The 57,671-nt window shown below is 41.6% G+C and carries 53 protein-coding genes and 5 tRNA genes (1 of these 58 only partly in view); 20 read left to right on the top strand and 38 right to left on the bottom strand.

Going from position 1 to position 57,671, the window contains the following annotated elements; all coding sequences use genetic code 11:
- Both kdpA and QTA56_RS01180 read right to left on the bottom strand, forming a co-directional pair.
- Window positions 1–1,402: the 5' portion of a potassium-transporting ATPase subunit KdpA gene (kdpA, locus tag QTA56_RS01185; protein WP_267979128.1), read on the bottom strand. The gene continues 293 nt to the left of window position 1, outside the view; the window shows 1,402 of its 1,695 coding nt (coding positions 1–1,402); the start codon lies at window positions 1,400–1,402; its stop codon lies beyond the left edge, outside the window.
- A gap of 98 nt (window positions 1,403–1,500) precedes the next feature.
- The gene (locus QTA56_RS01180) at window positions 1,501–1,704 is read right to left on the bottom strand and encodes a hypothetical protein (protein WP_267979127.1); all 204 of its coding nucleotides are present in this window, start codon (window positions 1,702–1,704) and stop codon (window positions 1,501–1,503) included.
- A gap of 736 nt (window positions 1,705–2,440) precedes the next feature.
- Between QTA56_RS01180 and QTA56_RS01175 the strand changes: the two genes are divergently transcribed.
- The 6 genes from QTA56_RS01175 to chrA all read left to right on the top strand — a co-directional run bounded on the left by QTA56_RS01175 (window position 2,441) and on the right by chrA (window position 5,690).
- Window positions 2,441–2,698, top strand: coding sequence for a hypothetical protein (locus QTA56_RS01175; protein WP_267979126.1), 258 nt, complete (start codon window positions 2,441–2,443; stop codon window positions 2,696–2,698).
- A 3-nt stretch (window positions 2,699–2,701) separates the two neighbouring features.
- On the top strand, window positions 2,702–2,836 hold the full coding sequence (locus QTA56_RS01170; protein ID WP_267979125.1) for a hypothetical protein: 135 nt from the start codon (window positions 2,702–2,704) through the stop codon (window positions 2,834–2,836).
- Entirely contained in the window at window positions 2,833–3,057 is a 225-nt protein-coding gene (locus QTA56_RS01165) for a hypothetical protein (RefSeq protein ID WP_267979124.1), read from the top strand. The genes QTA56_RS01170 and QTA56_RS01165 overlap by 4 nt, the downstream gene beginning before the upstream one ends.
- A 29-nt stretch (window positions 3,058–3,086) precedes the next feature.
- On the top strand, window positions 3,087–3,593 hold the full coding sequence (locus QTA56_RS01160) for a hypothetical protein (RefSeq protein WP_267979123.1): 507 nt from the start codon (window positions 3,087–3,089) through the stop codon (window positions 3,591–3,593).
- A 279-nt stretch (window positions 3,594–3,872) separates the two neighbouring features.
- A complete protein-coding gene (locus QTA56_RS01155) occupies window positions 3,873–4,121 on the top strand; it encodes a hypothetical protein (protein WP_267979122.1) in 249 nt (82 codons plus the stop codon).
- A 351-nt stretch (window positions 4,122–4,472) separates the two neighbouring features.
- Window positions 4,473–5,690: a chromate efflux transporter gene (gene chrA / locus QTA56_RS01150; RefSeq protein WP_267979121.1), complete on the top strand. Its 1,218-nt coding sequence runs from the start codon at window positions 4,473–4,475 to the stop codon at window positions 5,688–5,690.
- A 338-nt stretch (window positions 5,691–6,028) separates the two neighbouring features.
- Here chrA and trxB read toward each other — a convergent pair whose 3' ends face one another.
- From trxB to QTA56_RS01070, 16 genes are all read right to left on the bottom strand, one after another.
- Window positions 6,029–6,982, bottom strand: coding sequence for a thioredoxin-disulfide reductase (gene trxB / locus QTA56_RS01145; RefSeq protein WP_267979120.1), 954 nt, complete (start codon window positions 6,980–6,982; stop codon window positions 6,029–6,031).
- Window positions 6,983–7,000: 18 nt separating this feature from the next.
- Window positions 7,001–7,705, bottom strand: coding sequence for an arsenical resistance protein ArsH (gene arsH / locus QTA56_RS01140; protein WP_267979119.1), 705 nt, complete (start codon window positions 7,703–7,705; stop codon window positions 7,001–7,003).
- A 5-nt stretch (window positions 7,706–7,710) separates the two neighbouring features.
- Window positions 7,711–8,751 carry an ACR3 family arsenite efflux transporter gene (gene arsB, locus QTA56_RS01135; protein ID WP_267979118.1) on the bottom strand — a complete coding sequence of 347 codons (1,041 nt, stop codon included), beginning with the start codon at window positions 8,749–8,751 and terminating at the stop codon, window positions 7,711–7,713.
- A gap of 7 nt (window positions 8,752–8,758) precedes the next feature.
- Window positions 8,759–9,232 (bottom strand): arsenate reductase ArsC, encoded by a 474-nt coding sequence (locus tag QTA56_RS01130; protein WP_267979117.1) that lies wholly within the window; start codon window positions 9,230–9,232, stop codon window positions 8,759–8,761.
- A 6-nt stretch (window positions 9,233–9,238) separates the two neighbouring features.
- Complete coding sequence (locus QTA56_RS01125; RefSeq protein WP_267979116.1) at window positions 9,239–9,562, bottom strand: metalloregulator ArsR/SmtB family transcription factor; 324 nt, start codon at window positions 9,560–9,562, stop codon at window positions 9,239–9,241.
- Window positions 9,563–9,621: 59 nt separating this feature from the next.
- Window positions 9,622–10,056, bottom strand: a complete 435-nt coding sequence (gene arsC, locus QTA56_RS01120) for an arsenate reductase (glutaredoxin) (protein WP_267979115.1) — start codon at window positions 10,054–10,056, stop codon at window positions 9,622–9,624.
- Window positions 10,057–10,215: 159 nt separating this feature from the next.
- Window positions 10,216–11,670 carry a SulP family inorganic anion transporter gene (locus QTA56_RS01115; RefSeq protein ID WP_267979114.1) on the bottom strand — a complete coding sequence of 485 codons (1,455 nt, stop codon included), beginning with the start codon at window positions 11,668–11,670 and terminating at the stop codon, window positions 10,216–10,218.
- 244 nt (window positions 11,671–11,914) lie between these two features.
- Window positions 11,915–12,820: a recombination directionality factor gene (locus QTA56_RS01110; RefSeq protein WP_267979113.1), complete on the bottom strand. Its 906-nt coding sequence runs from the start codon at window positions 12,818–12,820 to the stop codon at window positions 11,915–11,917.
- A gap of 276 nt (window positions 12,821–13,096) precedes the next feature.
- Window positions 13,097–14,164, bottom strand: a complete 1,068-nt coding sequence (locus QTA56_RS01105) for a YqaJ viral recombinase family nuclease (RefSeq protein WP_267979112.1) — start codon at window positions 14,162–14,164, stop codon at window positions 13,097–13,099.
- Between the two features lie 161 nt (window positions 14,165–14,325).
- Window positions 14,326–15,360, bottom strand: a complete 1,035-nt coding sequence (locus QTA56_RS01100) for a DUF932 domain-containing protein (RefSeq protein ID WP_267979111.1) — start codon at window positions 15,358–15,360, stop codon at window positions 14,326–14,328.
- A gap of 17 nt (window positions 15,361–15,377) precedes the next feature.
- The gene (locus QTA56_RS01095) at window positions 15,378–15,644 is read right to left on the bottom strand and encodes a hypothetical protein (protein WP_267979110.1); all 267 of its coding nucleotides are present in this window, start codon (window positions 15,642–15,644) and stop codon (window positions 15,378–15,380) included.
- Between the two features lie 167 nt (window positions 15,645–15,811).
- Window positions 15,812–16,042 (bottom strand): AlpA family transcriptional regulator, encoded by a 231-nt coding sequence (locus tag QTA56_RS01090; RefSeq protein ID WP_267979109.1) that lies wholly within the window; start codon window positions 16,040–16,042, stop codon window positions 15,812–15,814.
- 192 nt (window positions 16,043–16,234) lie between these two features.
- Window positions 16,235–17,083, bottom strand: coding sequence for a YagK/YfjJ domain-containing protein (locus QTA56_RS01085; RefSeq protein WP_267979108.1), 849 nt, complete (start codon window positions 17,081–17,083; stop codon window positions 16,235–16,237).
- Between the two features lie 394 nt (window positions 17,084–17,477).
- Window positions 17,478–19,892: a hypothetical protein gene (locus QTA56_RS01080; protein WP_267979107.1), complete on the bottom strand. Its 2,415-nt coding sequence runs from the start codon at window positions 19,890–19,892 to the stop codon at window positions 17,478–17,480.
- Window positions 19,893–20,619: 727 nt separating this feature from the next.
- A tRNA-Ser gene (locus tag QTA56_RS01075) sits at window positions 20,620–20,709 on the bottom strand.
- Window positions 20,710–20,795: 86 nt separating this feature from the next.
- Window positions 20,796–22,826, bottom strand: a complete 2,031-nt coding sequence (locus tag QTA56_RS01070; RefSeq protein WP_267979106.1) for an FAD-dependent oxidoreductase — start codon at window positions 22,824–22,826, stop codon at window positions 20,796–20,798.
- A 293-nt stretch (window positions 22,827–23,119) separates the two neighbouring features.
- Here QTA56_RS01070 and argG point away from each other — a divergent pair, with 293 nt between their 5' ends.
- Window positions 23,120–24,463, top strand: a complete 1,344-nt coding sequence (gene argG, locus QTA56_RS01065) for an argininosuccinate synthase (protein WP_004798967.1) — start codon at window positions 23,120–23,122, stop codon at window positions 24,461–24,463.
- Between the two features lie 191 nt (window positions 24,464–24,654).
- Window positions 24,655–25,338, top strand: coding sequence for a pirin family protein (locus tag QTA56_RS01060; RefSeq protein WP_267979105.1), 684 nt, complete (start codon window positions 24,655–24,657; stop codon window positions 25,336–25,338).
- Window positions 25,339–26,003: 665 nt separating this feature from the next.
- Here the strand turns inward: QTA56_RS01060 and QTA56_RS01050 are convergent.
- The 7 genes from QTA56_RS01050 to efp form a co-directional block, all read right to left on the bottom strand.
- A tRNA-Val gene (locus QTA56_RS01050) sits at window positions 26,004–26,080 on the bottom strand.
- A 35-nt stretch (window positions 26,081–26,115) separates the two neighbouring features.
- Window positions 26,116–28,104 (bottom strand): transglutaminase TgpA family protein, encoded by a 1,989-nt coding sequence (locus tag QTA56_RS01045; protein ID WP_267979103.1) that lies wholly within the window; start codon window positions 28,102–28,104, stop codon window positions 26,116–26,118.
- A gap of 2 nt (window positions 28,105–28,106) precedes the next feature.
- Window positions 28,107–29,024 carry a DUF58 domain-containing protein gene (locus QTA56_RS01040; RefSeq protein WP_267979102.1) on the bottom strand — a complete coding sequence of 306 codons (918 nt, stop codon included), beginning with the start codon at window positions 29,022–29,024 and terminating at the stop codon, window positions 28,107–28,109.
- Between the two features lie 13 nt (window positions 29,025–29,037).
- On the bottom strand, window positions 29,038–29,997 hold the full coding sequence (locus QTA56_RS01035; RefSeq protein WP_267979101.1) for an AAA family ATPase: 960 nt from the start codon (window positions 29,995–29,997) through the stop codon (window positions 29,038–29,040).
- A gap of 78 nt (window positions 29,998–30,075) precedes the next feature.
- Window positions 30,076–30,378, bottom strand: a complete 303-nt coding sequence (locus QTA56_RS01030) for a YbdD/YjiX family protein (RefSeq protein WP_267979100.1) — start codon at window positions 30,376–30,378, stop codon at window positions 30,076–30,078.
- Between the two features lie 2 nt (window positions 30,379–30,380).
- Window positions 30,381–32,483, bottom strand: coding sequence for a carbon starvation CstA family protein (locus QTA56_RS01025; RefSeq protein ID WP_267979099.1), 2,103 nt, complete (start codon window positions 32,481–32,483; stop codon window positions 30,381–30,383).
- Window positions 32,484–32,676: 193 nt separating this feature from the next.
- Window positions 32,677–33,246, bottom strand: coding sequence for an elongation factor P (efp, locus tag QTA56_RS01020; protein WP_004652839.1), 570 nt, complete (start codon window positions 33,244–33,246; stop codon window positions 32,677–32,679).
- A gap of 89 nt (window positions 33,247–33,335) precedes the next feature.
- On the opposite strand from efp, the gene epmB reads away from it, so the two are divergent.
- Genes epmB through QTA56_RS01005 form a run of 3 tightly spaced genes read left to right on the top strand, consistent with a single transcriptional unit; the run spans window position 33,336 to window position 38,195 of the window.
- Window positions 33,336–34,352, top strand: coding sequence for an EF-P beta-lysylation protein EpmB (gene epmB / locus QTA56_RS01015; RefSeq protein WP_267979098.1), 1,017 nt, complete (start codon window positions 33,336–33,338; stop codon window positions 34,350–34,352).
- A 13-nt stretch (window positions 34,353–34,365) separates the two neighbouring features.
- A complete protein-coding gene (locus tag QTA56_RS01010; protein WP_267979097.1) occupies window positions 34,366–36,123 on the top strand; it encodes a cyclic-di-GMP receptor FimW-related protein in 1,758 nt (585 codons plus the stop codon).
- Window positions 36,105–38,195 (top strand): EAL domain-containing protein, encoded by a 2,091-nt coding sequence (locus QTA56_RS01005; RefSeq protein WP_267979096.1) that lies wholly within the window; start codon window positions 36,105–36,107, stop codon window positions 38,193–38,195. The genes QTA56_RS01010 and QTA56_RS01005 overlap by 19 nt, the downstream gene beginning before the upstream one ends.
- 90 nt (window positions 38,196–38,285) lie before the next feature.
- Here the strand turns inward: QTA56_RS01005 and rpmE are convergent, their stop codons facing one another.
- The 4 genes from rpmE to QTA56_RS00985 form a co-directional block, all read right to left on the bottom strand.
- A complete protein-coding gene (gene rpmE, locus QTA56_RS01000; RefSeq protein ID WP_004679402.1) occupies window positions 38,286–38,510 on the bottom strand; it encodes a 50S ribosomal protein L31 in 225 nt (74 codons plus the stop codon).
- Between the two features lie 197 nt (window positions 38,511–38,707).
- Window positions 38,708–39,676, bottom strand: coding sequence for a bile acid:sodium symporter family protein (locus QTA56_RS00995; RefSeq protein WP_267979095.1), 969 nt, complete (start codon window positions 39,674–39,676; stop codon window positions 38,708–38,710).
- 133 nt (window positions 39,677–39,809) lie between these two features.
- A complete protein-coding gene (gene gloA / locus QTA56_RS00990; RefSeq protein ID WP_267979094.1) occupies window positions 39,810–40,211 on the bottom strand; it encodes a lactoylglutathione lyase in 402 nt (133 codons plus the stop codon).
- Window positions 40,212–40,213: 2 nt separating this feature from the next.
- A complete protein-coding gene (locus QTA56_RS00985; RefSeq protein WP_267979093.1) occupies window positions 40,214–42,379 on the bottom strand; it encodes an AmpG family muropeptide MFS transporter in 2,166 nt (721 codons plus the stop codon).
- A gap of 197 nt (window positions 42,380–42,576) precedes the next feature.
- Here QTA56_RS00985 and QTA56_RS00980 point away from each other — a divergent pair, with 197 nt between their 5' ends.
- Window positions 42,577–45,204, top strand: a complete 2,628-nt coding sequence (locus QTA56_RS00980; RefSeq protein WP_267979092.1) for a Lon protease family protein — start codon at window positions 42,577–42,579, stop codon at window positions 45,202–45,204.
- A gap of 55 nt (window positions 45,205–45,259) precedes the next feature.
- On the opposite strand, the gene QTA56_RS00975 is transcribed toward QTA56_RS00980, so the two are convergent.
- The 3 genes from QTA56_RS00975 to surE form a co-directional block, all read right to left on the bottom strand.
- The gene (locus tag QTA56_RS00975; protein WP_267979091.1) at window positions 45,260–46,189 is read right to left on the bottom strand and encodes a LysR family transcriptional regulator; all 930 of its coding nucleotides are present in this window, start codon (window positions 46,187–46,189) and stop codon (window positions 45,260–45,262) included.
- A 129-nt stretch (window positions 46,190–46,318) separates the two neighbouring features.
- Complete coding sequence (locus QTA56_RS00970) at window positions 46,319–47,152, bottom strand: peptidoglycan DD-metalloendopeptidase family protein (RefSeq protein WP_267979090.1); 834 nt, start codon at window positions 47,150–47,152, stop codon at window positions 46,319–46,321.
- A 110-nt stretch (window positions 47,153–47,262) separates the two neighbouring features.
- A complete protein-coding gene (gene surE / locus QTA56_RS00965) occupies window positions 47,263–48,039 on the bottom strand; it encodes a 5'/3'-nucleotidase SurE (protein WP_267979089.1) in 777 nt (258 codons plus the stop codon).
- A gap of 103 nt (window positions 48,040–48,142) precedes the next feature.
- On the opposite strand from surE, the gene QTA56_RS00960 reads away from it, so the two are divergent.
- The 4 genes from QTA56_RS00960 (at window position 48,143) to QTA56_RS00945 (ending at window position 50,957) form a co-directional block, all read left to right on the top strand.
- The gene (locus tag QTA56_RS00960) at window positions 48,143–48,514 is read left to right on the top strand and encodes an MCR_0457 family protein (protein ID WP_267979088.1); all 372 of its coding nucleotides are present in this window, start codon (window positions 48,143–48,145) and stop codon (window positions 48,512–48,514) included.
- A gap of 151 nt (window positions 48,515–48,665) precedes the next feature.
- Window positions 48,666–49,067, top strand: a complete 402-nt coding sequence (locus QTA56_RS00955; RefSeq protein ID WP_267979087.1) for an MCR_0457 family protein — start codon at window positions 48,666–48,668, stop codon at window positions 49,065–49,067.
- A gap of 114 nt (window positions 49,068–49,181) precedes the next feature.
- Window positions 49,182–50,330 carry a D-alanyl-D-alanine carboxypeptidase PBP5/6 gene (gene dacC, locus QTA56_RS00950; protein WP_267979086.1) on the top strand — a complete coding sequence of 383 codons (1,149 nt, stop codon included), beginning with the start codon at window positions 49,182–49,184 and terminating at the stop codon, window positions 50,328–50,330.
- A 90-nt stretch (window positions 50,331–50,420) separates the two neighbouring features.
- Window positions 50,421–50,957: a gamma carbonic anhydrase family protein gene (locus QTA56_RS00945; protein WP_267979085.1), complete on the top strand. Its 537-nt coding sequence runs from the start codon at window positions 50,421–50,423 to the stop codon at window positions 50,955–50,957.
- 9 nt (window positions 50,958–50,966) lie between these two features.
- Here QTA56_RS00945 and QTA56_RS00940 read toward each other — a convergent pair whose 3' ends face one another.
- Both QTA56_RS00940 and QTA56_RS00935 read right to left on the bottom strand, forming a co-directional pair.
- Complete coding sequence (locus QTA56_RS00940; protein WP_267979084.1) at window positions 50,967–51,392, bottom strand: type II toxin-antitoxin system VapC family toxin; 426 nt, start codon at window positions 51,390–51,392, stop codon at window positions 50,967–50,969.
- Window positions 51,389–51,613 carry a hypothetical protein gene (locus QTA56_RS00935; RefSeq protein WP_267979083.1) on the bottom strand — a complete coding sequence of 75 codons (225 nt, stop codon included), beginning with the start codon at window positions 51,611–51,613 and terminating at the stop codon, window positions 51,389–51,391. Before QTA56_RS00935 ends, QTA56_RS00940 begins: the two co-directional genes overlap by 4 nt.
- A gap of 143 nt (window positions 51,614–51,756) precedes the next feature.
- On the opposite strand from QTA56_RS00935, the gene QTA56_RS00930 reads away from it, so the two are divergent.
- The 4 genes from QTA56_RS00930 to purB all read left to right on the top strand — a co-directional run bounded on the left by QTA56_RS00930 (window position 51,757) and on the right by purB (window position 55,626).
- Complete coding sequence (locus QTA56_RS00930; protein ID WP_267979082.1) at window positions 51,757–52,245, top strand: NUDIX hydrolase; 489 nt, start codon at window positions 51,757–51,759, stop codon at window positions 52,243–52,245.
- Between the two features lie 4 nt (window positions 52,246–52,249).
- Window positions 52,250–53,383, top strand: a complete 1,134-nt coding sequence (gene mnmA, locus QTA56_RS00925; protein WP_267979081.1) for a tRNA 2-thiouridine(34) synthase MnmA — start codon at window positions 52,250–52,252, stop codon at window positions 53,381–53,383.
- A gap of 33 nt (window positions 53,384–53,416) precedes the next feature.
- Window positions 53,417–54,148 (top strand): high frequency lysogenization protein HflD, encoded by a 732-nt coding sequence (gene hflD / locus QTA56_RS00920; protein WP_267979080.1) that lies wholly within the window; start codon window positions 53,417–53,419, stop codon window positions 54,146–54,148.
- Between the two features lie 89 nt (window positions 54,149–54,237).
- Window positions 54,238–55,626: an adenylosuccinate lyase gene (gene purB / locus QTA56_RS00915; RefSeq protein ID WP_267979079.1), complete on the top strand. Its 1,389-nt coding sequence runs from the start codon at window positions 54,238–54,240 to the stop codon at window positions 55,624–55,626.
- A 111-nt stretch (window positions 55,627–55,737) separates the two neighbouring features.
- Here the strand turns inward: purB and QTA56_RS00910 are convergent, their stop codons facing one another.
- The 4 genes from QTA56_RS00910 to QTA56_RS00895 all read right to left on the bottom strand — a co-directional run bounded on the left by QTA56_RS00910 (window position 55,738) and on the right by QTA56_RS00895 (window position 57,620).
- The gene (locus QTA56_RS00910) at window positions 55,738–56,907 is read right to left on the bottom strand and encodes a winged helix-turn-helix domain-containing protein (RefSeq protein ID WP_267979078.1); all 1,170 of its coding nucleotides are present in this window, start codon (window positions 56,905–56,907) and stop codon (window positions 55,738–55,740) included.
- Window positions 56,908–57,174: 267 nt separating this feature from the next.
- Window positions 57,175–57,248 (bottom strand) — tRNA-Trp (locus tag QTA56_RS00905).
- A 66-nt stretch (window positions 57,249–57,314) separates the two neighbouring features.
- A tRNA-Leu gene (locus tag QTA56_RS00900) sits at window positions 57,315–57,399 on the bottom strand.
- Between the two features lie 147 nt (window positions 57,400–57,546).
- Window positions 57,547–57,620 (bottom strand) — tRNA-Trp (locus QTA56_RS00895).
- Between the last annotated feature and the right edge of the window lie 51 nt (window positions 57,621–57,671).

Here is a 57,671-nt window from a genome sequence, read left to right as displayed (position 1 = left end):
AGGCAGACACATATTCATAAAAGACCTGACTAATCGCATGAAATGATGGATTGGAATTGCCTGTTAAATTTGGCATTGCTAATGTAATTGCGGTTAGAGTCAGTAACATCACAGGCTGTAATACAATCACAACCGCCAACAGTTTGATTTCGGTGACTTCAATTTTGCGTCCGAAGACTTCAGGTGTTCGCCCTGTCATCAGACCAGCGATAAAGACTGCAATAAATAAGTAGATAAAGAATTGAGATAAACCACAGCCAATCCCCCCCCAGATGGCATTCATCAGCATATTACATAGCTCAACCAAACCTGTGAGTGGCGAGGCTGAGTCGTGCATCATATTGACTGAACCATTATTAACCTGCGTGGTTAAAGTTCCCCATAATGCGGATGCCTCTGTACCAAAACGCAATTCCTTCCCCTCCATCAAGGCAGGATTAACACTTAATGAAGCTTTTTCTGTCCAAAATGCCAGTGATGTGGAAATTAATGACATCAGCATCATCGTGCCAAAGACCATCAACATTAATTTCTTACGATTGACCAATTTTCCAATCATAAAAATCACAGCCATTGGAATCAATAAAATGGCAATCATTTCAAGAAGATTGGAAAGTGGTGTTGGATTTTCTAAAGGCACAGTACTATTTGGACCATACCAACCACCACCATTACTGCCCAGTTGCTTGATGGCAACCATTGGCGCAACTGGACCAAGTGGAATCTGTTGCGAGCTAAATTCTGCATGTTGTTCTACGGTTTGTACGCTTGGTCCACTGGATAAAGTGGATGGCACACCCTGACTGGTCAGCAATAGTGACCAAACCATTGCCAATGGAATCATAAAACGGAATAACGGACGAATGATGTCCTGCCAATAGTTGCCTAAATTAACCTCATTCCAGTTGCGTTTAATACTATTGGTTAACTTTTCCTGTAAGAACAATGCTCTTAACATTGCCACCACAAGGGCGAGACCAATCAGGGGCGAAATAAACTGCATACCTGTAATCACAGTCATCTGGGCAAAATAAGATAACTGGGCTTGACCAGAATAATGCTGCTGGTTGGTATTGGTTAAAAATGAAATGGCGGTATGTAAAGCCAAATCCCATTTCATATTGGGGATATGGTCAGGATTGAGGGGTAGCCAAGCCTGTGTCATTAAAATGACGACACTGATTGCAAGCAAAGCAATATTACTGATTAAAAAAGCGAACATATACTGTCGCCAATTCATACCAGCATTTTTAACACCCATCACTGCATAAAGCGGTTTCTCTATCCAGTTAAACAGGATGTCAGATTTCATTGGTGTTGCCTGCATTACTTTTGCAAGATATCCACCAAGTGGATATGCCAACACTAAGGAAAATAAAAATACAAAAATAAATTCCCACATTGCAAATGCCATTTAAAAATAGATCAGCATGAGTATGGAAATTGACAGCGTAAATTATCTATATTGAAAAAAACGGCAGACGTAAATTTTGCATAAAATCACTGCTTCAATAATTGTTCTATTTCACTTTTTGAATAGCCTCGTTCCTTGAGAATCTGGATAATCAATTTTTGTATTTCTGGCGATACAACCGCATACTGCTCAACCAATCTCTCTGTTTGAAAACCGTCCAAGAGACCTTTTTGGTTAAGCAATATGTTGTGCAAACGATTACTTTCAGCAGCAGACCTAAAGAAACCCATGAATTTTCCTGTGTATAGAACAATCTCCTAGAAAGATATTTTAATAATCTGGAAATTTAAGGGCGTAAATTTCGTATAAATTTTTGCTCTTGGAACAGGAAAAATTTTTTTAATTTTAGAAAACCACCTTGTTACAACCTTGATTATTCTTAGTAATCATCAGACCACTCTATCATCTGGCATCACTCAAATTTCCATAAAGATAGTCTATTTATTCAACCAGTATCATCACAAAAACATATCTCTTCTTAATTGATTTATTTATCTAAAAAAACTATCATTCCCTTGCTGACCCACATGGTCAGTCGGTTTTGACAGACCGATTTAGCTAAGCGCACAACGATACATGTTGTATGTGTTTCTTGTGCGTACCTTTCTCTGCACACCGTTAGGGTGGAACGGGAGAGGGACGCGCTTGCGCGTGCTGATTCTTAGCTATCAGTCTGTCAACCCGCTCTCGTTCTGCCACCATCATTTGACAGTGATATGGCAGGATTTCTTTATTAGCTAAGGAGTCAGCCATGACAAATCTATTCTCACCCCCACTCATTCCCCCAAAACATTTAATGTCGATTTAGCCATTTTCATTGGCTTAATTTGTTGAGCTATTCAGCCTGAATATTTTTAGGATACCCCAGCGTATCAAGGGTTGCTTTCGCCTGTTTTTTCTATGGCTTACCTCACGCTGAATAAAACAACAATAATCATTTCAAAGAATTAAATGACGGGGGTCATTATGAAAACTTATTTAACAGTCCTATCTATACTCTTCCTTACTGGGGTGATCTCAGGCTGTGCCAGCAAATCTGAACGTGAATTTGTTAAGGGCTGCAAAATGGGCGGTGCTGATAGCTCTACCTGTGAATGTGTCTATGAAAAAATTGAAGATAAATATGGCGCAGATCGACTGGAAGAAAAATTTTATATCATTAGCCAAACAGCCGAATTTCAAGATGAAATTGTACGATATGGCATGCAATGTATGAAGGAGTAAGCCATGCGAGCAATTGCAGGAATTATCGTCGTCATCATTGCCATTGCATTTCTAGGCTTACCTTTTATTGGATTTATGATTTTACTGGGGCTGTTCATGCTACTGGTGAACTTTGCAACTGGGGGAGATAAATCATGAAAGAAAACATTAAGGCATGGGTAATCGGTGGTTATTTCATTATTGGCTTCTTTTTTACGGTTTACCAGAACTTCTGGGGTCAATACAGCTACAAATCATTCGCTTATCACATTGGTCGAGGCATCGTCTGGCCTGCGGTTATGTTCCCATCTGTAGGCAAATTTATTGGTGGCGTTTTAATACTGGTCATTATTGGCGCACTAGTATTGCGTTCCAAATAATTTAAACATTTATATTCAAGGAAAGACTCATGAAAAAACTCATCATTGCTGCTTTATTCACAGCGTCTACAAGCTCTGCCTTTGCGATTGACCACATGCTCATCAATGGTAAAAAGGTTACGATGGATGATACACGTAACACTTTAACCCAAAAACTGGGCAAACCCTCTTCAAGTGGCAAGGGGTATAACGAATGGAAATTTGGTAGCACCCAGGTTTATGCAGCTTATGGTCAGTACGGTTTGCAAAAGCTAAGTGCGATGACCACAGGTAATACTTCCAGTTTAGTTGCTGTTGTCAATGACAAACGCATTCAACTCAAAAAAGACACCTTTAATAATGTGAAAACAAAACTCAAGCGTGGCTGTACTGATATTCAGGAACTGCGGTATGCAGACCAATATACTTTCTCGACTCGGATTGGAGCAGAGGGTGAATATAATGCGGTCTTTGAAGCCGAGGGAAAAACTGATCCTGTCTACAGTATTACATTCACCTATGAAGATGCTGAATACAATCAGGGCTGTAATTATTGATTAATAGCACTCAAGTTATTTCCTATTTGATTATTCAGGCTAAGCAGAATCAATCGCTTGTTATCATCAATAGGAAATAACACCACAACCATCATCAGGACTGCTGTGCACCACTACAAGAAGATGTAATATTAGGCTTAAATTTGCGATTAACACTTTGCCTGTCCTATTATTCATAAACAGATATAGTAACTTTAGCTTGGTATGATTTCTTGGTTACAGTAAGACTATGATAAATATAATTTTGGAATTGTAAAGCTTTAGGAATAGACTATCAAAATGAATGATTTCTTAACAGTTTTGGCACCCCTTTCATCTTGGTTAGTCATGCTTCACTTAGGTGCTCAAACCATTAATCATTCTTTGCCCCAAAAACAAAAAATCAGCTATCCTTTTGTATTACCTCAATATCTAATCCCTTTAATTCTAATCTTTCTTTTTTCATATTTAGGTTTTATCTCCGTCAATGAAAGTTTTGGTTTAACCATTTGTATCCTTTCTGGCATTGGAACCTCAGCAGTACCGTGAGCACTTAGGGATGGAGCCTCAGCCAGTACTGTAACTCATCGGATGGCTTTATTGTCATTTACAGCAATAGAATAGAGTGGCATTAGGTACTTTCATCAACTTTCTTACATTGATGCTTTAAAAGTTAAAGTAGGGATGGTTACAAAGGTCAAGGATGGTTTTGCGGTAATGTTTAATGGGCATTCATATTGGTTGCCTAAAACATCATCTGTAAAATTTACGATTTTGGACCCAAATTTAAATATTAACTAGCATTATCTTGATGTTTTTAATATGCATTAAATAAAAGGGAGTGTAACCTATTTAATGCTATTGAAATTTGTAAATAGAATTGAACATAGGATAATTTGCATGACCAGCCATGTGCAACAGGATGAAATTCCACATAGAGCCTCTGTCTTGGAGGTATTTTTTGCTTTTTTGAAACTAGGATTGACCTCTTTTGGCGGACCTATTGCTCATCTTGGCTATTTCCATACGGAGTTTGTTGAACGTCGCAAGTGGCTTAGTGACCATGCTTATGCAGATTTAGTTGGGTTATGCCAATTTCTTCCAGGTCCAGCAAGTAGTCAAGTTGGAATTGCACTAGGATTGTCACGTGCTGGTTATTGGGGGGCTATTGCTGCATGGCTTGGTTTTACTTTGCCATCAGCAATAGCTTTAATTTGTTTTGCATTAGGCTTATCTCAACTGAATGGTGTTTTAAGTACAGGGGGCTTACATGGTCTGAAAGTTGTAGCGGTTGCTATAGTAGCTCAAGCCTTATGGCAAATGGGAAAAAGTCTTTGTCCAGATCGACTACGAATTAGCATGGCTATAGTAGCGGCTGTTACCATTAGCTTGTTTTCAATTGCTTTGGGGCAAATTGTTGTTATTATTGGTGGTGCTTGCTTAGGTATAATATTTTTAAAAAAAGTTCCATCTTTACCAGCAACAACAATACCAACGAAAGTCAGTTGGTGGATGGGAATATTGGCCTTAACATTATTTTTTGCTCTTTTACTTATCTTACCTCTATTAGCATCAATCACTCAGAACCATCTGATTATGTTCATTGACAGTTTTTATAGAGCTGGTGCGTTAGTATTTGGTGGGGGGCATGTGGTACTACCACTTTTGCAGGCATCTGTAGTTGGAGAGGGTTGGGTTACTAATGATACATTTCTAGCAGGTTATGGCGCAGCTCAGGCCGTCCCTGGCCCCTTATTTACTTTTGCAGCATATCTTGGAGCTATTGCTCAACCAGAACCTAACGGTTGGTTGGGTGGATTCATTGCCTTGGTGGTGATTTTTTTACCAGCATTTCTACTTGTATTGGGAGTATTGCCTTTCTGGCAAAAAATACGTCATTTCCCTATTGCACAACGTGCGATGATGGGGGCAAATGCTGCCGTAGTAGGAATACTGTTAGCTGCTTTTTATAATCCAGTTTGGACAAGTGCAATTTTAAAACCACTTGATTTTGCTTTGGCAATAATTGCCTATCTGTTGTTGGTTTTTTGGAAGCTGCCACCTTGGCTTGTTGTATTACTGAGTGCGGTGGGAGGGATTGTTATAGTACAATTCTAATAAGATAAAAAGATTAAAGAGCTGAGCGGAATCAAAAGATAGAAAAAGAGATTGATTAGTACTTTAATCCAAATGGATTTAAATAGAGTGAAACCTAAATCATTTGGATTAGATATGATTTGAGATATTTTCCATCAACTTAATTATATTAGTGGTTTAAAAATAAAAAATGTATAGCTAATGAAGTGAATGATAATGTTACTGTGAAATCTAATGAGCATTTATATTAGTTATCAAGAAACTCAGTAATTAATAAAAAATAACTTAAATGGGAAGCTCAGTTTGTATAACAGATTGAGCTTCTTTTATATAATTTTCAGGAGATTAAATGACTATTCTTAATCGATAAATTGATCAAGATACTTTTCGGCATCCAATGCTGCCATACAACCCGAACCAGCCGAGGTAATCGCTTGACGATAAATACTGTCTGCCACATCACCCGCAGCAAATACACCCTCAATAGATGTAGCCGTTGCATTACCCGCAGTTCCACTTTTGACTTGGATATAGCCATCACGTAGGTTCAATTGACTTTCAAACATTCCAGTATTGGGTTTATGTCCAATCGCAACAAACAAGCCTTGCACTTGAACATCTTGGATACTTGCATCTTGAGTAGATTTAATACGAACCGCCGTTACACCTGTGTTGTCACCCAAAACTTCATCGACTTGATGGTTCCAGATAATGCTGATTTTGCCCTCTTTCTCTTTGGCAAAAAGATGGTCTTGCAAAATCTTTTCAGAACGTAGGCTGTTACGACGGTGAACCAAGGTTACATGTGCTGCAATATTTGAAAGATATAAAGCTTCTTCAACCGCAGTGTTACCACCACCAACCACCATAACATCTTGGTTTTTATAGAAGAAACCATCACAAGTTGCACAAGCACTCACACCTTGCCCCATGAAAGCTGCCTCAGACTCAAGACCTAGATATTGAGCCGTTGCACCTGTTGCAATAATCAGTGCATCACAGGTGTATTCACCCATATCACCTTTGAGTATAAATGGACGAGTTTTGAGATCTACTTCATTGATGTGATCATAGACCATTTCTGTACCAAAGCGTTCAGCATGCGCCTGCATACGCTCCATAAGTACAGGACCCGTTAAGCCCTCAACATCACCAACCCAATTATCAACCTCAGTCGTTGTTGTTAATTGCCCTCCTAATTGTAGTCCAGCAATCAATGTCGGTTTCAGGTTGGCACGAGCTGCATATACGGCTGCACTATAACCCGCAGGTCCCGAACCTAAAATAATTAAACGAGAATGTTGATTTTGCATTTAGTTTTCTCCAGCATTCTATAAACTTCGCTGATTAACACGTTTTGATAATTCTTCAGCAGATTCTTTACGCTCAGAATAACGATCAGTTAAATACTGGCTTTGCCCACGTGTCAGTAAAGTAAATTTATAAAGTTCTTCCATCACATCTACGATACGGTCGTAATAAGACGATGCTTTCATTCGCCCATCTTCTTCAAACTCTAAGAATGCCTTTGGAATTGAAGACTGATTCGGAATCGTAATCATCCGCATCCAACGCCCTAAAATACGCATTTGATTAACGCTATTAAAGGACTGCGAACCACCACTGACCTGCATCAATGCCAGTGTTTTTCCTTGAGTGGCACGAATCGCCCCACCTGCCAATGGAATCCAGTCAATCTGTGACTTAAAAATGGAACTCATTGAACCGTGACGTTCAGGTGAACACCACACCATGCCCTCTGACCATGCCAAGAGCTCATGTAGTTCTTTGGCTTTTGGGTGCTCCATATCCGCATCTTCAGGTAAAGGCAAACCTTTAGGATGAAAGATTTTTACCTCAGCACCAAAATGCTCCAAGATACGTCCAGCCTCCATCACCGCCAATCGGCTATATGAACGCTCACGGTTAGAGCCATAGAGCAGCAAAATACGTGGTGGATGATCCAGCTCTTTGGCTTGAACTTTTTCTAAAGTAGGTTGATCAAGCAAATTCATATCAACATTGGGAAGAATCATTACAATTACACCGACTTAAAATACTTTTTTCTGAGCCATAGAGACACACTCACTAAAGCGATCAATACAGGTACTTCAACCAACGGACCAATCACTGTAGTAAATGCCACAGGTGAAGCTAAACCAAAGGTTGCAATTGCGACTGCCAAAGCCAGTTCAAAATTATTCCCAGCAGCAGTGAACGAGATTGCTGTGGTTTTAGGATAATCATTACCCATCCATTTGCTCATAAAGAAGCTAATGAAGAACATCACGATAAAGTAAATCGTCAATGGAATAGCAATACGCAAGACATCCATCGGCAAGCTCACCACATCGTTACCTTTTAGGCTAAACATCGCCACAATCGTAAACAATAAAGCCAACAAACTCAGTGGGCTGATCTTAGGCAAGAATACATTTTGATACCAATCCAAACCCTTAGCTCTCACTAGAGTAAATCGGGTCATAAAGCCAAGGAAAAACGGAATCCCCAAGTAAACCAATACTGCATGGGTAATCGTCCAAAAATCGACATTAATCACCTGCCCTGCAACGCCGAAATATGGCGGCAAGAAAGTGAGGAACAACCAAGCATAGCTACTAAAAAACAAAATCTGGAAAATACTATTGAATGCCACCAATGCCGCAACATATTGGTTATCACCACAGGCTAAACCATTCCAGACCAAGACCATTGCAATACAACGAGCTAAACCGATCAGGATTAAGCCTGTCATGTACTCTGGATAGCTATGCAAAAAAATAATGGCTAATGCAAACATCAGTATTGGTGCAATCACCCAATTCTGTACCAAAGACAAAGTTAAGGTTTTTTTATCTTTGAATACCTGTGGCAAAGCGGCATAGTCCACTTTGGCTAAGGGTGGATACATCATCAGAATCAAACCAATCGCAATTGGAATATTGACAGAATCCACACTCATTTTGTCTAAAGTAACGGAAGCTTGCGGAAAGAACACACCTATCGCAATCCCCAACCCCATCGCAATGAAAATCCATAGGGTGAGGTTACGATCTAAAAATGACAGTCTTTGTTGAGCCATGATGTTCTCATTCAATATCTGAGATGTGATTGATTGCAGCAATCAATTCAGGGCGTGTCATATTTGCTGTATCCAGTGCAAATAACGCATCTAAACGACGGTTAATGTGGTCTACAGTGACTTGGAACGCCTGTAATTTTTCTTCTTTCGGTAAGTCTAAGTGTGAGGGATCAGCCAAACCCCAATGTGCCTTGATTGCACCACCCAAATAAAGCGGACACGCTTCTTGCGCTGCTGAATCACAGACTGTAATCACCACATCAGGTTGATATTGTTCACAATCATCAATGGTTTTACTCCACAAACCATCCGTTGAAAGACCAAGATTTTCTAAAGTTTCAATCGTTAATGGATGCACCTGTCCAGATGGCTTACTGCCTGCACTGTACGCTTTCCAGTTTTCAGGGGCACGACTGTTAAACAGTACTTCGGACAAAATGCTACGGCAGCTATTTCCAGTACACAAAAAAAGAAATTTCATAATCTATTACTCACAATAACTATTTATAGGAAACGTGTTGGTATCGACAACAACTTGACTTGATGATGCTTTTTGTAAAGTGTCTAGAATTTCAAAACACCAAGCTGGTAGTTGTGGGTTAATGCTGTAGTACACCCATTGGCTTTGTCGTCTGTCCTGCAACAGCCCTGAAGAACGTAATAACGCCAGATGCCGAGAAATTTTGGGCTGACTCAGTTGCAGCTTCTCAGTCAAATCACAGACACAGAGTTCTTTATGCTCAGCGACTAAAGTCACGATATTGAGTCGAGTTTCATCTGATAAGCATTTAAAAAAATTAACTTGATCCATCTTTGCTACCTATTTATTCATTTGGATATGCAGATAATCATATACAAAAATTAAATTTTTTAATTCACTCTATGACCATTTTCATCAATCACCTGCTCACCATCCTCTTTAGTGAAAGCACCCTTTTGTGCTAATGGCAGAATATCCAAAACAACCTCTGATGGGCGGCATAAACGAGTGCCTAATTCAGTGACCACGAATGGGCGGTTGATTAAAATAGGATGCTCAAGCATAAAACTGAGTAATTGTTCATCACTCAAATCAGGGCGATCAAGTTCCAAATCACGATAAGGATCAACATTCTGCCGAATCGCCTCTCTGACCGTTAAGTTCGCATCCTGAATCAATTTAATTAATTCGTCATGACTTGGTGGTGTAATGAGGTATTCAATCACTGTTGGCTCAATTCCTGTATTACGAATCAAAGCCAAAGTGTTTCGAGATGTCCCACAAGCAGGGTTGTGATAAATCTTTACATCCAATGAAGCTGTCATCAAACTCAACTCTGTTAATATATTCTTATATCTTTATATACGAATTAACATATATATTCAACTCCATATTTAAACGGCTAAATAGAATTAACTATAAAAATGACACTATGATTTCTCATAGTGTCATTACTCATAAAATAGAATTAATATTTAACAAAATCAAAATTTTGAATGAACTCCATACTTATCAATCATGATCGAACTTGCTTCATTTAAACCACGAACAGTGACATTTATATCATTCTTTTGGAACTTATTAATCACAGAATCAAGCATAGCAACAGATGTTACATCCCAAATATGTGAATGTGTTAAATCAATAATTACGTCTTTGATATCTTCTTTAAAATCAAAACCCTGCATGAATTTTTCTGAAGAGCTAAAGAATATCTGACCATGTAAATCATATAAGCGAGCGTTATCCTCAAAAGAAGCGTTGACTCGAATATCATTTTCTAGTTTATTTGCTAGGAACAGGGCTGATAATAAAACACCTGTTAATACACCCAATGCTAGATTATGTGTTGCTACAACGACTACGACTGTAGCTAACATCACAATATTGCTACTCTTAGGATTTTCTTTAAATGCTGTAAGAGAACTCCATTCAAACGTACTAATAGACACCATGATCATTACAGCAACTAATGCAGCCATTGGGATGACTTTGAGCCAATCGCTAATAAATACAACAAGAATGAGAAGAAAAATACCCGCAGAAAAGGTAGATAAACGAGTCAGCCCTCCCGACTTTACATTGATCATAGATTGACCAATCATTGCACAGCCTGCCATTCCGCCCATAAAACCAGATGCAATATTTGCAATTCCTTGTCCTTTACATTCCTGAAACTTATCACTTGGGGTATCTGTCATCTCATCGACAATCGTGGCTGTCATCATAGATTCAAGTAAACCTACGGCTGCTAATGCGATTGAGTAAGGCAGAATAATGGTCAGTGTTTCAAGGTTCAAAGGAATATCAGGGATTAGGAATACAGGTAGAGTATCGGGTAACGATCCCATGTCTCCTACAGTTCTGACATCGATGCCAAGAAAAATAGCAACAAGCGTAATCACAATAATACAAACAAGCGGTGATGGAAGTAACTTCCCTATTATTGGAAGCAATGGAAATAGATAAATAATTGCCAAACCTAAAGCCACTAAAATGTAAACATGCCATGTCACATTAACCAGCTCTGGAAGTTGAGCCATAAAGATCAAGATGGCTAAAGCATTGACAAAACCCACAACGACTGATTTTGAGACAAATCGCATGAGCTTAGCGAGCTTTAAGTAACCTGCTAAAATTTGGATCACGCCAGTTAAAATCGTTGCTGCAAGTAAATATTGTAATCCGTGCTCTTTAACGAGCGTGACCATAAGTAGTGCCATAGCACCTGTTGCGGCTGAAATCATCGCTGGGCGACCACCCACAAATGAAATCACAACAGCAATACAGAATGAGGCATATAAGCCAATTTTCGGATCAACACCAGCAATAATTGAAAATGCGATTGCTTCTGGAATAAGTGCTAGACCAACGACAAGACCTGCGAGCACATCTCCTCGGATGTTAGAGAACCATTGTTCTCGGACATTGGAAAACATAGAAATAGCCTGTTTGAATATTTTTTGATAAAGGCTAGTGATGTGATATATACAATACACGAGCGACTACACCACATCACTAGACAGTGATGAGTTTCATTTACTAAAAAGATAGGTAAATAAATTATGGTGGAGTGATCGTCATAGAGAAAATAAGGAAAAGTGATATTTGAATTTGAAGAATAACACAAAAATTGATCTAGAGTCCATGACCTCACATGAAGCTAACTTCATGTGAGAATTTTTAGTTCAAAGCCTGCACCGACTGCTGCAACCCTTTCTGAATATCCTGAACATGGTTCAGATCATGTGCTGATTCAGACTGTTGCTGTGGCTTAGACTCATCCGAGTAAAACTCCTCAACAATATCCAGTCCCTCTTCACCACCTACCTCAAAGCTGGCATTGCCATAGCCCTGCCGTGCCACATGATCCAACGCCTCCTGATAAAATCCTGCCACCTTGCTCTGCTCATCCATCTGTTTGGCTGAGCTAATCGCATCTTTCAGGTTTGTGCCATCACGTAAAGTTAAATCCACGTAGTAAATCGGGGTGCGGTAGCTTTGCGTAGTACTTTTACCCCGCAAGGTCAGTTGCAATGGCAGGCATGAAAGCAAGTCACCCGATGCTGCATGGTAGTAACGCAGTCGTGCCGCCAAAGTCCGTATGCTGTTAAAACCTGTGGTTCTAAAGATAAATGTACCAAACTCATCAGATTCATCCAGATTGACATAAAGTCGTCCATAGGGTTTACACAGCCCACCCTGCGCCAGTGGACAGAGATCAGGGGATGGGCATGGATGCTGTTCAATGCCATTTTGTCCAAGCCTCTGACAGGTTTCCCCATTGCCTGAACAGATCAAACGTCCAGTCTGACGGTCAAACAGGCTGTACTCTGCCCGTAGGTTCAATTCAGGATCGTTGAAGATCATCCGTACTGGAATGCTTCTGAGTTTTTGGTTTTGATTCGGTGCTTTGGCACGTAGCTGCTCATCCAGTGGGTGTTTCACCCAGCCATCCTTATTCTGGATCTGGCTGGTAATCGTAAATTGATCATCTTTTTCAGGGACACGCTTGCCATTTTTCTCGACGATCTTGCCAATACTGATACGCCCCAATACAGGTGGGGTAATTGCTAAACCTTTAATCATGGTGATTGTCCTTTATTGCATTTGTTTACGGCTTCCCCAAATCCATTGAATGCACGGTCTCCTACACCATATTTTTAACCCTCCTGAAAAAACGATTTCCAGTCACAGGTCATGGGAGAAAATATTGTGCGAACATAAAAAATGCAAAGCTGCTCCACCGCCATTTCTTCATGGCTGGAGAAAGGGCAAAGGGGCGACTTTGCACAAATTTTAAATTTGGGAAAATGAAATTGTTTAATGTGGTGTGTAATGGTGGTGGTAGATGAGGACAACTATTTATACCGTTGCAGAATAAACATTAAACCGCCTGCTACCTTGACGAGTTTGTGGGTACTGTTGCAATAACTCAGGCTGTGCCTGTAACAATGCCTTTTGATCAAGTACTACACTGTCCTTTGACTTTTTCCATGTCACTGTGCCATTGGAGAAGATGGCTTTCTCGGCATCTTTCATTAATGCCTGAATCCGATGCTTGAGATAGTCATACTTGGTTTGGTGCTGTGCCAGTTGTTTTTCCTCATGCAATAGGTCAGTAAACAGTTGATCAACACCCTCAAGTGTGGAGAAATCAACTGTCTGTAAAGGGATATGCTGTGGGTAAAGTAGTTGCAGGGCTTTAGCTGCCGATTCACTGGCATCGACACTGGGTGGTGTGTCATTTTCCACACAGTTCCAAAATACTCGTTCGGAAGCGATGATTCGGTCAATCACAATTTCATTGCGTTCGACCTTAAATATCTTCGCCTCATGTCCACAGATCAAGGCACATATATGTGCTGCCTGTTTACCTGTCACTGCCAGTTGGTGTTGTACCTGAATAATCACGTATAAAGGCACACCATCACGCCATAGTTTAGTTCCCCACTCCCCTACAGATTTACATTCCAATACCTGCACTTCATCACAACCCACAACAGCATAGTCCAGATTTGCCAGCATAAAGTGTTTGTCAGGATCAGGATGCTGTAACACCGCATTGACCTTACGCACTTTATGACCTGTCTTGTGCTGGTAATAGCTGGCAATCAGGGGTTCAAGCTGATTGCCCCAGTATAAGGGTGAATAACTGTTTTGGGTCGGTTGATCAGGTTGTGTCTGCATCCGTCCTGTCTTGATCATCCATAGTTCCAGCATGCTCATGTGGGGATTAAGTCCACAGGCTGCTGCGGCATCACTACTGCCAATGCCCTGTTTCCTGACCTGTAACCATTGTTCACGGCTCATGCCTTTGGTTTTAGCTAGGCGTTTGGCATGGGAACGATGGGGTTTAGAGGATTGTGGGAGTGATGGTAAATATGCTGTGGCTGAGGATTTACTGGTTTGTGGTTCAACGATATGGTTCATTAGATACTCCATGTCTGTAAAAATTAAAATTGCGGCATAAAAAAAGCCACATCAGGGCGATGTGGCAAAAGGGAGTTTTGGGGTAAAGGGAAACAAAGGATTTAAGCAATAGATATATTACTTAGGCTAATTTGACTGGTTGGTTCTAAATTCAACGCAGGTTAGACCACCATTCTGAGTGCCTGTTCCAGTCCTCGCTGTTTAATCGCTGCACCTGTACCAAACCATGCGGAATCCAGACGGTGATCGGTACTCATGGCTCGACGTTCGTGATCCACAAACTCGGTGATGCTACACAGCAAGCCATAAGCTGTGCCTTTGGCTGAACTGAGTTCTGCACCTCGCCCCTGACCGTTAAACATATCCATGACTTTCGACATGGCTCGTCCATTCGGTTCAGTTTTATTGGTTGCATTGGCTTCATTTGCCACATTACGGTAGAACTGGATAATGCTGTCATCCTGTTCAGCAATACTGAGACTGGTATTGTTAAACACAGCATCAAAATAGGCTGCCGCTTCCTGCTGGGTCACTTTACGCTGGCTCAGTTGTTTCATTTCATACATATGCTCATCCCATGCACGAACTGAAATACCGAGTTGCTGTTTGACCTTTTCTGCATCAAATCGGGTGCTGTGCGGAACTTTCACCACGCCTGCACTGGTATTGCCATTGCGTAAGGCAATTGCCAGCGTGTTGTTACAGACCACACGGATAGAAGTAAATTGTGCAGTCGTGGCAAGCGTACCGTCGCACGCAGTTGCCAGTAGAATGTAGCCATTACTGACATCTTTACCCTTGAGTGCAGTCGTTTGTCCTGTACGTGCCAGAGCCCAGAACTTCTTGCCGCCTTTCAATACGCCTGCGGTTTCCAGTTCAAAGCCTGATTGCTCGGTCAGGTCACGGTAAAACTCCAGAATTTCTTTGGGCTGAACCTCCTGAAATCTTTGGCTGACCACTGATAAAGGTGCATGGGTATCGGAACGATATAAAACACGCTGTTCCTCATACGGCAGAATAATAGATTGTCCCCGATCATTCTTTGCCATGTAACTGACATCGGATGATTCAATCCGCCAGTTCATGCCTGCCTGTTCCGCCCAGACTTCGATTGGCTGATCCTGCGTAAGCTGATTCCCTAGACCATGCCAAGGGGTTTGTCCAACATACGCCATTGTTTCAACTTGATGTGCCATGATGATTTCTCCTGTCCCTAGTTGAAATTGTGCTGACAATTGTTGCAATGGAAATAGCCTGTGGACTGTTGCGGTTGCGATGGCTGAACCAGACTATCCAGCAAGCCACCGACCACTGCACCAGCCAATCCACCGAGTAACGGTGATAATGGTGTAGGCAAACTTTTGGCAATGCTTGCACCAATTCCTGCACCTGCCATAGATGAAAAACTGTTATTGCCTGATGGCTGTGCAGTTGCACGGCTGACATTGGCTGAATAGCAATATGGGCATGTAATATTCATAAGATAGACCTCATTAAATGAAAAAAGGCTTACCAATCGGCAAGCCTATGTTTTTGAATGTAAGGGATGAAACAAACATTCAATCTTCATGTTAATGATATATATCTATGATTTTTTGGGATTATGCCAATTCATTACTATGCAACCATGTAGCCATATCAGGGGAATCAGTGTTCTTCCTGTCGTTGAGCGATTTTAGATTCAATCCACTCATCGATTTCCTGTGACACCCAACCAACTCTCACTTCTGTTAAGCGTATTGGCTTTGGAAAACTGACATCGTAATATTTGGATTTGGGATTCATCAACTCATAAATGGTTGATCGGCTTAATGCGGTAATTTCAATCACTGCTTTGATGTTCAGGATACGGTATTGATATTCAACGAGATTGGTCATGTGGTTACTCCCAGTAATGTAGTTGAGAGGGGTCTTCCTCAATACAAATTGGCGTACCGTATTTTTTTACTGTAACCGATGAGATGAATTGACCATTACAAACATACCCACATGACTCAAACCCAAAAAATGAATATATGAAATAAACATTCATGTTTATAGTGTGTGGCTTTAATTTCTTGGGATCAATATCTATCCAAAGCCACGCATTCCCTTAATTTTCGCTCGTAAATGTTGTTCCTCCTTATCAGCCTTTGCCAAATAGTGAATAGCATTCTCAGCATTTTCTACTTCATCGTCATCATTACGGTGAATCATGCCAATACCCAAAGTACCTTGTCTGAGGTAATTATCCTTGTGGCTTTTACGATTACAGCTAAAGTAACAGCCATCCCCATTGGTAATATCCAGCCACATTTCACCGATCTGTTCAGCATAGTAGCCATCACGCCTGTGGTTTGAACCGTTATAGATAAAAAGAAAATGACAGTGATAGCCTTTATCCCGTCCCTGTTCAATTGCCCATGAATAATCCATTACATGCTTAAAGCATTTCCGACGTTCATGAATACGACGTCGGAATATGTTGAGATCCGCATCGAACTGGTAAATATCCACATCAGCATCATACGGATAACTGACATCCACACGTACCAAGAGCAATTTGCAGTGACGATCCGATAAGCCCTTAAAATTATCTTTCAATGCCTTGAAATTACGTTGGCGTTGTCGCTTATGCCTATTGATAAAACGTTCATGTTCATCCAGCATATCTTCACAGAAGTTTAAAAAATCAGTCCTTGAATGGAATAACGATCTACCTAATCTTGTTCTGTTATGTAAATCCGATGAAAGACTAATCGACATCAAATCAAAGTAGCCTTGTATCATGGGTGAATATTCAAGGTCAGGATCATAAATATCGGTAGCGACTTCCCGATAATCTTCAAGCTCGTATTGAACTTCTTTCCAATGACATTTTCCTGAACAAACATACAACATTAAATCCTCAATCTGAATCAGGGCTTCATTACGGTTCATATCAGTCTCCTATTTGTTGGTTAGAACCATAGGAGAGATGACTCTGTAATTAATTACCCAAGGGTATGATGAATCAGTGATGAAAATTCTTAAATTTCAATTATTAAGTTTTTGGTTAGTAGAGTTTTCATGAATGAATATTTTATAGTTACACTCTTATGATTGTTCGATTTATATACTTTTCAAATAAGAGATTTATTAGATAGATTCTCTATAAGCAATTGATTTATTAGTAATCTATAATAATTAAATTATAATCCTAGCAAAATTTCTAGATCATGAGTATGAAACATGACTAATGACAGAGCTTAGAAAAGCCTTATGTGGCAAGGCTTTGAACCCACTTGATGATATTATTTTTACACTGCAATTTAAGCGAAAATACAGACAAGAGTTACGGCTTTTCTGCCTTTAGAATCTGTGCTGGAATAACATTTTCCTCCTGCTGGGGAAATCTTCCTTTAAGCAGTAAATTCAAGTGTATTTCACTGTCTTTCATTGAAGCTCTTGTTAGAAGACTATAGTTTGCATAATACTCTGCAAGGTTTTTGATAAACCTAGATCGTTGTTTTTTATCTTTATAATTGCATAACAAATAGTCACCTTGACGCCTTCTTCTTTCCTTGAGCAGTGGCAATTCGATTGATTCAAGACTCAGCTTATTGAAGAAGTCATTATAATCAACCGTCAAGGTATCGTCCGTCTGTTTTGCACTCTGCTTCCTTTTTTCGAGTTTACGAATTAATTTCTTTTTGGATGTATCTGTTAGATAGCTTTCCCAAAACTCTTTAACCCTTTGAACGGTATCAATTCCCAACTCTCCTTTACTTCCAGACTCAAAAATCAGGTTAACATCTATAAGAGGTACTGTCAGTGACACATACGTCCCAACATGTGCTACAAGCTGTTTACCGAAGATTTTAGGCTTCCTTTTAATGTCATTTACGAACTCTGTCCATATCTCACTAAACACGGCAATGAGCAAAGCTTCTGGTACATTTTGACTATCAAACTTACAAATCATCTTGAAACGGTAAACATCGACATCCGTCTTAAACTTATAACGTAAATAACTATTTATGGATTTATAGTTTTTTTGCTCATTTACCATTCCTTTTGCTTGCTCTTTAGCAATATCACTTTTATATAATTTTACTTTTAAATCATAAAGATATTTATGTAATCGTCTATAAAAATCTAATGACAAGACTTTATAATTCAAAAGATTAACCACATCTCGATTGCTATGGTGTTCATGCAAAAAGAATCTTAGGGTTGGGCTAAGTGTGCCCTTGAGAATACTGCTCAAATTTTTTGTATTTGCCTGATCCAAGTAATGATCTTGTATCAGAATAATTGCCAACTTTTCAATCAACGATAGATACCGTTTGGGTGATTGAACGATATGCCTAATTTCAGCATCCACCGTACTGATGGGTGAAATATCAGCATGTTTTAAATATTGGATGAACAACTCTAGCTTTTTAAGCCGTTCACTGGTATCCCGATCAAATTTTAAAAAATGCTTTTGTTCATCATAGATGTGACACAGTCCTGCATATTCCTTTTTATTATCGAGTCTGTAGATCGCCTTTTCCCAAAGCCTACCACCAGCAAACTCTCTATACAATGAACTAAGACGAATATCTTCAGCAAGTTCTTCATTGCGTGGAGGTCTGTATTCAGGTTCAGGATTTTTTATTTCATGCAAAAGCCTTGAAACTCGATATCCCACCTCATGAATATCAAACGCTAAATGCTTGAGCCTACCTCGCTCTGGATGAATGAATCGCTTAAAGTGTGTAAATAGGTATAAATACCAATGATTAAAATCTTCCAGTTGTTTCTTGGGTCTGTATCCCAACACATCTGTAACTTGCCTGTGCTTAAAATTAAGTTTGATAAGCTCATTCAAGTTATCTGCTTTTATTTTATAATCTTTGTACTGACTGTAAATATTTGGCTTGTTCAAATCGCTATCGAGAATATACTCAACCTTCTTATCAATGTGTTTCGGGTCGTATTTAAGATCATTTTTCAAGACCAACACGACATGAAAATTAAGGCTTTCATTAATTCCCATGAAAGTATTCACAAAATCAGCATATACATGAAAGTTTGCAACAATATCTGCATAGCTAAACCTTAAAGCTGCCATCACATGTTCAATGGTATCTTGATCCCATGATGAAGAAATCGGTCGCTTCCTAGAAAGATTTGGTGAGATTTTAATCAATAAGTTTAAAACATAAACTTTTTTAGTCTTCTTAAGAATTTTATTAAATACCGTTACAAGCTCAATGTGTCGTTCATTGCATTCCACTAAATCCTGATAAATATTTTTGCGACTCATTTCATATTTGTTACGATATATGGTTATACAGTCAAAAATCCGATTTAAAGGAAGATTAGATCGAGTCCATCTATCACCACTGGTATAGAACTCAGGAAATTGCTCCTTGACCACTCGAATGAACAGGCTTACCTGAATACTGAATAAAGTATCTGCCTGTTCCGCTAATTCAATTAACTCCATATCCAAGCGTAACAAGTTCAAGTAATCAATGATGTCTTCTTGCATATCTTCATCACTATCATGATATGCCGACAGCGTTGAAATTATATTTGCTTCAACTTTACTCAGTCCATATTCGAGATTATCAAGCATGTCTATTGTTTCACAGAAGATACCTCTATGTATTTCTTTGCCAGACTGCCTTAACTCACGTCTGTATTCACTGTACATGCAGACCTTTAGATAGTCGAATACATCTTTATCACTTACTACTAATGTTTGATTAGTTGCCATACTCATATCCATTCAATAATAATGTGCAAAACCTTAAGTAAAAGTATACAGTTATAAATATATCCTGTATTTTCTGCTATCTATACAGAAAAAATACAGGGGCAGCGGTGTCTGGAATGGTTGAAATTAGATATTTTTTATCTACTATTCCAAAGAATAAAATACCACTATTCCTAAAAAAATTAACTTTTAATTAGCTTAAAATTTCCTACTAACTCAATCTTTAAAAACTACTAAGTATTATGGAAATTTAACGGTCAGTGATCCCAGTGCTAAAGATGGGCATAAAAAAACTACACCTGTTACAGTGTGGTTCAGAAGAACATGACAAACTAAGCTAAAGCAGATATGAGAATACTGACCAGCATGACCAGACTAATTAATAACAAATGATGGTTTGGACAATAGAGTGATTTTGGTTCTACCGATTTTTAATTCTGACTTTATGGCAATCAACAGTCTTAGTAGATTCCAGATAGAAAGAAAACATATGCAAAAGATTGTGATCAGAAAGGTAATGAACAGCAAAAGCTATGCAGTAAAGACGAATACTATTTCTTATTTTGAAGTGTGGTGAACAACTTGCAACTTTTAGCAACTGTCCAAAGGCTACCGATTTCGTTCAATTACAATTGATTCAATCAGAATTTTAATGTGGGTTACAATGTGGGACAAAAGTATAGATAAAAAATAAGCCCTTGTAAAAACAAGGGCTTATTTAAATATTTGGCGGAAGCGGTGAGATTCGAACTCACGGAGGACTCACACCCTCGTCGGTTTTCAAGACCGGTGCATTAAACCGCTCTGCCACGCTTCCATGTGCCTAAGAATACAAAGCTTGTTTCCTTTATTCAAGAAAAATTTAACTGCAATGTATTCAAATGCATATTGTTTCATCAATTGTTAAAGTTTAGCCGCCAGTTCAGCACCTTCACGGATCGCACGCTTGGCATCCAGCTCACCTGCTAACTTAGCACCACCAATCACATGATATTTTGCCAGTGTGGTTTCATTTTCACGTGGTACTAAATCTTTTACAGACTCCTGGCCTGCACACACAACAATGGTATCCACACGCAATAACTGGTCATGGCCATTATGCTCAACCCATAGGCCTTCGTCAGTTACAGCCTTGTACTGTACGCCACGCAACATACGCACAGCATGCTTTTTCAACTGTGCACGATGCACCCAGCCCGAGGTTTTACCCAAGCCAATACCCAACGGCGTTGTTTTACGTTGCAATAAATAAATCTGACGTACTGGCATTTCAACTTCTGGACGTTGCGTACCGCCTTCGGAAATATAGTTAGGGTTTGGATCAACGCCCCATTCACGTTGCCATTCTGCCAATGGTTGTGGCTGTGGTTGATGTGGTGGTTTTAGCAAAAACTCTGACACATCAAAACCAATACCACCCGCCCCTATCACAGCAACCTTATGTCCAACCTTAGCGCCTTTTAGCACTTCTGCATAAGACAGGACTTGTGGTGCATCACTACCCTGAATTTTTAGGGCACGTGGCACCACACCTGTTGCAATCACAACCTCATCAAAACCCTCACGTTCCAACTGTTCACGATTGACCTTGGTATTTAAGCGAACATCCACACCTGTCTGCTTTAATTGGACTTTAAAATAACGAATAGTTTCATGGAACTCTTCTTTTCCAGGAACAACTTTCGCTAAATTAAACTGACCACCCACATCATTATTTGCTTCGAATAATGTCACAGCATGCCCACGGCTGGCAGCAACTGTTGCAGCCGACATCCCTGCAACACCACCACCCACAACCGCAACACGTTTTGGTTTCTTGGTTTTGATATAAACCAATTCCGTTTCAAAACATGCCTGTGGGTTAACCAAACAGCTAACACGCTCATTTTTAAAGGCATGATCCAAACACGCCTGATTACATGCGATACAGGTATTAATCTCATCAACACGGTTGGTTGCGGTTTTATTGACCCAATATGGATCAGCAAGGAATGGTCGTGCCATTTGCACCATATCCGCCTGTCCTGAAGCAACAATCTCTTCGGCAACATCTGGCATATTGATACGGTTTGATGCAATGACGGGTACTGAAACATGCTGTTTAACCACAGCAGTATAGTCCACAAATGCAGCTCGTGGGACTGAGGTTACAATGGTTGGGATACGCGCTTCATGCCAACCAATCCCTGTATTTAGAAGTGTGATTCCCGCCTTTTCCAATGCTTTGGCAATAACGATCACCTCCTGCATGGTGTTGCCATCATGCACTAAATCAAGCATGGACAGGCGGAAACAAATAATGAATTTTTCACCGACTTTGGCACGAATCGCCTTGACGATTTCCACGGGAAAACGCATACGGTTTTCAATATCGCCACCCCAACGGTCTGTGCGCTTATTGACATGGTTGCTCAGGAACTGATTGATCAAATAACCCTCAGAACCCATGATTTCCACGCCATCATAGCCTGCCTTTTTTGCCAGGCTTGCACAACGGGCATAATCTTCAATGGTGGCCAAAATCTGGCTATCCGACATTTGACGTGGCTTAAAAGGATTAATGGGTGCCTGTATTGGCGATGAAGAAACCGAAAATGGATGATAACCATAACGACCTGAATGCAGGATTTGCATCAGGATTTTTGCGCCATGCTTATGCACAGCATGTGTGACCAGACGGTGATGAGGAATATCTGCCAGACTGTTCATGGTACCACCTGCAGGTAATAGCCAGCCTTGACGGTTGGGTGAAATCCCACCTGTGATGATTAAGCCAACCCCACCTTTGGCGCGCTCACCAAAATAAGCAGCAAGTTTAGGATAATTAAAAAAACGATCCTCCAAGCCTGAATGCATCGATCCCATGACCACACGGTTTTTAATGGTCGTAAATCCGAGATGTAATGGCTTTAAAATATTTGCATAGCTAGTCATGATATTCCTTCTATATTTTTGGCTTTGCAACTTGTTGCATAATACTCTAACTGAATTTTTATGCGTGTTTATGGCTTTTTTTGAGAAAGTGCTGACACTAAAGTCAAAACACTTGTAACAATCATGTTTTCAATCTTAAAAACTAAAAAAACTGAACCCATTAGAGCATAAATTTTCTGGATAGTTTTTCTTTGAAGAAAACAAGCTTAATGAAAAGTGTTACAATGCTTCCGATTTTTGATTCTCCAAGACTACCTGTTCGGGGTCTTTACTCATAAAAGTTAGGACAAGCAATGACTGATAATGCAACTATCTTGCAGCACGTACCTGTAGGCAAAAAAGTTGGGATTGCCTTTTCTGGTGGTCTCGATACTTCAGCAGCTTTATTGTGGATGAAGCAGAAAGGTGCACAACCTTATGCCTATACAGCGAATCTGGGTCAACCTGATGAGGATGACTATGATGCGATTCCAAAGAAAGCTGAACAATACGGCGCAGTCAAAGCTCGATTAATCGATTGTCGTTTACAACTTGCGCTTGAAGGTATTGCTGCAATTCAATGTGGTGCTTTCCACATTAGCACTGGCGGTGTTCCTTATTTCAACACCACACCACTAGGTCGTGCAGTAACAGGTACCATGCTCGTAACTGCAATGAAAGAAGATGATGTCAACATCTGGGGTGATGGTTCGACGTATAAGGGCAACGATATTGAACGTTTCTATCGTTATGGTTTATTGACCAACCCTGCCCTTAAAATCTATAAGCCTTGGTTAGACCAAACCTTTATTGATGAGTTGGGTGGCCGTGCCGAAATGTCGCAGTTCCTGATCGACAATGGCTTTGACTATAAAATGTCAAAAGAAAAAGCCTACTCGACTGACTCAAATATGTTGGGCGCAACGCATGAAGCCAAAGATCTGGAATACCTCAATGCAGGTATTAAAATCGTAGAGCCAATCATGGGCGTTGCATTCTGGAAAGAAGATGTAAAAATTGATGCTGAAGAAGTATCAATCACTTTCGAGGAAGGCTTCCCTGTTGCGTTAAATGGCCAACGTATCGAAGATCCAGTGGAATTCATTCTAGAAGCAAACCGTATCGGCGGTCGTCATGGTTTAGGTATGTCTGACCAGATCGAAAACCGTATCATCGAAGCAAAATCTCGTGGTATTTATGAAGCACCAGGCATGGCATTGTTACACATCGCCTATGAGCGTTTAGTAACGGGTATTCATAACGAAGATACCATTGAGCAATACCGCATTAACGGTTTACGTTTAGGTCGTTTGCTTTACCAAGGTCGCTGGTTCGATTCTCAAGCATTAATGCTTCGCGAAACAGCACAACGTTGGGTGGCTAAAGCGATTACAGGTACTGTGACTTTAGAACTTCGTCGTGGTAATGACTACACCATCATGAACACTGAATCTCCAAACCTCACCTATGAAGCTGAGCGTTTGACCATGGAGAAAGGTGATTCTATGTTTACACCTATGGATCGTATTGGCCAGCTCACCATGCGTAACCTCGACATTACTGATACGCGTGCAAAACTCGGTATCTATACTGAAACGGGTTTGCTTGCTGTAGGTCAAGGTTCAGCGATTCCACAATTGGAAAACAAATCAAAATAAGCGTTTGATCATTTAATTATCTCACCTGAAAAGGCTGAATCAAATATTCAGCCTTTTTATTGACCAAGAAAAAACCAGAACAATAAATCATTCCATTTATAGAACAATATGTCGCAATAAAAGACTATTTATCACTATTATGAATCGATAATATAACAATCAAGCAGAACATAATAACTGGGAGATGAAAGATGAATGCTTATCTACATCGTAGTGAAAACCGTGGTCATGTCAAAGCAGGCTGGTTAGATACCTACCACAGTTTCTCATTTGGTAGCTGGTACAACCCGAAATATATGGGTGTCAGTGCTTTACGCGTGATCAATGATGATACGGTTGCCGCCCATAACGGTTTCGGTACACATCCCCATGACAATATGGAGATCCTGACCTGTGTGCTTGATGGCACCATTTCCCATAAGGACAGCATGGGCAATGAGGGACAAATCAATGCGGGTGAATGGCAGTTGATGAGTGCGGGTACAGGTGTCACCCATAGTGAAATGAACAAGCATGATAAGGCGGTGCATCTATTACAGATCTGGATTCAACCCAATGTACAGGATGCTGAACCGACTTATCAGCAAATTCAGCTGAATCCGAAAGATCACCCAAACCAATGGCATTTGATTGCAGGTGATGAATCCGCACCAATGCTGATCCGTCAAAATGCTGAGGTGAAAACGGCGGTGATTGAGAAAGATCAACACTTGGAGATTACTGCAAAGAAAAAAGTGAACTATGTTCATGTGATTTCTGGTGAAGTGATGATTGCTGATCACCTGGTTAAAGCGGGTGATGCATTATTATTTGATGAGACCGCGACCGTTACTGCATCGCAGGATAGCCAAATGATCTGGTTTGACCTACCTTAATCATCCGTTTAACTCGTACCTCTTTCCATAGGGGTACGAGCTTTTTAATCATTGCTGCTACTATCACAACCACTTGAATCTGAACTAGAGTCATCATTTGAATGACAATGATCAGAATATACTGAATCGTCATTTCTGGATGATTCACATGGGGAAGTATTTGAATAATAATGTGGTGAATGATCAAGAGAGTCTGAAGTGGAATCTGTCCTTTTTGCGAAAAATATAAACAGGACAAAGCCAATTGCTAAAAGTACGATAATCAATATCAGCATCACAATCCCCTGTTGCTAATCCAATTTTTATAGACTATACCTCAAATTCGCTTTAAAAATTATAGGCATTAAAAAAGCCCGATTAACGGGCTTTTCTACAACCTTGAACATTTTTAAAAACGATATGGACCGTTTCGTTCGTTGTTAGCTGTGTATTCGGGTCATCATATCTTTGTTCATTTAGGTAAGATATCTCTTGAATCCTAAAATAGTATATGACTTCCTTATTGTTTAAATTATCATCAATTTAGTAGGTGGTCAAGTGGTTTGAATTGATACTTAATTAGACCTAGAGCACTATTTAGTTCCCCGAAAATACCCCTAAATACCCCGAAACGAAAAAACCGCCTATTGTGGCGGTTTTTAAATTACTAATTTAACAGCTAATCTTGGTAGGTATATCCAGACTCGAACTGGAGACCTCTACGATGTCAACGTAGCGCTCTAACCAACTGAGCTATACACCTAGAATGACAAGCATAATATTCATTTTTCAGCATGTTCACAAGTTTTTTTGGGACTGTTTGAGTGCAATCGTGCAGTCTTTAAGCAACTTTCTGAATTGATGAATATCAGAACCATCCTTTTGTTCTAAAAACACGATTTTTTGATATAACACAATCACTTGTTCAAATGATTGTTGATCCTCAACAAGTAACGACAAACGTTTGATCCAGCTATGGAAAGTTTCAGCAGGATATTTTTGCAAATGTTTCGGTAACTGTTTTTGAAATTTAAAAATGATACGTTGATATTGCTCTTGGCGTCTGCTTTGTCTCCACCAATAAAAACTAACGTAGAGCATTAAAACACCACCTATTCCTAAAATGAGAACCACAGCAGAGCCATAGCTTGAATCCAGCCCCAGTTGAGCCAACCAGTTTTTTTGTTTTTCGGCATCATAACCCACGACTTTGCTTTGCCATTGATAACTTAAGTAATCGCTCCAGATACGCATATTTTTTAATAATTTAAACTGTTGCACACGCCAAGCCTGTGCTTGGTTATCGCCCCAAACTGTTTGATCTGCTGCCAGATAATCCTGCATCCCTGCATCAATTCGTTGTGGGGCAATCATTGCAGTCGGGTCAACTCTTTTCCACTTGCCATTGAGATAAACCTCACTCCAGGCATGTGCATCCAGTTGACGAACCTCCCAACTTTGACCATCAGGTGCAAGTTCCCCCCCCTGATATCCTGTCACCACGCGTGCAGGTATCCCAACATAACGCATCAGCATGACAAAACTGGAGGCATAATGTTCACAAAAACCTTTTCGGCTGGAGAACAGGAATTGATCGATACGATTTCCCCCCAAAGTGCCAGGTGTCAGGGTATAGACAAAGCCATTTTTACGATACCAGGACAGCACTGATTGAATGTATTTTTCAGGTTGCTGCTGACTTTGTTGAAACAACTCATGGGCCAATTGCTGGGCTTTTTTATCACTGCCCTCTTTAAACCTGATATTGAATTCAAGCTGACGTGGTGACAAAGAAACAGCTTCTGTTGATGTTCGTCCCAACCATTGCATTTGAATGGGTTGATTACGTTTAATCAATCGGGTTGGTCGAATACTATCATCCTGATAAAGCTGTAAATAACGTCCCTGAGGAACTGAATATTCCAAACCCATAATCCAATTTGCCTGTTCATCGGCAGGCAAATATTGGTACGACACACTATGCGAGGTAGCTTGTATATTTTTGATCTGCTGATTAAAAAAACTACTGGTCCAAGTGGTTCCATCATATTCATCCAGTACCAACGCTCGCCAATACAGTTCTGACCGACTTGGCAACTGATACATATTCGCGACTACACGAAAAGCCAAAGCCGAGGACTGCGAAAGCTCGGCAATATCCCCAGGTGACATGCGGTCACTGATGCCTGTGGTTGCCCGATCCTTTTGGATTGGAATTGACCACAGAGGAGGCAAACGTGGGAAAAAGATAAACAGTAAAATAAAGAACGGCGTTGCTATACCCACAAACTTAAAAATCTGCTTAATGTCCTGTTTCAATTGGTTTGAGGATATTGTGTTGTTGTTAAATAAGTTGGTCTGAATCCGATACAATCCCATCAGGCACATCACAAATGATGCGAATACAAGTACCGCCATCCAGAATGCCTGACTGTGCAACAGTAAGCTCGCACTGACAAATAAGGCAAAGTTGAACACGATCAGCAGATCACGGGTATTTTTAGCCTCCAGACTTTTGGCAAATAAACAGGTGCTTAAAAAAGCGACACCTGCCTCCACACCCAACAAGGTCTGATAGTTGATGTAAATCAGCCCTAATGATAGCAAGGTAAACAACACCAAAACCAGTTTAGGAAATGGATTGATCCTGTGTTTGCTATATCGCCAGACCAGTGTTAACCAGACAACGCCCCATAACCCACTTAGGCTTACTGGAATAAAGGCGACCTGCCCCATCAAGATACATGCCAGCGCGGCCAAAATACAGAAATAGATTTGTTTGGTCATCGTCAAGCCTGTGCCAGTAAAAGTTTAGCCTTGATGAGCTGTGATTGCCCTTGTCCACTTTCCAGTCTCGCATGTGGCAAAATCACCGCGTAGTCATCACCCAACTGTTCACATTGCTCAATCAAGCCCATCATGAAACTGAGCTTTTCTTCATGTCCCTGTGTTGGAATCTGTTGATAATCAATTTCCAGATGTTGATGGTTGGCCTGGGCTTCAAACATCTTGATAAAAAATCCCTGCCCACGTGCAACCTGCTTCCATGCGACATTTTGATAGGAATCGCCCTGCTGAAATGCCCTCAACTCTTTAAACTCATCCAGACTGTCATTCGCATTTGTGCTCTGATGTTTATGCTCTTTCTGCCAGTCATGGGCTTTGGGTGCAATCCAGACTTTCTGTTTGGGATATAGATAAGTCCAGGCCCGTACCAGTCCTAAAGGATAGGTGGAATAAATTTTCACTGAGCCTACCTCATAGATCCCGCGCTTTTGAGGAAGAATAGGCAATTCTAAAATTTGTTGTGTTTGATCCAAATAAAAAATCTGTTCCTGTTGCTGCCATTGCACCCGCAGATATCGACTGTTATTTGCTGGCTGTTTAAACAGCAGCTTGAGCATTAAAGCCTGTTCAACCTGTCCAATTTCTGGAGTCACAACTTCAATCTGTAAGCCGTGCAACTGTTTGAAAGTCAGGTAAAAACTAATACATAAAATAGCACTGATTAAAAAGCAGAATCCTAAAATCAGGTTATTAGCATAGTTAATCCCAGCAATAAAGGTAATCAGGATCAAAATGAGATATAAAAAACCCTGCTTATAAATGAAAACCAAAACATCTTTCTGCAACAGTATTTTAGTACCCTCTACCTGAAAGCGTTTTGCAATCCAATGCTGTACTCGCTGCCTAAGTCCATTCTGCATAAGCCACTCTCAACTATAAGGTCTCAACTGACTGCAAAAGCTGTTTCACCTCAACCTCTCCCAGACTTAAACGATGGGCAACCACTGCCACAAAAACCGTTTGCACATCATCGGTTGTGACGAAGCTTCGTCCCTCAACCAGTGCATAGGCCTGTGCTGCCGCCTTGAGCGCCAATACGCCACGGGTAGAAAGTCCATGTCGTTGCTTACGGGTTTCAGCCGCTAAATCAAGAATATAATTTAACACTGCATCACTGAGAAAAACCTGTTTTGCCAATTCACGTAAATGCAGAATATCAGCCTGATTAAATACAGCATCCAACTGATGAATCAAAACCTGACGTGAGCTTTGCTGTAGTAGCAATTTTTCCGCCTGACGTGATGGATAACCCAAGGATAAACGCATGAGGAAACGGTCAAGCTGCGACTCAGGCAAGGCATAAGTCCCACTTTGAAACAGCGGATTTTGAGTGGCCAACACCCAGAATGGCTGTGGCAATTCATAATGAATCCCATCCACCGTGACTGCCCCCTCTTCCATTGCCTCAAGCAAGGCACTCTGTGTTTTGGGGCTACAACGGTTAATTTCATCGGCCAGCAAAATCTGGGTAAAAATCGGACCTTTCTTAAACTCAAATAAATGTTCTTTTTGATTAAAGATATTGATCCCGATGACATCACTTGCCAGCATGTCATTAGTGAACTGAATACGCTGGAAATGCAGTCCAGCCAAACGCGCCAGTGCACTGGCCAACGTGGTTTTGCCCAGACCTGGTAAGTCTTCAAACAGTACATGACCTCCTGCCAACAGACAGGTCAGGGCAAGTTTGGTCTGTTGTGGTTTATCCAGAATAAGCTGGTTCACTTCCACTAAAAATTTGTCGATCTTTTGGCTAAAGCTTTGAATATCTTGTTGTAATTCTTGGTTTTGTTGTTTTTTGTCTTGAACCGAAGCTTTTTCCGTGCCCCACATTATACTCTCCCAAAAATAAAACAGTGTATGTCTCAACATACACTGTTTTAGGTTTTTTTCAAAGAAATCAAAAGATTTCTAGCAAGGACATTTCTTCATATTACCGCCTGCTGATGGATAGCGTGAATCAATACAATGACGATAAAATGTCTTGGCATCCATCGGTGTCAAATCAGGATGATGCTTTTGCATGTGCTGTACATAATTTTCATAGTCAGGGACACCGACCATCAAACGAAAACTTTTTTGCAGGTTCTGCCATAAAACCGCAATCCTCGACCAATTTTTGGGCGAAAAAATCAGGTGTTTTTGTGACAGGATCGTGAACTTAATGATCTTTACAATCACAGAACCACCCTGCCGAGCGATCTTAAAATCCATGCCTACTCTCCCTTGATGCTATTCGCAGTCATCGGTGTTTCTGAATAAACTGCGGGTGCCTCATTGACAGTAGGTACAGAACTTTGCAATGCACGGCGTACAATTCCAATTGAGGCAATCACCATCACAATCGCCACAATCATAAAGAAGCCACACAATGCGGCATTGATCTGATTGGACATGACAATCGTCTGCATTTCAGCAACGGTTTTGGCTGGGGCCAGCACCTCACCACGCGCAATCGCATCAGAAAAACGGTTGGCTTGCGCAAGGAAACCAATCTTTGGATTTTCATGGAAAATCTTTTGCCAACCCGCGGTCATTGAGGTAATGAACAGGAAAATTGTTGGGACAATGGTGACCCAAACATATTTCTCTTTTTTCATCTTGAACAAAATGACTGTACCCAAAATCAATGCCATTGAGGCAAGAATCTGGTTACCGATACCGAATAGCGGCCACAATGAGTTAATCCCACCCAGTGGATCAACCACGCCCTGATAAACAAAGAAGCCCCAGCCTGCAACTGCAACAAAGGTTCCAACCAGATTTCCAAAGAATGAACTGGATTGTTTTACCGCTGGCACCACGATGCCGACCGTATCTTGCACCATGAAACGACAGGCACGTGTTCCCGCATCTACCGCAGTGAGGATGAATAAGGCTTCAAACAGAATGGCAAAGTGATACCAGAATGCCATCATGGAACGGCTATTGAAAATTTCAGAGATGATATGTGCCATACCAATCGCAAAGGTTGGCGCGCCACCCGTACGGGAAAGGATTGAACTTTCACCAACTTCCTGAGCAAGCACAGTCAGCATCTCAGGTGTGACGACGAAACCTAGATTACGCACCGCTTCCGCAGCCGTATCCACCGTTGTACCGAGAACGGCCGCTGGTGCATTAATCGCAAAATAAACACCAGGATCAAGCACTGTCGCACAGATCATTGCCATTATCCCAACGCCAGATTCCATCAACATCCCACCATAGCCGATCATGCGGATATTGACTTCATTATCAACCAGTTTTGGGGTTGTTCCAGAAGAAACCAGCGCATGGAAACCTGAAATCGCACCACAGGCAATGGTAATAAATAGGAAAGGGAATAAACTGCCTGCAAATACAGGACCTGTACCATCAATAAAATGGGTCACCGCAGGCATTTTCAGGTCAGGCATGGCAAAGATAATCCCAACAGCCAGACCTGCAATCACACCGATTTTAAGGAAAGTGGATAGATAGTCACGCGGTGCCAACAGCAACCAGACTGGCAAGACAGAGGCAATAAAGCCATAAATGATCAGTGCCCAAGTCAACTGTGTTCCACTGAGAGTGAACAATTGCCCCCAATATGGATCTTTCGCCACATCACCACCAAAGACAATTGCAGCCATCATCAGCACAAAACCGATGATGGATACCTCTGCAATTTTTCCTGGACGTAGGTAACGCATATAAATGCCCATAAACAGGGCAATTGGAATGGTGGCGGCAATACTAAACACACCCCATGGACTATGTGCCAAGGCTTTTACAACAACCAAAGCCAATACCGCAAGGATAATGATCATCACGCCCAATGTGCCGAGCATGACAATGACACCTGCAAAAGTCCCAAGTTCCTGCTTTGCCATTTCTCCCAAGGAACGGCCATCACGCCGTGTTGAAATAAACAGAACCAGAAAATCCTGCACTGCCCCAGCAATCACCACACCCACCAGAAGCCAGATTGTTCCAGGCAAATAACCCATCTGCGCTGCTAGAATTGGTCCCACCAACGGCCCTGCACCCGCAATCGCTGCAAAGTGATGTCCAAATAAAACATATTTATTGGTCGGGACATAGTCCAGACCATCGTTTAAGCGATGCGCTGGTGTTAAGCGTCTGGGATTTAACTCAAATACCTTATTTGCAATAAATAAACTATAGAACCGATATGCAATGCTATAGACACAGACCGCAGCGAGAACCAGCCAGACTGCATTGACATGCTCACCGCGACTCACCGCCAATATCCCAAATGAAATTGCCCCGACTATGGCAACCAAACTCCATAGGAGTTTTGAGGGAAGTGTTGATTTTGCTTGTGTTGTCTCCATTCAAAACCTCTCCAATACATAACTTGTGGTTATTTTGATTTCCCTTTCTCTATTTTCTGTAGAAAAATATCTTTGTCAGTTTATCTTTTATCAAAAATTATTTATCTAATACTTTGGCATAAAAAAAGGGATGATTGTTTAATCATCCCTTAGAAAATCGTATATCTTGCGTAGCAGTGCTACTCATTCACGATTATGCACGCTCTAGGTAGTCACCTGTACGCGTGTCTACACGAACACTTTCTTCTTGCTGTACGAACAATGGAACACGCACCACAGCACCTGTTTCAAGTTTCGCTGGCTTTCCACCACCGCCTGAAGTATCACCACGTACACCTGGATCAGTCTCAACGATTTTAAGCACAACAAAGTTCGGTGGACTCACAGTTAAAGGTACGCCATTGAACAACATGATGGTACATTTTTCATTTGAATCGTCTTTTAACCATTTCGCAGCATCACCCATTGCAGTTTTGTCAGCAGCGATTTGCTCGAAAGATACAGGGTCCATGAAGTTCCACATTTCGCCATCGTTGTAGAGGTAATCCATTTCAACTTCAACAATATCAGCGGCTTCCAAAGAGTCACCTGACTTGAAAGTTTTTTCCAATACCTTACCAGAACGCAGGTTACGCAGTTTCACACGGTTGAACGCCTGACCTTTACCTGGTTTTACATATTCGTTTTCCATGATTGAACATGGGTTGCCATCAAGCATAACCTTGAGGCCTGCTTTAAAATCATTTGTAGAATAATAGGCCATGAAAGGCGCACTCCAAACTTAAAACTCAACTCTATTAATGCTAGACTACACGTACAGGCATAGTCCTCACACTATTTTTAACGTATGGCATGATAAACTATTTACATCAAGAGCAAAACTGGCAATCACAACTGAGTGACCTCATTACTGACCCTCTGGAGCTGTTAAATCTGCTTGAGTTATCCACCGATCAGCTATTATCAGGGGCAATCCTCGCCTCTGAAAAGTTTAAATTGCGTGTCCCGCGTGCATTCGTCGGAAAAATGAGCATTGGCGATCCCCTTGATCCCCTGTTGCTACAAGTCCTCCCCCATCATCTAGAACTTGAGGAACATCCTGAGTTTGTCACCGACCCACTGGGTGAAGAGGCAGCCAACCAGATGGCTGGCGTTCTACATAAATATCAGTCGCGTTTTTTACTGACCTTAACAGGTGCATGTGCAATTCACTGCCGTTACTGCTTTCGCCGTCACTTTCCCTATCAGGAAAATCTACCTAAAAATGATGACTGGCCACATATCAGGCAATATATTGAGCAAAATCCGCTGATCAATGAAGTGATTTTAAGTGGTGGCGATCCACTGACGCTTTCAAATCGAAAAATTTCACTTTGGCTGGAGCGTCTTGCCTCCCTCCCACAGATTAAAATACTGAGAATTCATTCACGTGTTCCCATCGTTATTCCAAACCGTATTGATGAAGAACTGATTTCTATATTAAAAAACAGTAGGCTACGCATTGTAGTAGTGATACACTCAAACCATGCAGCTGAACTGGATGGTTTCACCTGCTCAAAGTTATTACAGTTATCACTCCATCACATAACCGTGCTGAATCAGGCGGTTTTATTAAAAGGTGTGAATGATTCTGCAAAAACTTTGCATGAGTTGAGTTTCCGTTTATTTGAAGCGCGGGTAATGCCCTATTACCTGCATGTTTTGGATAAAGTCAAAGGGGCTCAGCATTTTGATTTAAGGTCTTCAGAGATAGATCAGATATACAGTGATGTATTGGCAAGTTTACCAGGTTACCTGGTTCCGAAACTTGTGAGGGAAATTGCGGGCGAAAAAAATAAAACACCGCTTTTTGGGGTTCAAACGTTCTGAGATTGATAACACAATGATGAATAATGCTTTTTCGGATATATTTCAAATTCCAACTGTCTTGAGACGGGATAAACTAAGCTTTTGCGACACCAATTCAAAAAGCTTGAATGAATGGATTTCCAACCTGTCCATCATGCAGTTGGGAGATACCTCCAAAGCACTATTTGCGGCCCTGTTAGAACTCAGCGAACTTGAATGTTCTGAGACACTGCGTTTCGATCTGGTACAAATTTTACATCCGACAATTGAAAATGTATTGGGTAGCCTGGAAAAGAATTTTTTTAACCAGGGTGTCATCAGTTCAGACCGTAATGAACACATCATTGAACTGGCCATGTTGTTACGCTGCTATTTTGCGGCAATCTATATCAATATTGTGCGCCGTAGTAGTGACCAGCTCGACAATCAAAAATTTTCAATCTTTGCACTGAACCAGAAAAAGAACTTACAAACCGCCAGAACACTGGCAACCTTTCAGGCCTTGCAGCAGCTGACCCAACTGCTCTATCAGCAACATATGCTCTATAGTGAACCTGTTGCAGGACAATGGCTGATTTCCCATCAACTTTATGAGGCTGCACTCACCCATAAATATCATCAGACCAATCTGGAACAGATTCAGGGTGGCAAACCCAACTCTCTCAGCAATATTTCCCAGGCCTATGCCCAACTGATTTTGATGGATATTTTTAATACCAATCAAATTCGCCAGTCTGAAATTCAGGCATTGTTCCAGTGTAGTTTTGACTGGGCAAAAATGGTTCAAATCCTGTCTAAAGAGACTGACCTGACCAAGTATGTGGTGGACACCACCAAGGACCACCCACCAATCTATAATAAAAAGCAAAGCTCAGGTTTTAATCCCAATGTTTTTATCAGCACCAATACCTTGCTGGACCATGTCACGGCGACATTGCATAAAAATGCTGAATATATTTCCAAGAATGAAAAAATTTACCTGACCCCTGCACTCAAGTTCCATGTTCAGACCATTCTTGGAACCACAGCAGAGCGTCGTCATGAACGTTATGAATATTCAGCCCAGTTGCATATCTGTTTTGGTTTGCTGACAGCGCACTTTTATCTTTCCAAGGCGAAGAACTTTTCAGAAACCTTATTACTAGAGCACCATTTCAATTTACAAAACGAATCAAAGTTTATGTCTGCCTGGGATAAAAAGCTTTCTGGAAATAATGAAGAATCGAGCATTCAACGCCTAAGTCGTGAAAGCAAGGCAGTTTACCAATCCGACATACTGGATATCAGTGTTAATGGTTACCGCATTAAATGGTCAGGGGAAGCCCCTAAAAACTTAAGAACAGGTGAATACATTCTGGTCAAGGAAACCTCACATGGACACTGGCGTGGTGGGGTGATTCGCTGGCTTAAGCAGTCAACCGAGAAAAGTCTGGAACTTGGTCTGGAAGTTCTTGCGCAGGAAATCTTCCCATGTGCTGTACGCATTCAGGCCGATCGGCATGTCAGTAACTACCATCCAGCACTTTTATTAAAAAACCAGAATCTGGATGAAACCAAAACAACTTTAATTTTACCTGGTTCACAAATTTTTCGGGAACAACAGGCGATTCATTTAAGATTGGGGAAAGAGGAAGTAAAAGTGTATTTATTAAACGCACAATTAATTACCCAGAGTTTTGTTCAATTTGATTTTGAACTGCTAAATGAAGATGAACAGTCCATTCTTCATAAATTCATGGCACAAAAGAATATGGATACCAATGATCAAGATTTATGGGAAGCATTGAAGTGAGAAATTCTTTACTCTCTAAAAAGTTAAAACGAACTGAAACCCGCTTACTCATTATTGATGACAACCAGTTACGTTATAACCAGATTCTGGAGTTATTCTCCAATCAGGAACATCAGGTTAAGGCAACCTTGCTTGATGACCTCAAAACATTTGAAAAACAGCTGAATCTTCCCTGGGATATGGTTATTTTTGGACGTGCATACGACCTAAAGATTGAACAGACTCTTTCACTGATTCAGGCATCGTCACAGCCTAGCCTGCCTGTACTGTTACTTGAACCAGATGACTACAAAGCTGATCAATATCAGACGTATATCCATAAAGGGATCTATGATGTCCTAAATCTTAAATCACCTGAAAATTTTTATATCAGTATTATTCGGGCCCTGTCATATAGCCGTTTGGTTCAGGCGGAACATCGCCTACTCAGTGAACTGGAAGCGGCACAAACCCAGGCGCAGTCACTGGTTGCAGAAACCCATAAAGCGGTCGCAATTTTGCAGGAAGGCATTCATATTACGGCCAACACCGAATATGCACAGCTTTTTGGGTTCACCAATGCAGATGATTTAATTGGCCTGCCCATTCTGGACGTTTTGCAGCCTCAAGACCTGAGTCAGTTTAAACTGCGTTTTAAGAAAATTTCACAGGGACAGTTCGAACAAGGGCGTTTTGAACTTCGCACCCAAAACCCAAGTGTAAAAAACAGTGCGTTACAGGTTGAGTTCATTCCCTCGGGAAATGAGGATGAAATCCAGCTGAACATCGAATGTGAGTCCACCAGTCAGTCTTCAGCGAATATACCAGCCGTTACTTCCTCTGAAAAAATCTCAGGCCTGAACACAGCCCTGCAACAAATCAACCGACAGCTTGCAAACCACCCAGCCAATGCCAATGCACTGGTTTTATTTAGCCTTAACAGCTGTCCAAACGAAGTATTCCAGACTGACTGGCGTGCCACCAAGGCCTATTTCGCCAACATTGCAGGTTTTATTAAGGAACAGGTCAATGTTCCTGTCTGTCAGGTGGACCATGCGCTTTATGTCGCCCTGTTTCAGGCAGAATCAACCCATGTACTCAACTCACTGCTGATTGGGTTGAATAGCCTGCAAAAACCGCAGTTACTGGTGACTGAGAATTATACATTCCCTCTTCACCTAAAACTGGGCTACAGTGAGCTTGCCCAGCCAATTGCGGATGAAGCCAGTTTTGAACAGATCCTGACCAAGGCATTCTCACTTGGTTTGCCAACCATTGATAGCCCGAAAATTGATGCGGATATTGGTTTAACAACCGAACATATTCCAACCAATGTAGAGCTAAGCCTGTTACAGGAACTCAGGCAAAAACTGGATGCAGGTGATATTCACCTAAAATACCAGCAACTTTATGACAAGCAGGATCAACATACCCATACCTATGAAGTATCGGGTGGTTTTATCCATAACAATCAATGGCAAGATATCACTGACTTGGGTGATTTAAAGGATGACCCTGAATTATCGGTTCAACTGGACCGCTGGATACTGGTTGAGGCATGCAAGCAGTTGCACAACTTCATTACCCAGTACCCTAAAGCGAAATTGATTGTAAACCTCAATCACCATATCTTATTAAATGACAAGAAACTGCCTGAGTTGGTTGCGAAGTTACTTACCATTATTGGCAGTAAACAGGCTCATCCACTGATTCTGCAATTCTCAGAGCAGGCCCTACAGCAGAACCTGTCTCAGGCACAGCCACAAATTGCCTTACTGCGACAACATGGTGCAGAGATTTCCATCCGTGGTTTTGGCGACTCATTGTATAGTGACAGCATACTTCAACAGATTGATACCCAATATCTCAGTTTCCATAGCAAGCTGGCAAAAATGCTGGGGTCTGAAAAAGAGATGGCGGCACTACAGGAAAAGATTCTGCATTTTATTGCCCAAAAACCTGTTGAGATTTTCCTGACTGAACTCAATGACATGAACCAGTTTGCCAATGCATGGAATGTAGAGGCCCGTTTCCTACAGGGTAACTATTTCCAGAAGAAACTGGACCGTTTAACGGACGTGCAAGACCAATAAATTCACATAGGGCGTATTGAATACGCCCTATGTCTAGAAATTATAATCATAAAAAAACGGGCAATATGCCCGTTTTTTGTTTTCTTGATATTAACGTTTGATAGAACGTGACATACCAGAGAAACGTTGCTTAAATTTGTCGATACGGCCGCCAGTGTCAACATTCTTTTGTTTACCAGTATAGAATGGGTGGCAAGCTGAACATACATCAAGGTAAATTGTTTCTTTACCAAGCGCAGAACGAGTTTCGATCACGTTACCACATGAACAGGTCGCAACTAATGTTTGGTATTTAGGGTGAATATCGGCGCGCATGGTCGATGCTCCTATTTAGTAAGAAAGGCTTAAGCTGTTATCGCAATTGATCACTCTCAACATGAGGAAAGCAAAATGTTTGCACATTTGCAGATCAACACCACAACAGACCATTTCTTTTGACTCACCGAGACTCCAGGTCAGAGCAAAGCCAACAAGTGGCGAGCATTATACGCCAATAAATTAAATTTTGCGAACTATTCCTGTCCTGATTTTGACCAGTGATTGGCAATTACCCCACACACCATCAACTGAACTTGGTGGAAAATCATAATTGGCAACACAATCATCCCCAGTGGCTGTCCAATAAACAGGATTTGTGCCATCGGGACACCACTGGCCAGTGTTTTCTTGGAACTACAAAAGAAAATGGTAATTTGATCGGCACGGTTAAAGCCCAGCCATTTGGGCAGATATAAAGCAAGCAACATCACCACAGTCAGCAAAACAGAACATGCAACTGTTAAATAAAGCAACGTCAAGCCACTCACCTGATGCCATAAACCAGCAACCACGGCACTACTAAAAGCACCGTACACCACCATCAAGATGGAACCCTGATCAAAAGCCTTTACCAGACTCGGCAGCTTGAGCATATAAGGAAAAACATAAGGACGTAATAACTGCCCCAGAATGAAAGGAACCAGTAACAATAAGGTGATTTGAATAATCGATTTGGTTGGATCAAAACCATGCTGGCTTTGCCCAAGAATAAAATAGCTGACCAAAATTGGCGTAATAAACATGCCAATGATATTGGAGAAAGATGCGCTACACACTGCCCCAGCAACATTACCCTTTGCCATTGAGGTAAATGCAATGGAGGACTGCACTGTTGATGGCAGGAAGCACATAAACAGGAAACCCCAATACAGCTCCTTGCCTAAAAGAGGTTCCAAAATGGGTTTTGCCAGTAACCCAATGGCTGGGAAAATCACAAAAGTAAAGGCAAATACCAAGGCATGCATTTTCCAGTGCAACATCCCCTCAACCACTGCTTCACGTGAGAGTTTTGCACCATGTAAAAAGAACAGGATAGCAATTGCGACAGTTGTGAGAATATTAAAATAATGTGCAAGCTGACCTGATACCGGAATAAAGGTCGCCAATATCACCATGACAACCAATAATATTGTAAAGCGATCCAGTGCCAATAACTTCAACATAACCCATCCCTACCCATACCAATAAATATAAAGCCCAATATAATGATTGACCGTTTGATCAAATCATCATACTGGGCTATTTAAATAAAGCCAGTGCTTTCAATAAGAAATCTTCGCTTGAATCGAACAGATTTTAGTTATTACGGGCATCCTGATCCTGCTGGATCAACTCGACCTTATAGCCATCTGGATCTTCAACAAAGGCGATGACTGTTACGCCACCTTTCATCGGGCCAGCCTCACGCACCACCTTGCCACCACGTGCCTTGATCTCCTCACATGCCTTATAGGCATCATCAACACCAATCGCAATATGACCATAAGCATTGCCAAGATCATAGCTTGATGTATCCCAGTTATGGGTTAACTCAAGAACAGTATTGTTTTCTTCATCGCCATAACCAACAAAGGCCAATGTAAAGCGTCCCTCTTCATAGTCACGCTGGCGTAGCAATTTCATACCCAGCACTTCAGTATAGAACTTTAACGACCGTTCTAAATTGCCCACTCGTAGCATCGTATGTAACATGCGCATCGTTATTCACCTTTCTGCTGTGTTATCTGGTTTTCATGGTCACGCAACAGTTTCGCAACCCAAACCACTAAAATTAAAATGGGAATACCAATCAATGTGGTCATCAAAAAGAAATTTGGATAACCGATATTGCTGACGATTGTTCCTGAATACCCCCCTAATAATTTAGGGGTAAGTGTCATCAAGGAACTAAAAATTGCATATTGAACCGCTGTAAATGACACACTAGTCAGACTGGATAGGAATGCGATAAAGGCCGCTCCCGCCAAACCTGAGGCCAAATTATCGATAATAATCGCCATATACAGCCATAAAGAGCTATAGCTTTTAATCACCTTACCCTTGATCTCAACATTCTGGGTTGATTTCGGGTCAATCAAGGGTATAGCCTGCATATCAACATCAAGTTCATTGTTCAGTGTCAGATGACTATTTGCCTGATAGTGATGTGCGGTAGATAACAGGCTACGCTCTCCATCCAGCAACTGTGCTTTAAGCTGTTTGGAGGGTGAAGCCAGCAGTTTATCTGCACCAACAACTGCGCTAAAAACCCCATTTTTATCCAGTTTTGCATCAAAACTTTCCCCGTCCAAATCAATCACAATCTTCTGGGTGGCTGTTAAAGGCTCACCGAAATATTGACCTTTGACAACGATACTGCTGTTATGCTCATGCAAGGTAATTTGATTATTACTGGTTACAGGCAACAACTGCATAGCTGCACTCTTGCCATCACCCACCAAATAAGGCTGGGCAATAACCACAGGTGGCTCGTTGTCTTTGTTTAAATAGGATGCTGTAACCTCAATTTGTTTCGCCTTGCTCAGAACCTGAGTTGGAACATCTAATTTCCAGTAACCCACCTCATCCGCCAGTACCTGATAATGTTGACTACCGACTTGCACTTCAACCTGATCCAGTGGTTTTCCAGATTTAACCAGACCTATAAAAATCAAATTGGTTGAGCTTGCCAACACCGCACCGACAAACATCAGCTTCATAATGTTCATGCGCTGTGCGAGTAGCCCTCCCAGAAAGCCCCCCACCAAACTAAACAGAACACCATAAATCTTGACCGCTTCGGCAATCTGCTCTTTACTAAAGTTCAGGTCCTGATAGAACACATTAGAAATCACCCCTGCAATAATGTCAGAGATACGGAAGAAACCAATCAACAGCAATAAAACCAAAGCCAGTTTTACACCATAGCGTTTAAAGAAATCCAGAATAGGCGCAACCCATGTTTCTTTCGCCATCTGCTGATTCACGACACCCATTTTCACCAATGTAGTGCCTACAAATAGCGCTGCTGCTGTGGCGGTTAAAAAGCGCAATGCCTCTAAGCCAAACAATGCGGCGGTGTCTTTAATCGCCGCGGATTTAGTCATTGCTTCCGTGACATTGCCTGAATAGATATAGCTCACCACAAAGGTTGCCACGGCAATAAAGAACACAAATACCAAGCGATAATAGTCTGTGGTTTTATAATGTTTATAGACACGATTGACTTGTGGTTCACGAATAATGAGGGTAGTCACAATTCCAACCACCATGACGGCAGCCATGGTTAAATAGGTATATTTCCAGGCCTCATAGATGTAGTTGCCTTTTGCGGTTCCCAGATAAGCCGCTAAAAATAATGCACCTGCACCTGCAACGATCATCCCGATGCGATAACCAGCGTTATAGGTCGAAGCCAAAACCGTTTGCATTTCAGTTTCAGCAAGCTCAATACGGTAGGCATCAATCACAATGTCCTGTGTTGCCGCTGAAAACCCCAATAGAACCGCACCCACTGCCATTTGAACCAAATAGCCTTGCCCAAGTGCTGGGTCAGAAAATGCCATGATACAAATTGCACAGATAATTAAACACTGGGCAATCAGCAGCCAGGCCCGACGACGACCCAAAGTTTTGGTCAAGAACGGCACAGGCAATTCATCAATTAAGGGTGCCCACACAAACTTAAAGGAATAACCCAAGGCAGCCCAACTAAAAAAGGTCACTGCACTCTTATCAATGCCAGCCTCACCCAGCCACAGCGATAAACTGGAAAAAATCAGTAGAATCGGAATCCCTGCCGAGAAACCCAGAAATAACATAATCAGGGCACGGCGATCCCAAAATGCCTTAAATGCAGATGCCCACCCAGTGGCTTGAGTTGTCATTGGTTATTATTTTCCATGAACATGCGTGAATGTGCCTATTCAATCGTGTCTTGCGCCTGCTTGCAAGTTGCTTTATGCAATCAAATAAAGTCATTGTTTTGTTTTGTCGATAAAAAACACAAGTTCGCTTGATCTTTAGACCTAAAACTGTATACCTTTAATTCACCACATTTCGTTTTATTTGTTGGATAGTAATAGTGACCCAAAAACTCGATCAAATGACTGCAACAACTTTATCCTCAACACCAACAAACACGATTACAGCAAAAATCAATTCATTTCCAAGTGCTTTTGAACAGACGGACATCCAGGCAACCCTACTTAAAACGGCATTACATGCACACCAACTGACGCATACGCCAGATTTGGCTGAAATTCCAAGTTCAACCAAACGAATTAAGCCCCTGAATAATTTTTTAGGACAGGATCGCGCCCGCGCCTCAGTCGAGGCAGGGATCTCATTGCCTTATTCGGGCTATAACATTTTTGCCGTGGGTACGGCTGGTCTTGGTAAACGAACCATGATCAAGCGTTTGCTCCAACAGCACGCCAAAACCATGCCTACCCCTGACGACTGGGTCTATGTCAATAATTTCAAGAATCCAAGACAACCGATTGCCCTGTGCTTCCCAGCGGGACAAGGCAGCAAATTTCAAAATGCCTTGCAGCAGGCATGGCAAGTTATCTTAAAGCAGTTGGAACGCCGTTTTAGTGCGGAAACCTATCACAACCGTATTGAACGTATCCGTCAGGATACGGGTGATGTACAGCAACAGGCATTGGTTGAACTGACCAAAGAGGGTGAGGAACTCGATTTAAAATTGATTTCCCGCAATGACAAGCATGTCTTTATTCCGATGCAGTTGAAAGACAATGAATATCATGAACTCACCCAAAATGACCTAAACGCATTAACAAGCAAGGAACGTGCTGAAATCAACTCCAATATGCGTTATATGGAGAAAAAACTGGAACGTCTGGGTTTACATCTGGGCGATCTGGAAGATGATGCACGGGATCAGGTGTCCAGCTTAAACCGTGATATTGCCACCCAGGTGGTGATGCCCCGTATTGAACTGATTTTAAACAAAAATAAGGAGGTTAAAGGTCTCGATATTTATTTAAAACAATATGCAGAAGACATCATTGACAATGTTGAGTTGATTTTAGAGCAAGAGGAAGATGACTTTACCCCTGCACTGTTCAACCGCGTACCCTCACGCTATCAGGCTAATGTCATTGTTGCCAATAAACCAAATAGTGGTGCACCCGTTATTTTTGAAGATTTTCCAACGCACTACAATTTACTGGGTCATGTAGAGCAACTGACTCACAATGGTACGATCACTACCGATTTCACCCTGATTCGCCCTGGTTCACTGCATCGGGCCAATGGTGGCTTTTTGATGCTGGAAGCGGAACAATTGCTGGAGCAGCCTTATGCGTGGCAAGGTCTGAAACGTGCCTTAAAATCTGGACAGCTCAAGCTTTCTTCACTGGAACATATGCTCACCCTCACAGGCAGCATCTCCATTGAACCTGCATCTGTTCCACTTGATATTAAAGTGGTTTTATTAGCCGAACCTGAAATTTATTATGAAATTCTAGAAGTAGAACCTGAACTTGGCAGTGTGTTTAAAATCCGTGCCGACTTCACCGATACATTACAACGTAATGACAGCAACGAACAGGCTTATATGCAGTTGATTGCCGACTATGTTCAGGCAGATAAATTACTTCCCTTTGACCGTTCTGCACTAGCCGCATTGCTTACTGATTCCAGCCGTCAGGCTGAGGATCAAAGCTCTTTGTCATTACATGCCTCAACCCTTGGTGACCTGATCCGCGAAGCGCATCACCATGCCTTTAAAGCGGGTGACAAGATTGTCACCGACCAGCATGTCAACCAGGCCCTGCACCATCGTCAATATCGTTTAGGCTATTTACGTGAGCTCTACTGGCAAGACCTGTCTCGTGGCACACAGTTGATTGAAACTTCTGGGCATCGTCTCGGTCAAATCAATGCCCTTTCTGTGATTCACTATGCCGATGTCGAGTTTGGCTTACCTTCTCGCCTGACCGCCTCTGTTTATCAAGGTGGTGGCGATATTCTGGATATTGAACGCAGTGTGGAGCTGGGTGGCTCATTGCATGCCAAAGGCGTATTGCTCATGTCGAGCTTCCTAAAAGCCCACTTTGGCCGTGAACAAATCCTGCACTTCTCTGCAGCCTTGGCGTTTGAACAAAGTTATGGACAGGTAGATGGGGACAGTGCCACCGTTGCCGAACTTTCTGCGTTAATTTCCGCAATTTGCCAAATCCCGATTGATCAGTCCTGGGCAATTACAGGCTCGATGAACCAGTTGGGTCAAGTACAACCGATTGGTGGAGTGAATGCCAAAATTGAGGGCTTCTTTGATGCCTGTAAGTTGCAAGGCTTTACAGGCAAACAAGGTGTGATTATTCCACGCCAGAACATGCAACACCTGATGCTACGCCAGGACGTGATTGAAGCAGTACAAACGGGGCAATTTCATGTCCATGCGATTGACACCATTGATCAGGCGCTGGAAATCCTGATGGCTCGTCCAGTTGGCACCCTCGACAAGAAAGGCCGATACAGCAAAAACTCCATTTATGCCGCCGTGATGGAACAGCTGGAATATTGGCAAGCCATTGAGGATGGTGAAGCCATCGAAGAGGAACAGCACAAGAAAAAGAAAAAACGTAAGAAAAGCAAAAAGGCTGAAACAGAGACCAAAGCTCCCGAGGAAACGGTAGTCGAGGTTAAAACCCTTAAGGCCTTAGCTAAAAAACGTAAATAATCCATAAAAAAAGCCATGCTCTCTTAAGCATGGCTTTTTGGTTTTATTGATCAGTTCAAGCAACGCCCTGCAAAGAACGCCCACCTGGTAACTGCACAAAATATTGTTTCAACGCATCAATACAGCGGTGTACTTTCATTGGATACTGTTCACGCTTGGAGGTTAAGGCATGCAAGGTATAGGCAGGCATGTGCCAGTCAGGCAACACCTCAACCAGCGTGCCATTAATCAGCTCTTTCTGGATGTCCATGTATAAAATACGTGCCAGCCCAAGTCCCTGTTGGCAAAGTGATTTTGCCACAAAAACATTATTGGTGCCCAAACGCGTCTTCATGTCAACATTGACAATTTCCCCACTTAAACCGTGACGGAATGCAAAATGTTGATAGTTCTGCATTAAGGTGACTGGAAGCAATTCATGATGACGCAAGTCTTCTGGACGGGTAATCGGTGGCGCCTGATTCAGGTAACTTGGTGAAGCGACCAATACCTGGTCCACCCGAGCCAAAGGTACGGCGGTCACATGGTGGTCATCCACCCGTAAGCTCATGCGAATCGCAATATCAATACGCTCTTCAATCAAGTCAATATAGCGATGGTCTGCTTCAAAATGAATGGCCAATCCCTTATGGGCCGACATCCAGTGTGACAAGGCTGGAATGACATGCAGCGCACCCAGCTCAGGCGTGGTTGCAATACGCAAATCTCCCACCAGATCATCACGCAATTCGTTAATACGGATTTTGCCACGCTCTGCCGCAGCCAGCATTTCCTGACAGCTTAAAAAGAATGCTTGACCCGCCTCGGTTAGACTCAGTTTTCGGGTCGAACGATGAAGTAAGGTGACATCCATTTCTTGTTCTAAAGATCGGATTTGTTGACTGACCGCACTGGTTGTAATGCCCAGCTCTCTTGCTGCACCGCTAAAAGAACTTTTTTCTACAACGCAAGCAAAGACCCCCATTGCACGCAATTGATCTAACATAGACTTCCCTCGTAATTTATTAATATGCTTATTGTTCTAATAAAAGCAAACAAGCCTAGTATACAGAAAAGTCTATTTGTGGAATAGCTATTATTAACAAATTGTTGAAAGTTTGTTAAATAACATAAATTAATTAGGTAAAACTGTTGTTGGATTCACAGGTTTACCATCTAGACGAACCTGAAATTCCAGCATCACACGGGTAGCGCCAGAAGAACCCATCTCTGCGATTTTTTGCCCTGCGGTGACATTGTCCCCACTCTTCACCAGCATCTTGCTGTTATGGGCGTATGCCGTGATGTAACCGTCAATATGCTTGATCAACACCAAGTTTCCATATTCTTTCAGACCATCCGCTGCATAAACCACCTGACCGTTTGCAGCGGCAAATATTGGATCGCCCTCATTGCCGCCATAGCGAGTACCTTTCACGTTACCCGCAAGATTAAAGCTCTGAATGACCGCACCATTTGATGGTTTTACCCAACGCAGGCTAGATGCCAGAGTTGAAGAGGATGGATTTACGGGAGCCACTGGAACAACAGGCTGAGTTCTAGGAACCACAGGTTGCGGTTTTGGAACCACTGGCTGTTGTGCTGGCAAATTAATGCTCTGGCGCTGGATTGGAGCCGCTTGGGTAATCGCCTGGGTTGAGGTGGTACGCTGCGCCACAGAACCCTTTAAGCGTAGAGACTGGTTGACATAGATGCGGTACGGCGCCGCAATGTCATTCAATGCGGCAATATCCAGATAATTCAGGCCATAGCGATTTGCAATCCCACTCAAGGTGTCGCCTGAACGCACTGTATAGTAATTTGGTGCCTGTACATTGCGAACGCCACCATTCACCTGCGGTTTAGATGCACAACCAGTAACCACCGCTGTGAGTGTTACCACCGTAGACAGTACGATTGTTTTCATCATTTTTTGTGATAGAAAAATCGAAACATGATTTAAGTGCATCTTCGCCCTCATCGAAAAAACCTTAACTTATTTGCGCCTAAGAGTACCAAAAAAGTGAGAAAAAACGAGTTCTCACTTTCCATATTCACAAAGTTATAACATTTAGGTGCTTATTCAGGTCCATTCATATAGGTATGTAGATTGTCCAGTACCGCATAATTTGTCGCATCCATCTGGATTGGGGTGATGCTGACATAGCCATTCGACACCGCAAAAAAATCAGACTGGATATGGCTGGAAGCCGACTGTGGATCAGTCACCGCCTCTCCAGCAAGCCCAATCCAGTACACCTGACGACCACGCGGATCAACATGGCTGCTGATTGGCTTGGACTGCGCACGGCGCCCCTGATAAGTCACCTGTGCCCCCTTGATCTGCTCAACATCGGGAATGTTAATGTTAAAGATATGACGCGGTGGCAACACAGGCAGCCCTTTGGCAATGAAGTCATGTACCCATTGTGCCGCTTGCGCATAATGCTGCGGATGTTCATAGGAACGTACATTTACACCCGCCAAAGACACGGCAATTGCTGGATGTTTCATCAATCTTCCCTCAAATGCAGCCCCAACCGTACCTGAATATAGAACATCATCGCCCAGATTGGCGCCACTGTTGATTCCACTGACCACAAGGTCAAATTCGAAATCAAACAGGCCATTCATGGATAAGTAGACACAGTCCGCAGGTGTGCCATTGACAGCCCAGACATCTTCGGAAATGGGGATGGGACGTAAGGGCCGATCTAGCGTTAGGGCGCTTGAATACCCACTACGCTCACTTTCAGGGGCAACCACCACAACCCGCCCCAAAGATTTTAACGCCTGCGCCAAGGCTTGCAGTCCAGGTGCAAATACACCATCATCATTTGCAATCAAGATATTCACTAAAGTTCTGTCTCTTCAAAAATTACTGTGCAGTTTTTTCAATTGAAATATTCATTGAATTATATATATTTATATCTTCATAGTATTAGAAATTTATGCAGCCATGAGACATTTATCCAGTTTTGTTCGAGTTTTAGCGGTTAGTTTCACATTTCTTGCGGCACCAGCAGTTTTTGCTGACGCAGCTTCAGTAAAAGAAGCGGATGCATTGATTAAGGATGATATTGCCAATGCGCAAGTGCTGATTGAGATGTGTCCTAACCTGATCGGTAAGAATGCAAAATTTGACCAGAATATCAAAAAAATGGTGGGTTCTTATTTGGGTAGTTACTCAGATAAGTCTGCTTCACTTGAAAGCCTGCAAAAAGATGGCGAATTCAACACTTTATTAAAAGATGCCCGTCAAGCTGCAACAGAGGTTGATAAGGCTGAACAGAAAGCGGTATGTGAAGAAGTATTGAATTTTGAGGGCTAAACAGGCCATTCAGACATTAAGGTGGTTTTAGATATTGATATTTAAAACCACAGTTTCTCCATATTCCCTACAGCAAACATACAAATTTTTATCTGTTTTTATGCTATAAGTTGTTCAAATTCTTTAAGTCTTGTTTTGAGTTTGATTTCTTATGAAGAAAAATGTTGTAAAAACACTAGGTTTATCATTCCTCATCGCTGCCAGCACTTTTGTTCCTACCGCATTCGCAGCAGACAAACAGCCTGAAACTGAAAAGATTGAAGTCACCCCAATGTCTGATGAAGTCTCCCCACAAGAGCTTGCGGTCATTTATGTATTGTCTGAAACCTGCCCAACCCTGATTGGCAAGGATTTAAAGTTCAATAAGGCTTACGATACACTGGTTAAGTCCTATTTATCCAATGAAAAAAATGCGGTTGAGATTCTCAGCAAACGCATGCAAACCAAGGAATATAAGGAACCCTTGAAAGAAGCCCGTGACATTGCCAAGGCAGCCTCGGATGAAGATAACCGTCAAATCTGTGATGATGTCCGTAATTATTATTCCAAGTAACCGATTTGCTACAATAGCATGATAAAAAGCCAACTTCGCCCATAGCAGTCGGCTTTGCTTTGTCCTAAAATGCTAGGCTCTTCTGCTTCATACAAGATATTGGAACCACCTAGAATGACTCAAAAAAGCGCTCTTGCTGCATTACTACTTTTGCCAAGCTTTTCATATGCAGCAACTGTCCTATCTGCTCCACCAGAATTAAATAATAAATCCTATGTGCTCATGGATTATGAGACAGGACAGATTCTCGCTGCCAAAAACGAAAATGAAAAACTTGCGCCTGCATCTATGACAAAAATGATGACAAGCTACATCATAGAGCAGAAACTTTTAAAGGGTGAATTGACTGAAGATGAACAGGTGCGGATGAATGAATCTGCATGGTGCCGTGGTAGCAGCACTGAATCCTGTATGTATGTACCACTCAATGGGACCGCGACTGTTCTGGAAATGCTGCGTGGTATTATCATCCAGTCTGGAAATGATGCTTCTAAGGCGGTTGCTGAACACGTTGCAGGCAATGAGGGCACATTTGCCCACATGATGAACCAGGAAGCCAAACGTATTGGCATGGTGAACACCCATTTCATCAACTCAACAGGGATGCCAGCGGAAGGACATTACTCAACTGCAAAAGATATGGCGGTCCTTGCCCAGCACATCATCAAGGACAGTTCCAAATACTATCCAATCTATTCTGAAAAAGAATTTACCTTTAATGGCATCAAGCAAGGCAACCGTAATGCCCTGCTTTACACTGACCCAAGTGTTGATGGCCTCAAAACAGGTCATACCGAAGAAGCGGGTTACTGTCTTACCACCTCAAGCAAACGTGGTCCAATGCGCCTGATTTCCGTGATCTTTGGTACCCCAAGCATGAATGAGCGTGCCAATCAGACACGTACCCTTTTAGCTTGGGGTTTTGCAAACTTTGAAACGGCTAATGTACAACCAGCCAATCAGGTGCTTGCAAAAGCCAAGGTCTGGTTTGGTAAGGAAGATGATGTTCAGATTGGTTTAGCTGAAAACTTCAACGTGACCATGCCGAAAGGTCAGGCTGACAAAATCAAGACCCAGCTTGTGGTACAACCTAAACTGAATGCGCCTTTGGCAAAAGGTCAGGTCGTTGGTAAATTGGTGGCCAGCCTTGACGGTAAAGTGATTGCTGAAAAACCACTGGTTGCACTCAAACCTGTGGAAGAAGCTGGCTTCTTTGCCCGTATGATTGACCATATCAAGATGTTCTTTAGCAACTTGTTCTAATTTTAGAATTGCCAAATCAGGCACCCACACACTTTAGTCTGGGTGCCTTTTTATTTTATAATTCATCCATATTTTATTTTGATACTGACCATGACCAAGAATATCCGCCCTTATCTCGACCATTATCCTGAAATTGATCCAAGTTGTTATATTGATGAAATGTCTGTGGTCATTGGTGACGTAAAACTGGCAGAGAATGTTTCAGTATGGCCTTTCGCCGTGATTCGCGGGGATGTCAACTCCATCCAGATTGGCAAAAATAGCAATGTACAGGATCATTGCATGCTGCATGTCAGTCATAAGAATCAAGCTAAACCGAATGGTTCACCACTGATCATTGGTGAGGATGTGACGGTTGGGCATCATGTGACCTTGCATGGCTGTACGATTGGCAACCGTGTTCTGGTGGGTATTAAAACCGTGATTCTGGATAACGTGATAGTTGAAGATGATGTGATGATTGGTGCTGGGAGTTTAGTACCACCACGTAAGGTTTTAAAAAGTGGTTATTTATATATGGGTAGTCCTGTACAACAAGTTCGTGCACTGACTGAAAAAGAAATGGAGTTCCTACTTTATTCGGCACGTCATTATGTGAAAGTGAAAGATAATTATAAAAATAGCTAAACCAAAATTTTAGTTATCCCAAGGATTATATAAAGGAATATCAACTTTCTCAAAATCTTTAGTATTTCGAGTGACCAAACCTAAATTATGATGTAATGCTGTTGTGGCAATAAATAAGTCAGGTTGTGAGTAGGTATACCCTTGTTTGCGACCTTGTTCCAATAAAATACGCCATTTCAATATAATTTCTTCATCAAGAGCAAGTACACGATTCATAAAAAATGGACGTAACTCTTTATCCAACCAAATACTTAAAGCTTGTTGTTTTTGTATATCAGCAATTCTTTCTATTCCAAAACGAATCTCAGCAAATGTAATCACACTCACAAATAAAGATTCGTTACGTTGTTCAGCAATAAATTTTAAAACTTGTGGGTGAGGCTTGGAACGGCGTAATTCAGAGAGGATATTCGTATCTAACAACCAACCTTTCACAAATTTATTTCCCGAATAGATGAATATTCAGGCTCTACTTGTGTTAGCTCAATTTCTTTATAAGGTGAATTTTGCATAACCTCAATCAGCGATACCGTTTTTTCCTGACGTTGTGCTATCACTTGCCTTAATAATGTTGCAATCGCAGACGATGATAATAACCCTGCATGTCTTGCCTGCTCTACAATGTCCTCAGGTAAATCAAGTATAATTGTTGTCATATCAAACGCCTCTCATAATATTAAAATAATATAGCATAAATTTTAATCGCTAAAATTACATTAAAAAATTGAATACATTTTGAATCATAGCCAAAAACCCTCAAATTTTGTAGAATACGTTTTTTAAAACCATGGTGCTTTCTATGACCGCTTGGACACCTCATGTCACAGTTGCCACTGTTGTCGAAAAAGATGGACGTTTCCTGTTTGTCGAAGAACACAGCGAAGGCTTTGTACATACCGTGTTTAACCAACCTGCGGGTCATATCGAATGTGGTGAAACCATTATCGAAGCAGCAATACGTGAGACCTTAGAAGAAACAGGTCATCACGTCGAAGTTGATCACTTGCTCGGTATCTATACGTATACCCCACCGATGTTTCCTAACCGTACTTACTACCGTTTTTGCTTCTTGGCACACGTCACTGCTGTAGAAGAAAATGCGCAACTGGATACAGGTATTGTTGGTGCAGTGTGGATGAATCTGGACGAGTTACAAGAATCAGCGCGTGCGCGTAGTCCATTGGTTTTAAAAGCAGTTGAAGATGCCCTTGCTGGCAAAAAATATCCTTTATCGCTTATTTATGAGCACCCGTTCTCTCCCTCATTAACTTCTCATTTGGATGCTTAATTAGATGCAACAACGTGTCATCGTCGGTATGTCTGGTGGTGTAGACTCCTCTGTTTCTGCCGCACTGTTACTTCAACAAGGATATCAGGTTGAAGGTCTTTTCATGAAAAACTGGGAAGAAGATGATGGTACGGAGTATTGCACAGCACTTGAAGACCTGGCGGATGCACAAGCCGTTGCCGATAAAATTGGTATTAAACTGCACACAGCCAACTTTGCGATGGAATATTGGGATCGAGTGTTTGAGCATTTTCTGGCAGAGTATGCAGCAGGCCGTACGCCCAATCCTGATATTCTTTGCAACACAGAAATCAAGTTTCGTGCCTTTTTAGATCATGCGATGACGTTGGGCGCAGACTTTATTGCAACAGGTCACTATGCACGTCGTGGTGCGAGTACACAAAATTCTCGTGGTGAGACCTACGCACCATTGTTACGTGGTGTCGATAATAATAAAGACCAAACCTATTTCCTCCATGCCGTTCATGGCCGTGAAATCAACAAAACCTTATTCCCTGTCGGTGAAATTGAAAAGCCACAGGTGCGTAAAATCGCAGAAGAACTTGATTTAGCGACGGCTAAGAAAAAGGATTCCACAGGTATCTGTTTTATCGGTGAACGCCGTTTTAGTGATTTCTTAAAACAGTATCTTCCTGCTCAGGCTGGAAAAATTGTTCTAGACAATGGCAAACAAGTTGGTGAACATCACGGCTTAATGTACTATACGCTCGGTCAACGTGGTGGCATTGGTATTGGTGGTATGAAAGGTGCACAAGAAGGGGCATGGTTCGTATTGCATAAGGATGTTGCCAATAACCGATTGGTGATTGGACAGGGACATGATCATCCACTCATGCAAAGCACACAGCTCTGGAGTGAGTCAATTGACTGGGTTGCTGGTGAACAGGGCATCCCAGCCACTGGTTTCCGATGCACGGCAAAAACCCGTTATCGTCAGCCTGATCAAGCGTGTACAATTTATTGTGATGAACACACAGAAAATGGTATTCGGGTTGAATTTGACCAACCACAACGTGCCGTGACTCCTGGACAAAGCGTGGTGTTCTATTCGGGTGAGGTCTGTTTAGGTGGTGGTGTGATTCACCACACCAATGCACCTCAACCAGATTTTATTTAAGCTGATTTTATTCAAACCGATTGGAAGCAAAGCATGGTGGAGTTACCCTTTCAGCACACTCAGGCGTTGAATGTTCGACAAAACCGTGCTTTGGCATTGGCTGCGGTGTTTCAGGCAACCCAGCTAACGCATATGACGGCGATGGCAGGTCAGCAAAGTATTGGTGAAAGTGGTAATTTTTATTTCGAGTTATTGATCAAGGCCAGCCTAAACATCCGCCCTGCCACCAATAATGCAACCCAAACCCTTGATTTTTTTAACCAGCTTGCAGACATTTCACTGGGTTTAAAAACATTAGAGGGTTGCATTACCCAGCCTTTTAATACTGCACCTAAATCACGTGTTCCTAAAATTGCCACTGCAAAACTACCCATGTCTTATGCCATGGCCCTGTTGCAACTGGAAAAGAAAGTCTATGGCAATCCTGAATATGTCAAGATTATCGAAACAGCCCAACAAAAAATCCTAAAACAGTTATCCTTTTTCGATAACAACTATTTGCACCCGAGTATCATCGCCAATCTGGCACAAACCTATGTTGAAACGGCGGGCCAGATCAATCCACGGATTCTGGTGCGTGGCAATGCCGAAGCATTTAAAGACATCAATCATACCAATCGAATCCGAGCCTGCCTGTTTACAGGTTTACAGCTTGCCCATTTATGGCGGCAACTTGGTGGCAGCTCGTGGAGTATGATCTTTAGTAAACGCAAATTATTGCAAGATATTCAAGCTCTCGCTCGTTTACAGTATCAGGTGGTATAGACCGATGCTGCAACGAATTTATTTTTATGTCGTTTTACAACCTCTCTAAATCTCTCCTATAAGGAGAGACTTTAATTTAAGGAATCTGTATGAATGCTTTAACCGCACTCTCACCACTTGATGGACGTTATGCGAGCAAATGTGATGCGCTACGCCCTTTTTTGTCTGAGTTTGGTTTAATCCACGCTCGTGTCACTGTTGAAGTGCGTTGGTTACAAGCACTTGCCAATCGTGCAGAAATCATCGAAGTCCCAGCATTTTCAAATGAAACCAATGCTGCTCTAGATGCAATTGTTGCTAATTTCTCTGAAGAAGATGCAAACCGTATCAAAGAGATCGAACGCACCACCAACCACGATGTAAAAGCAGTTGAATATTTCCTTAAAGAGAAAATTGCCAACATTGATGAATTACAAAATGCAGGCGAATTTATTCACTTTGCATGTACCTCTGAAGACATCAATAACTTGTCTCATGCATTGATGCTTAAAAATGGTCGTGAAGTTCTCATTGCAAGCATGAAACAAATTCTGAATGCAATTTCAGCTTTGGCAATCACACATGCTGAACAACCAATGTTGTCTCGTACGCATGGTCAAACAGCGAGCCCAACCACTTTGGGCAAAGAGATGGCTAACGTTGCCTATCGCTTAGCACGTCAAATCAAGCAATTTGAAAATGTTGAGTTATTGGGCAAAATCAATGGTGCTGTCGGCAACTACAATGCTCACCTTTCTGCCTATCCTGAAATTGATTGGGCCGCACATGCGCAAGCATTCGTTGAGTCTTTAGGTTTGGCATTTAACCCGTACACCACACAAATCGAGCCACATGACTATATGGCGGAATTGTTTGATGCCTTACGCCGTTACAACACCATCTTGATCGACTTTAACCGTGATGTTTGGGGTTATATCTCACTGGGTTACTTCAAACAAAAATTGAAAGATGGTGAAGTGGGTTCTTCAACCATGCCGCACAAAGTCAACCCAATTGATTTTGAAAACTCTGAAGGTAACTTGGGTATTGCCAATGCGGTATTGGGCCACCTCGGTGAAAAACTTCCAATTTCTCGCTGGCAGCGTGACTTAACTGACTCAACTGTATTACGTAATATGGGTGTTGGTTTTGCACAAAGCCTGATTGCTTTTGATGCCTGCTTAAAAGGTATTGGTAAACTTGAATTGAATGCTGCACGTTTAAATGAAGATTTAGATCAGGCACAGGAAGTTCTTGCAGAACCAATCCAAACCGTGATGCGCCGTTATAACGTTGAAAAGCCTTACGAAAAACTAAAAGCATTGACTCGTGGTCAAGCCATGACCCGTGACATGATGGTGAACTTTGTGAATGGTGATGAACTCGCACAGGTTCCAGCAGATGAGCGTGCGCGCCTAGCTGAGCTTAGCCCTGCAACATATACAGGAAATGCGGCTGAGCAAGCAAAACAAATCAATGACTTGATCAGCAAAATCTAAGTTTTATTCAGCTCCAAAAAAGCAAGGCTTCGGCTTTGCTTTTTTATGCGCCAACATTTTAATTTTTATATTTTTAATTGATAATTTTGAAAAAAATAAATCATCAATCTGTTAATTTAACATACTCAAAAATTGCAAATCACGCTTTTTAGTTTCAATGATAGAACATTTATTAAATACCGTAAATTCCTGTATTGCTGTATTTAAAGCCTCAATGAATGCATCATTGTTTTGCATGGCTTCATTCTCTAAGTGCAAACTCAGAATCTCCAGCCGTTGCTCAGCACGATGTACCTTACAGTCAATTCGACCAACAAAATGATCCATATAGAGTAAAGGCAAACAAAAATAGCCATATACACGCTTGGTTGCAGACACATAACACTCAATTCGATATTCAAAACTAAATAAACAGCTCAAGCGGTCACGATGAATAACAAGGTTATCAAAAGGAGAAAGAATTCTAACGATTGGTTCTACACATGAAGCTTGCTCTAGTACATCCGTTGTAGCATATACTGTTTGTCCATCGGGCATTTTTAAGCTTTGTACAACATTCAAATCAATTTGATCGTTCAATATTCGACGCATCACCTCTCGCAATTCTTTTCCAGCTCGCAAATGCACCAATTGCTTCCATGTGAATACACCATGAGTTCTCAATGTCGTATCAAATAAATACTGCGCAAATTCACGCGTACTGGGTGGCGTTAAGTCAATATTGGATGGCAGACAACGCTCTGCAAGATCATAGACTTTCTCCATGCCATTCCGTTCACATACCATTAAGTCGCCCTGCATAAACAGTTGCTCAATGGCTCGACGGCTTGGACCAGCATTCCACCAACCTGCTGTGTTTTTCTTATTTCCGCTTCCCACATCTCTTAGTTTAATCTGCCCCTCAGCTTTAACCCGAGCCAAAATTTCATTCATCAGATGAGCATCACCCCTAGAAAAATAGCGACTCTCTCCATTTCTTACGGCTGTCATAAATGGAATTGTATAGCGATAGTCACGCATTGGAAGATAGGAAGCCGCATGTGCCCAATGCTCAAAAATATGCTTCTCCCGAACAAGACAGTTCAAATGCTCTAAATCATAATCAGGAACACGACTCCACAACACATGATGATGCGCGCGCTCTACAACCGATATTGTGTCAATCTGCACATAGCCCAAATGCTCAATCGCTTTTCGAGTTCCAGCCAGGCCTCTACCAAATGTATCAGGCTTTCCCAAGCCCTGATTGATCAAGGCCAAACGCCTGAGCAAAGATGTCATAAAACGATCCTATTTATATTTTCATTATGGTCAAAAGACCTATATGTCGTTATTGTCATGAACATACTACACAGACAACTATACCAAAAGTGGCACTTTACTTATTTTATTTGGCACATATAGCAGATTAGATGGTGTAGTAATTAAACTATCAATAGAGGACCAATATTAATCAGTTGGATACAAACAGCTCATTTCAAAAGAAAAGTCACCTGAAAAGAGAAAATAAAAAAGCCCTTGTAAAAAACAAGGGCTTTTTTAAATATTTGGCAGAGGATCAAGGACTCGAACCTTGACGAACGGTTTTGGAGACCGTCATGCTACCATTACACCAATCCTCTATAACAGCATGATCAAATCATAACGACTTAACCATAAAAAAAGCAAGTTACCTTGCTTTTTAAATTTGGTGGGGGCGAAGAGACTCGAACTCTTACACCTTGCGGCGCTGGAACCTAAATCCAGTGCGTCTACCAATTTCGCCACGCCCCCGATGGATGTGTATATTAGAGATAAACGTTTCTGATGACAAGCCCTTTTTATAAAAAAACCATGCATCTGAAACTTAATGCTTTTTTAATATACAGATAAAAAATTATGACATTAAAAAAGGGACTTCTAAAAAGTCCCTTTTAAATTTGGCAGAGGATCAAGGACTCGAACCTTGACGAACGGTTTTGGAGACCGTCATGCTACCATTACACCAATCCTCTATAACAGCATGATCAAATCATAACGACTTAACCATAAAAAAAGCAAGTTAC

Source organism: Acinetobacter thutiue (genome assembly GCF_030385805.1).
Taxonomy (GTDB): domain Bacteria; phylum Pseudomonadota; class Gammaproteobacteria; order Pseudomonadales; family Moraxellaceae; genus Acinetobacter; species Acinetobacter corruptisaponis.
Note: the sequence above shows the minus strand (reverse complement) of the source record. Positions and strands in the feature narration are given on the sequence as shown.

Bases quoted from the DNA above. Each gene is read 5' to 3' on its own strand.
- QTA56_RS01180 (WP_267979127.1), bottom strand. From the start codon at position 1,704: ATGGGTTTCTTTAGGTCTGCTGCTGAAAGTAATCGTTTGCACAACATA.
- QTA56_RS01175 (WP_267979126.1), top strand. From the start codon at position 2,441: ATGAAAACTTATTTAACAGTCCTATCTATACTCTTCCTTACTGGGGTG.
- QTA56_RS01170 (WP_267979125.1), top strand. From the start codon at position 2,702: ATGCGAGCAATTGCAGGAATTATCGTCGTCATCATTGCCATTGCATTT.
- QTA56_RS01165 (WP_267979124.1), top strand. From the start codon at position 2,833: ATGAAAGAAAACATTAAGGCATGGGTAATCGGTGGTTATTTCATTATT.
- QTA56_RS01160 (WP_267979123.1), top strand. From the start codon at position 3,087: ATGAAAAAACTCATCATTGCTGCTTTATTCACAGCGTCTACAAGCTCT.
- QTA56_RS01155 (WP_267979122.1), top strand. From the start codon at position 3,873: ATGAATGATTTCTTAACAGTTTTGGCACCCCTTTCATCTTGGTTAGTC.
- chrA (WP_267979121.1), top strand. From the start codon at position 4,473: ATGACCAGCCATGTGCAACAGGATGAAATTCCACATAGAGCCTCTGTC.
- trxB (WP_267979120.1), bottom strand. From the start codon at position 6,982: ATGCAAAATCAACATTCTCGTTTAATTATTTTAGGTTCGGGACCTGCG.
- arsH (WP_267979119.1), bottom strand. From the start codon at position 7,705: ATGATTCTTCCCAATGTTGATATGAATTTGCTTGATCAACCTACTTTA.
- arsB (WP_267979118.1), bottom strand. From the start codon at position 8,751: ATGGCTCAACAAAGACTGTCATTTTTAGATCGTAACCTCACCCTATGG.
- QTA56_RS01130 (WP_267979117.1), bottom strand. From the start codon at position 9,232: ATGAAATTTCTTTTTTTGTGTACTGGAAATAGCTGCCGTAGCATTTTG.
- QTA56_RS01125 (WP_267979116.1), bottom strand. From the start codon at position 9,562: ATGGATCAAGTTAATTTTTTTAAATGCTTATCAGATGAAACTCGACTC.
- arsC (WP_267979115.1), bottom strand. From the start codon at position 10,056: ATGACAGCTTCATTGGATGTAAAGATTTATCACAACCCTGCTTGTGGG.
- QTA56_RS01115 (WP_267979114.1), bottom strand. From the start codon at position 11,670: ATGTTTTCCAATGTCCGAGAACAATGGTTCTCTAACATCCGAGGAGAT.
- QTA56_RS01110 (WP_267979113.1), bottom strand. From the start codon at position 12,820: ATGATTAAAGGTTTAGCAATTACCCCACCTGTATTGGGGCGTATCAGT.
- QTA56_RS01105 (WP_267979112.1), bottom strand. From the start codon at position 14,164: ATGAACCATATCGTTGAACCACAAACCAGTAAATCCTCAGCCACAGCA.
- QTA56_RS01100 (WP_267979111.1), bottom strand. From the start codon at position 15,360: ATGGCACATCAAGTTGAAACAATGGCGTATGTTGGACAAACCCCTTGG.
- QTA56_RS01095 (WP_267979110.1), bottom strand. From the start codon at position 15,644: ATGAATATTACATGCCCATATTGCTATTCAGCCAATGTCAGCCGTGCA.
- QTA56_RS01090 (WP_267979109.1), bottom strand. From the start codon at position 16,042: ATGACCAATCTCGTTGAATATCAATACCGTATCCTGAACATCAAAGCA.
- QTA56_RS01085 (WP_267979108.1), bottom strand. From the start codon at position 17,083: ATGAACCGTAATGAAGCCCTGATTCAGATTGAGGATTTAATGTTGTAT.
- QTA56_RS01080 (WP_267979107.1), bottom strand. From the start codon at position 19,892: ATGGCAACTAATCAAACATTAGTAGTAAGTGATAAAGATGTATTCGAC.
- QTA56_RS01070 (WP_267979106.1), bottom strand. From the start codon at position 22,826: ATGACTAGCTATGCAAATATTTTAAAGCCATTACATCTCGGATTTACG.
- argG (WP_004798967.1), top strand. From the start codon at position 23,120: ATGACTGATAATGCAACTATCTTGCAGCACGTACCTGTAGGCAAAAAA.
- QTA56_RS01060 (WP_267979105.1), top strand. From the start codon at position 24,655: ATGAATGCTTATCTACATCGTAGTGAAAACCGTGGTCATGTCAAAGCA.
- QTA56_RS01045 (WP_267979103.1), bottom strand. From the start codon at position 28,104: ATGACCAAACAAATCTATTTCTGTATTTTGGCCGCGCTGGCATGTATC.
- QTA56_RS01040 (WP_267979102.1), bottom strand. From the start codon at position 29,024: ATGCAGAATGGACTTAGGCAGCGAGTACAGCATTGGATTGCAAAACGC.
- QTA56_RS01035 (WP_267979101.1), bottom strand. From the start codon at position 29,997: ATGTGGGGCACGGAAAAAGCTTCGGTTCAAGACAAAAAACAACAAAAC.
- QTA56_RS01030 (WP_267979100.1), bottom strand. From the start codon at position 30,378: ATGGATTTTAAGATCGCTCGGCAGGGTGGTTCTGTGATTGTAAAGATC.
- QTA56_RS01025 (WP_267979099.1), bottom strand. From the start codon at position 32,483: ATGGAGACAACACAAGCAAAATCAACACTTCCCTCAAAACTCCTATGG.
- efp (WP_004652839.1), bottom strand. From the start codon at position 33,246: ATGGCCTATTATTCTACAAATGATTTTAAAGCAGGCCTCAAGGTTATG.
- epmB (WP_267979098.1), top strand. From the start codon at position 33,336: ATGATAAACTATTTACATCAAGAGCAAAACTGGCAATCACAACTGAGT.
- QTA56_RS01010 (WP_267979097.1), top strand. From the start codon at position 34,366: ATGATGAATAATGCTTTTTCGGATATATTTCAAATTCCAACTGTCTTG.
- QTA56_RS01005 (WP_267979096.1), top strand. From the start codon at position 36,105: ATGGGAAGCATTGAAGTGAGAAATTCTTTACTCTCTAAAAAGTTAAAA.
- rpmE (WP_004679402.1), bottom strand. From the start codon at position 38,510: ATGCGCGCCGATATTCACCCTAAATACCAAACATTAGTTGCGACCTGT.
- QTA56_RS00995 (WP_267979095.1), bottom strand. From the start codon at position 39,676: ATGTTGAAGTTATTGGCACTGGATCGCTTTACAATATTATTGGTTGTC.
- gloA (WP_267979094.1), bottom strand. From the start codon at position 40,211: ATGCGCATGTTACATACGATGCTACGAGTGGGCAATTTAGAACGGTCG.
- QTA56_RS00985 (WP_267979093.1), bottom strand. From the start codon at position 42,379: ATGACAACTCAAGCCACTGGGTGGGCATCTGCATTTAAGGCATTTTGG.
- QTA56_RS00975 (WP_267979091.1), bottom strand. From the start codon at position 46,189: ATGTTAGATCAATTGCGTGCAATGGGGGTCTTTGCTTGCGTTGTAGAA.
- QTA56_RS00970 (WP_267979090.1), bottom strand. From the start codon at position 47,152: ATGCACTTAAATCATGTTTCGATTTTTCTATCACAAAAAATGATGAAA.
- QTA56_RS00960 (WP_267979088.1), top strand. From the start codon at position 48,143: ATGAGACATTTATCCAGTTTTGTTCGAGTTTTAGCGGTTAGTTTCACA.
- QTA56_RS00955 (WP_267979087.1), top strand. From the start codon at position 48,666: ATGAAGAAAAATGTTGTAAAAACACTAGGTTTATCATTCCTCATCGCT.
- dacC (WP_267979086.1), top strand. From the start codon at position 49,182: ATGACTCAAAAAAGCGCTCTTGCTGCATTACTACTTTTGCCAAGCTTT.
- QTA56_RS00945 (WP_267979085.1), top strand. From the start codon at position 50,421: ATGACCAAGAATATCCGCCCTTATCTCGACCATTATCCTGAAATTGAT.
- QTA56_RS00935 (WP_267979083.1), bottom strand. From the start codon at position 51,613: ATGACAACAATTATACTTGATTTACCTGAGGACATTGTAGAGCAGGCA.
- QTA56_RS00930 (WP_267979082.1), top strand. From the start codon at position 51,757: ATGACCGCTTGGACACCTCATGTCACAGTTGCCACTGTTGTCGAAAAA.
- mnmA (WP_267979081.1), top strand. From the start codon at position 52,250: ATGCAACAACGTGTCATCGTCGGTATGTCTGGTGGTGTAGACTCCTCT.
- hflD (WP_267979080.1), top strand. From the start codon at position 53,417: ATGGTGGAGTTACCCTTTCAGCACACTCAGGCGTTGAATGTTCGACAA.
- purB (WP_267979079.1), top strand. From the start codon at position 54,238: ATGAATGCTTTAACCGCACTCTCACCACTTGATGGACGTTATGCGAGC.
- QTA56_RS00910 (WP_267979078.1), bottom strand. From the start codon at position 56,907: ATGACATCTTTGCTCAGGCGTTTGGCCTTGATCAATCAGGGCTTGGGA.